General features: G+C 63.6%; 57 protein-coding genes and 1 tRNA gene (2 of these 58 cut by a window edge). 39 read left to right on the top strand and 19 right to left on the bottom strand.

Annotated elements, in window-relative coordinates; translation table 11 throughout:
- Both U5A52_RS27225 and U5A52_RS27230 read left to right on the top strand, forming a co-directional pair.
- Nucleotides 1-267 carry the end of an alanyl-tRNA editing protein gene (locus tag U5A52_RS27225; protein WP_321914687.1) on the top strand. Its footprint begins 468 nt before the window's first position, so the window shows 267 of its 735 coding nt (coding positions 469-735); the start codon falls outside the window, past its left edge; its stop codon occupies nucleotides 265-267.
- Nucleotides 267-854, top strand: coding sequence for a DUF924 family protein (locus U5A52_RS27230; RefSeq protein ID WP_321936841.1), 588 nt, complete (start codon nucleotides 267-269; stop codon nucleotides 852-854). Before U5A52_RS27225 ends, U5A52_RS27230 begins: the two co-directional genes overlap by 1 nt.
- A 19-nt stretch (nucleotides 855-873) precedes the next feature.
- On the opposite strand, the gene U5A52_RS27235 is transcribed toward U5A52_RS27230, so the two are convergent.
- From U5A52_RS27235 to U5A52_RS27280, 10 genes are all read right to left on the bottom strand, one after another.
- A complete protein-coding gene (locus tag U5A52_RS27235) occupies nucleotides 874-1,620 on the bottom strand; it encodes an SDR family oxidoreductase (RefSeq protein WP_321914685.1) in 747 nt (248 codons plus the stop codon).
- Nucleotides 1,621-1,679: 59 nt separating this feature from the next.
- Nucleotides 1,680-2,264, bottom strand: coding sequence for a TIGR00730 family Rossman fold protein (locus U5A52_RS27240; RefSeq protein ID WP_321914684.1), 585 nt, complete (start codon nucleotides 2,262-2,264; stop codon nucleotides 1,680-1,682).
- A 13-nt stretch (nucleotides 2,265-2,277) separates the two neighbouring features.
- Nucleotides 2,278-3,000, bottom strand: coding sequence for a TetR/AcrR family transcriptional regulator (locus U5A52_RS27245; protein WP_158757374.1), 723 nt, complete (start codon nucleotides 2,998-3,000; stop codon nucleotides 2,278-2,280).
- A 195-nt stretch (nucleotides 3,001-3,195) separates the two neighbouring features.
- The gene (locus tag U5A52_RS27250) at nucleotides 3,196-3,897 is read right to left on the bottom strand and encodes a diacylglycerol kinase (protein ID WP_321936843.1); all 702 of its coding nucleotides are present in this window, start codon (nucleotides 3,895-3,897) and stop codon (nucleotides 3,196-3,198) included.
- A gap of 116 nt (nucleotides 3,898-4,013) precedes the next feature.
- The gene (locus U5A52_RS27255; protein WP_321914682.1) at nucleotides 4,014-5,045 is read right to left on the bottom strand and encodes a glycosyltransferase family 1 protein; all 1,032 of its coding nucleotides are present in this window, start codon (nucleotides 5,043-5,045) and stop codon (nucleotides 4,014-4,016) included.
- 67 nt (nucleotides 5,046-5,112) lie between these two features.
- The gene (locus U5A52_RS27260; protein WP_321914681.1) at nucleotides 5,113-6,072 is read right to left on the bottom strand and encodes a UDP-2,3-diacylglucosamine diphosphatase; all 960 of its coding nucleotides are present in this window, start codon (nucleotides 6,070-6,072) and stop codon (nucleotides 5,113-5,115) included.
- A 143-nt stretch (nucleotides 6,073-6,215) separates the two neighbouring features.
- Entirely contained in the window at nucleotides 6,216-6,764 is a 549-nt protein-coding gene (locus U5A52_RS27265) for an RDD family protein (RefSeq protein WP_415774063.1), read from the bottom strand.
- A 114-nt stretch (nucleotides 6,765-6,878) separates the two neighbouring features.
- Complete coding sequence (locus U5A52_RS27270; protein WP_321936845.1) at nucleotides 6,879-7,709, bottom strand: DUF3106 domain-containing protein; 831 nt, start codon at nucleotides 7,707-7,709, stop codon at nucleotides 6,879-6,881.
- A 26-nt stretch (nucleotides 7,710-7,735) separates the two neighbouring features.
- Nucleotides 7,736-8,164 carry a DUF3619 family protein gene (locus U5A52_RS27275; RefSeq protein WP_321936847.1) on the bottom strand — a complete coding sequence of 143 codons (429 nt, stop codon included), beginning with the start codon at nucleotides 8,162-8,164 and terminating at the stop codon, nucleotides 7,736-7,738.
- Nucleotides 8,161-8,724 carry an RNA polymerase sigma factor gene (locus tag U5A52_RS27280; protein ID WP_069265288.1) on the bottom strand — a complete coding sequence of 188 codons (564 nt, stop codon included), beginning with the start codon at nucleotides 8,722-8,724 and terminating at the stop codon, nucleotides 8,161-8,163. Before U5A52_RS27280 ends, U5A52_RS27275 begins: the two co-directional genes overlap by 4 nt.
- Nucleotides 8,725-9,122: 398 nt before the next feature.
- On the opposite strand from U5A52_RS27280, the gene U5A52_RS27285 reads away from it, so the two are divergent.
- The 6 genes from U5A52_RS27285 (at nucleotide 9,123) to U5A52_RS27310 (ending at nucleotide 16,217) form a co-directional block, all read left to right on the top strand.
- Nucleotides 9,123-10,901 carry an acetolactate synthase 3 catalytic subunit gene (locus tag U5A52_RS27285; RefSeq protein WP_321914771.1) on the top strand — a complete coding sequence of 593 codons (1,779 nt, stop codon included), beginning with the start codon at nucleotides 9,123-9,125 and terminating at the stop codon, nucleotides 10,899-10,901.
- A gap of 116 nt (nucleotides 10,902-11,017) precedes the next feature.
- Entirely contained in the window at nucleotides 11,018-11,509 is a 492-nt protein-coding gene (ilvN, locus tag U5A52_RS27290; RefSeq protein ID WP_027795483.1) for an acetolactate synthase small subunit, read from the top strand.
- 120 nt (nucleotides 11,510-11,629) lie between these two features.
- Nucleotides 11,630-12,646 carry a ketol-acid reductoisomerase gene (gene ilvC, locus U5A52_RS27295; RefSeq protein ID WP_028205689.1) on the top strand — a complete coding sequence of 339 codons (1,017 nt, stop codon included), beginning with the start codon at nucleotides 11,630-11,632 and terminating at the stop codon, nucleotides 12,644-12,646.
- Between the two features lie 148 nt (nucleotides 12,647-12,794).
- Nucleotides 12,795-13,448, top strand: a complete 654-nt coding sequence (locus U5A52_RS27300; RefSeq protein WP_028205688.1) for a phosphatidylserine decarboxylase — start codon at nucleotides 12,795-12,797, stop codon at nucleotides 13,446-13,448.
- A 12-nt stretch (nucleotides 13,449-13,460) separates the two neighbouring features.
- Entirely contained in the window at nucleotides 13,461-14,336 is an 876-nt protein-coding gene (gene pssA, locus U5A52_RS27305; RefSeq protein WP_321914678.1) for a CDP-diacylglycerol--serine O-phosphatidyltransferase, read from the top strand.
- Between the two features lie 327 nt (nucleotides 14,337-14,663).
- On the top strand, nucleotides 14,664-16,217 hold the full coding sequence (locus tag U5A52_RS27310; protein ID WP_321914676.1) for a 2-isopropylmalate synthase: 1,554 nt from the start codon (nucleotides 14,664-14,666) through the stop codon (nucleotides 16,215-16,217).
- 122 nt (nucleotides 16,218-16,339) lie between these two features.
- On the opposite strand, the gene U5A52_RS27315 is transcribed toward U5A52_RS27310, so the two are convergent.
- Entirely contained in the window at nucleotides 16,340-16,891 is a 552-nt protein-coding gene (locus tag U5A52_RS27315; protein WP_321914675.1) for a hypothetical protein, read from the bottom strand.
- Nucleotides 16,892-17,137: 246 nt separating this feature from the next.
- Here U5A52_RS27315 and U5A52_RS27320 point away from each other — a divergent pair, with 246 nt between their 5' ends.
- The 28 genes from U5A52_RS27320 to U5A52_RS27455 all read left to right on the top strand — a co-directional run bounded on the left by U5A52_RS27320 (nucleotide 17,138) and on the right by U5A52_RS27455 (nucleotide 44,361).
- A complete protein-coding gene (locus U5A52_RS27320; RefSeq protein WP_415765576.1) occupies nucleotides 17,138-18,388 on the top strand; it encodes a branched-chain amino acid ABC transporter substrate-binding protein in 1,251 nt (416 codons plus the stop codon).
- A gap of 151 nt (nucleotides 18,389-18,539) precedes the next feature.
- Entirely contained in the window at nucleotides 18,540-18,809 is a 270-nt protein-coding gene (gene rpsO, locus U5A52_RS27325) for a 30S ribosomal protein S15 (RefSeq protein WP_042271770.1), read from the top strand.
- 343 nt (nucleotides 18,810-19,152) lie between these two features.
- On the top strand, nucleotides 19,153-21,297 hold the full coding sequence (gene pnp / locus U5A52_RS27330; protein WP_321914673.1) for a polyribonucleotide nucleotidyltransferase: 2,145 nt from the start codon (nucleotides 19,153-19,155) through the stop codon (nucleotides 21,295-21,297).
- A 160-nt stretch (nucleotides 21,298-21,457) separates the two neighbouring features.
- Entirely contained in the window at nucleotides 21,458-22,474 is a 1,017-nt protein-coding gene (locus U5A52_RS27335) for an NAD(P)H-quinone oxidoreductase (RefSeq protein WP_254343192.1), read from the top strand.
- 153 nt (nucleotides 22,475-22,627) lie between these two features.
- Complete coding sequence (tpiA, locus tag U5A52_RS27340) at nucleotides 22,628-23,410, top strand: triose-phosphate isomerase (RefSeq protein ID WP_321914672.1); 783 nt, start codon at nucleotides 22,628-22,630, stop codon at nucleotides 23,408-23,410.
- 101 nt (nucleotides 23,411-23,511) lie between these two features.
- On the top strand, nucleotides 23,512-23,925 hold the full coding sequence (gene secG / locus U5A52_RS27345) for a preprotein translocase subunit SecG (protein WP_321914671.1): 414 nt from the start codon (nucleotides 23,512-23,514) through the stop codon (nucleotides 23,923-23,925).
- Between the two features lie 109 nt (nucleotides 23,926-24,034).
- Nucleotides 24,035-24,119: transfer RNA gene (locus tag U5A52_RS27350), tRNA-Leu, on the top strand.
- 164 nt (nucleotides 24,120-24,283) lie between these two features.
- Nucleotides 24,284-24,643: an NADH-quinone oxidoreductase subunit A gene (gene ndhC, locus U5A52_RS27355; protein ID WP_321914670.1), complete on the top strand. Its 360-nt coding sequence runs from the start codon at nucleotides 24,284-24,286 to the stop codon at nucleotides 24,641-24,643.
- Between the two features lie 72 nt (nucleotides 24,644-24,715).
- Nucleotides 24,716-25,195: a NuoB/complex I 20 kDa subunit family protein gene (locus U5A52_RS27360; protein WP_027819582.1), complete on the top strand. Its 480-nt coding sequence runs from the start codon at nucleotides 24,716-24,718 to the stop codon at nucleotides 25,193-25,195.
- Between the two features lie 22 nt (nucleotides 25,196-25,217).
- The gene (locus U5A52_RS27365) at nucleotides 25,218-25,823 is read left to right on the top strand and encodes an NADH-quinone oxidoreductase subunit C (protein ID WP_321914668.1); all 606 of its coding nucleotides are present in this window, start codon (nucleotides 25,218-25,220) and stop codon (nucleotides 25,821-25,823) included.
- 9 nt (nucleotides 25,824-25,832) lie between these two features.
- Nucleotides 25,833-27,086, top strand: a complete 1,254-nt coding sequence (locus U5A52_RS27370; RefSeq protein WP_133182092.1) for an NADH-quinone oxidoreductase subunit D — start codon at nucleotides 25,833-25,835, stop codon at nucleotides 27,084-27,086.
- A 152-nt stretch (nucleotides 27,087-27,238) separates the two neighbouring features.
- Complete coding sequence (gene nuoE / locus U5A52_RS27375) at nucleotides 27,239-27,724, top strand: NADH-quinone oxidoreductase subunit NuoE (protein ID WP_321914667.1); 486 nt, start codon at nucleotides 27,239-27,241, stop codon at nucleotides 27,722-27,724.
- Nucleotides 27,721-29,049 carry an NADH-quinone oxidoreductase subunit NuoF gene (gene nuoF / locus U5A52_RS27380; protein ID WP_321914666.1) on the top strand — a complete coding sequence of 443 codons (1,329 nt, stop codon included), beginning with the start codon at nucleotides 27,721-27,723 and terminating at the stop codon, nucleotides 29,047-29,049. Before nuoE ends, nuoF begins: the two co-directional genes overlap by 4 nt.
- Before the next feature lie 101 nt (nucleotides 29,050-29,150).
- Nucleotides 29,151-31,484 (top strand): NADH-quinone oxidoreductase subunit NuoG, encoded by a 2,334-nt coding sequence (gene nuoG / locus U5A52_RS27385; RefSeq protein ID WP_321936849.1) that lies wholly within the window; start codon nucleotides 29,151-29,153, stop codon nucleotides 31,482-31,484.
- On the top strand, nucleotides 31,485-32,549 hold the full coding sequence (nuoH, locus tag U5A52_RS27390; RefSeq protein WP_321914663.1) for an NADH-quinone oxidoreductase subunit NuoH: 1,065 nt from the start codon (nucleotides 31,485-31,487) through the stop codon (nucleotides 32,547-32,549).
- A gap of 15 nt (nucleotides 32,550-32,564) precedes the next feature.
- Nucleotides 32,565-33,053 carry an NADH-quinone oxidoreductase subunit NuoI gene (gene nuoI / locus U5A52_RS27395; protein ID WP_069265275.1) on the top strand — a complete coding sequence of 163 codons (489 nt, stop codon included), beginning with the start codon at nucleotides 32,565-32,567 and terminating at the stop codon, nucleotides 33,051-33,053.
- 175 nt (nucleotides 33,054-33,228) lie between these two features.
- Complete coding sequence (locus tag U5A52_RS27400) at nucleotides 33,229-33,933, top strand: NADH-quinone oxidoreductase subunit J (RefSeq protein WP_321914661.1); 705 nt, start codon at nucleotides 33,229-33,231, stop codon at nucleotides 33,931-33,933.
- 17 nt (nucleotides 33,934-33,950) lie between these two features.
- Nucleotides 33,951-34,256 (top strand): NADH-quinone oxidoreductase subunit NuoK, encoded by a 306-nt coding sequence (nuoK, locus tag U5A52_RS27405; RefSeq protein ID WP_006052894.1) that lies wholly within the window; start codon nucleotides 33,951-33,953, stop codon nucleotides 34,254-34,256.
- An 11-nt stretch (nucleotides 34,257-34,267) separates the two neighbouring features.
- Nucleotides 34,268-36,310, top strand: coding sequence for an NADH-quinone oxidoreductase subunit L (nuoL, locus tag U5A52_RS27410; protein WP_321936851.1), 2,043 nt, complete (start codon nucleotides 34,268-34,270; stop codon nucleotides 36,308-36,310).
- A gap of 23 nt (nucleotides 36,311-36,333) precedes the next feature.
- Nucleotides 36,334-37,833 (top strand): NADH-quinone oxidoreductase subunit M, encoded by a 1,500-nt coding sequence (locus U5A52_RS27415; RefSeq protein WP_321914659.1) that lies wholly within the window; start codon nucleotides 36,334-36,336, stop codon nucleotides 37,831-37,833.
- A gap of 24 nt (nucleotides 37,834-37,857) precedes the next feature.
- On the top strand, nucleotides 37,858-39,330 hold the full coding sequence (gene nuoN, locus U5A52_RS27420) for an NADH-quinone oxidoreductase subunit NuoN (RefSeq protein ID WP_158757394.1): 1,473 nt from the start codon (nucleotides 37,858-37,860) through the stop codon (nucleotides 39,328-39,330).
- Nucleotides 39,330-39,632 (top strand): DUF2818 family protein, encoded by a 303-nt coding sequence (locus tag U5A52_RS27425; protein WP_321914658.1) that lies wholly within the window; start codon nucleotides 39,330-39,332, stop codon nucleotides 39,630-39,632. The genes nuoN and U5A52_RS27425 overlap by 1 nt, the downstream gene beginning before the upstream one ends.
- Before the next feature lie 128 nt (nucleotides 39,633-39,760).
- Nucleotides 39,761-40,351, top strand: a complete 591-nt coding sequence (locus U5A52_RS27430; protein ID WP_321936852.1) for an NUDIX hydrolase — start codon at nucleotides 39,761-39,763, stop codon at nucleotides 40,349-40,351.
- A 211-nt stretch (nucleotides 40,352-40,562) separates the two neighbouring features.
- Nucleotides 40,563-40,997: a DUF1178 family protein gene (locus tag U5A52_RS27435; protein WP_321914656.1), complete on the top strand. Its 435-nt coding sequence runs from the start codon at nucleotides 40,563-40,565 to the stop codon at nucleotides 40,995-40,997.
- A gap of 67 nt (nucleotides 40,998-41,064) precedes the next feature.
- Entirely contained in the window at nucleotides 41,065-42,261 is a 1,197-nt protein-coding gene (locus tag U5A52_RS27440) for an acyl-CoA dehydrogenase family protein (protein ID WP_321936853.1), read from the top strand.
- Between the two features lie 11 nt (nucleotides 42,262-42,272).
- Nucleotides 42,273-43,397 carry an acyl-CoA dehydrogenase gene (locus tag U5A52_RS27445; RefSeq protein ID WP_321936855.1) on the top strand — a complete coding sequence of 375 codons (1,125 nt, stop codon included), beginning with the start codon at nucleotides 42,273-42,275 and terminating at the stop codon, nucleotides 43,395-43,397.
- Nucleotides 43,398-43,435: 38 nt separating this feature from the next.
- Nucleotides 43,436-43,894 carry a MaoC family dehydratase gene (locus U5A52_RS27450; protein ID WP_321914653.1) on the top strand — a complete coding sequence of 153 codons (459 nt, stop codon included), beginning with the start codon at nucleotides 43,436-43,438 and terminating at the stop codon, nucleotides 43,892-43,894.
- Nucleotides 43,891-44,361 (top strand): MaoC family dehydratase, encoded by a 471-nt coding sequence (locus tag U5A52_RS27455; protein ID WP_321936856.1) that lies wholly within the window; start codon nucleotides 43,891-43,893, stop codon nucleotides 44,359-44,361. The genes U5A52_RS27450 and U5A52_RS27455 overlap by 4 nt, the downstream gene beginning before the upstream one ends.
- Before the next feature lie 79 nt (nucleotides 44,362-44,440).
- On the opposite strand, the gene U5A52_RS27460 is transcribed toward U5A52_RS27455, so the two are convergent.
- The 5 genes from U5A52_RS27460 to U5A52_RS27480 form a co-directional block, all read right to left on the bottom strand.
- A complete protein-coding gene (locus U5A52_RS27460) occupies nucleotides 44,441-45,142 on the bottom strand; it encodes a glutathione binding-like protein (RefSeq protein WP_321914651.1) in 702 nt (233 codons plus the stop codon).
- A gap of 127 nt (nucleotides 45,143-45,269) precedes the next feature.
- Nucleotides 45,270-46,529, bottom strand: a complete 1,260-nt coding sequence (locus U5A52_RS27465) for an acyl-CoA dehydrogenase (protein ID WP_321936858.1) — start codon at nucleotides 46,527-46,529, stop codon at nucleotides 45,270-45,272.
- 52 nt (nucleotides 46,530-46,581) lie between these two features.
- Nucleotides 46,582-47,700: a phosphotransferase gene (locus U5A52_RS27470; protein ID WP_321936860.1), complete on the bottom strand. Its 1,119-nt coding sequence runs from the start codon at nucleotides 47,698-47,700 to the stop codon at nucleotides 46,582-46,584.
- A gap of 51 nt (nucleotides 47,701-47,751) precedes the next feature.
- Nucleotides 47,752-48,540 (bottom strand): oxepin-CoA hydrolase, alternative type, encoded by a 789-nt coding sequence (locus U5A52_RS27475; RefSeq protein ID WP_321936862.1) that lies wholly within the window; start codon nucleotides 48,538-48,540, stop codon nucleotides 47,752-47,754.
- A complete protein-coding gene (locus tag U5A52_RS27480; RefSeq protein ID WP_321936863.1) occupies nucleotides 48,537-50,099 on the bottom strand; it encodes a 3-hydroxyacyl-CoA dehydrogenase in 1,563 nt (520 codons plus the stop codon). The genes U5A52_RS27475 and U5A52_RS27480 overlap by 4 nt, the downstream gene beginning before the upstream one ends.
- 108 nt (nucleotides 50,100-50,207) lie before the next feature.
- Here U5A52_RS27480 and U5A52_RS27485 point away from each other — a divergent pair, with 108 nt between their 5' ends.
- Entirely contained in the window at nucleotides 50,208-50,849 is a 642-nt protein-coding gene (locus U5A52_RS27485; RefSeq protein ID WP_321936865.1) for a glutathione S-transferase, read from the top strand.
- Nucleotides 50,850-50,942: 93 nt separating this feature from the next.
- Here the strand turns inward: U5A52_RS27485 and U5A52_RS27490 are convergent, their stop codons facing one another.
- Together U5A52_RS27490 and U5A52_RS27495 are read right to left on the bottom strand one after the other, a co-directional pair.
- Nucleotides 50,943-52,133, bottom strand: coding sequence for a pyridoxal phosphate-dependent aminotransferase (locus U5A52_RS27490; protein ID WP_321914645.1), 1,191 nt, complete (start codon nucleotides 52,131-52,133; stop codon nucleotides 50,943-50,945).
- 101 nt (nucleotides 52,134-52,234) lie between these two features.
- Entirely contained in the window at nucleotides 52,235-52,750 is a 516-nt protein-coding gene (locus U5A52_RS27495; RefSeq protein WP_321914644.1) for a putative toxin-antitoxin system toxin component, PIN family, read from the bottom strand.
- Nucleotides 52,751-52,814: 64 nt separating this feature from the next.
- Here U5A52_RS27495 and yaaA point away from each other — a divergent pair, with 64 nt between their 5' ends.
- On the top strand, nucleotides 52,815-53,609 hold the full coding sequence (gene yaaA, locus U5A52_RS27500; RefSeq protein WP_321914643.1) for a peroxide stress protein YaaA: 795 nt from the start codon (nucleotides 52,815-52,817) through the stop codon (nucleotides 53,607-53,609).
- A gap of 29 nt (nucleotides 53,610-53,638) precedes the next feature.
- On the top strand, nucleotides 53,639-54,802 hold the full coding sequence (locus tag U5A52_RS27505; protein WP_321936867.1) for a M14-type cytosolic carboxypeptidase: 1,164 nt from the start codon (nucleotides 53,639-53,641) through the stop codon (nucleotides 54,800-54,802).
- An 82-nt stretch (nucleotides 54,803-54,884) separates the two neighbouring features.
- Here U5A52_RS27505 and U5A52_RS27510 read toward each other — a convergent pair whose 3' ends face one another.
- Nucleotides 54,885-55,183 carry the 3' end of a BspC domain-containing protein gene (locus U5A52_RS27510; protein ID WP_321914641.1) on the bottom strand. 379 nt of this gene lie beyond the right edge of the window, so 299 of the gene's 678 nt are visible here — the last part of the coding sequence; its start codon lies off the right edge, out of view; it ends in the stop codon at nucleotides 54,885-54,887.

Below are 55,183 nucleotides of genomic sequence, written 5' to 3' on the forward strand. Positions count from 1 at the left end.
GCCGAACTCGTGTCGGGCGCGCATGCGGTGGCGACCGAATGGATCACCGACGAAGAGATGGCGCAACGCCCCGAACTCGTGCGCACGATGAGCGTGAAGCCGCCGATGGGCTTGGGCCGTGTGCGGCTCTTGCGCATCGAGAGCGTCGATTTGCAGCCTTGCGGCGGCACGCACGTGCGCAACACGCAGGAGATCGGCGCGCTGCGCGTGGCGAAGCTCGAGAAGAAGAGCGCGCGCACGCGGCGTCTCGTGCTGGAACTGGCGTAATGCATCTCGACGCGCGAGCGCGCGAGGTGCTCGACTTCTGGTTCGGCGCCCCGGGTTCGGAGGCGTTCGGCCGCGAGCGGAAGATGTGGTTCCGCAAGAACGCAGCGTTCGACGCCGGGCTGCGCGAACGCTTCGGCGCGCTGCTCGACGCCGCTTGCGCGGGCGAACTCGACGCATGGTGCGAAACACCCGAAGGCGCGCTCGCGCTCGTGATCGTGCTCGACCAGTTTTCGCGCAACTGCCATCGCGGCACGCCGCACGCGTTCTCCGCGGACGACAAGGCGCTCGGCATTGCGCGCGCGATGGTGGCGAGCGGCGCGGATCTGCGCCTGCCCACGCTGCAGCACCGCTCGTTCGCCTATCTGCCGTTCGAGCATGCCGAAAGCGCCGAAGCGCAGCGCGAATCGCTGCGGCTTTTCGGCGAGCTGGCGAAAGATCCTGAAGGGCAGGGCTACTACGATTACGCAGTGCGCCACGCGAACGTCATCGAGCGCTTTGGGCGCTTTCCCCATCGCAATGCGCAACTGGGCCGCGTGTCCACCGACGAAGAGACCGCGTTCCTGCGCGAACGCGGTTCGTCGTTCTAGCTGAGTCCGGCGCTCGGCTTCAGCGCCCGCCGCTCACGTCGAGCAGCGCGCCCGTGACGTAGGACGCAGCGTCGCTCAGCAACCACACGATCGTTTGCGCGACTTCGTCGGCGCTTCCGGGCCGGCCGAGCGGCGTTTGCGCGCCAAGCACGGCGGCGCGATCCGGGCGACCGCCGCTCGCGTGGATCTCGGTGTCGATGAGGCCCGGGCGCACGGCGTTCACGCGCACGCCTTGCGGGCCGAGTTCCTTGGCCAGTCCAATTGTCATCGTGTCGACCGCGCCCTTCGACGACGCATAGTCGACATATTCATTGGGCGAGCCCAGCCGCGCGGCAGCAGAAGAAACGTTGACGATCGCGCCGCCGTCGCCGCCGCGATCCTTCGACATGCGCCGCGCCGCTTCACGTGCGCACAGAAACGCGCCATACACGTTCACGTCGAACATGCGCTTCAGGCGCTCGGCGCTCATGTCGGCGACCTGGCTGCCCGGCGCCACGATGCCTGCGTTGTTCACGAGCGCATCGATACGGCCGTAGGCCGATTCGAGCGCGTCGAACATCGCGATGACGTCCGCCTCGTTCGCCACGTCGCCGCGCAGCACGCGCGCGTGGCCGCCTGCGCGGCCCACTTCGGCGGCGGTTTCGTCGGCGGCCGGTTCGTTGTGCAGATAGTTGACGCCCACGGTCCAGCCGTGCGCGCCAAGCAGACGCGCCGTCGCGCGGCCAATGCCGCGGCTTGCGCCAGTGATCAGGACAACCTTGCTCATTGCGACGGACTCATCGTAGTGACTGCGGTTTGTCGAGGGAACAGAAGCGTGCGGCTAGATCAAACGTTCTCGCGCAAGTCCGCCCACTTGTCCTTCTCGGGCGCGTGGTAGCGCTGAAGCTTGGCGATCAGCGCCGCGGGGTCGCTATCGGTTTGCAGCATGTCGCGGTAGGTCTGGCGCATGAAGCCTTCGCGCACCGTGTGGTCGAGCAGCGACATCAGCGGATCGTAAAAGCCGCCGATGTTCAGCACGCCCACCGGCTTGCGGTGATAGCCGAGCTGCGCCCACGTGTAGACCTCGAACAGCTCTTCGAGCGTGCCCGCGCCGCCCGGCATCGCGACGAACGCGTCCGAGAGGTCGGCCATCATTTTCTTGCGATGGTGCATGTCGGGCACGACGTGCAGCTCGGTGAGGCCCGCATGGCCCACTTCCTTGTCCACCAGCAGCTCGGGAATCACGCCAATGGCGCGGCCGCCGCCCGCCATCACGGTGTCGGCGATCACGCCCATCAATCCGACCTTGCCGCCGCCATAGACGAGCGCGAGGTTCGCGGCGACGAGCGCGCGGCCAAAGGCCTGGGCGGCTTCGGTATAAATCGGGTTGGCTCCGGGTGAGGAGCCGCAATACACGCAGACTGCTTTCATTCGGCTTTGGCCTTTATTCGCGGTTGTCCTTGGCGGCGCCCGCGCCTTCGCGCGGCGGCAGGTAGTCGTAGAACTCGCGCTTCGGGAGCTTGCCCGAGACGAGATCGTCGAACAGCTCGCGCGCGCGGCCGCGCAGATACGGCGCCATCAGCGAGACGATCTGCACGCTCACCTGGTGCAACTCGTCGCGAATCGCTTCCTGGTCGTTGTACTTGCGCGGGTTCATCACGAACTGGTACGACAGCCAGTAGGTGGCGATCACACCAATGTTGGTCGAGATCACGTCGATCTCGGCGGGCGTGGCGACCATGTCGCCGTCTTCCACGAGCTGCTCGCAGAACTGCTTCGCGAAGTGCACCTTGTGGCTGATGATCTGCTTGAAATGCATCTCCAGCGTGCGGTTGCGCGCGAGCAGGTCGTTCAGGTCGCGATAGAGAAAGCGGTAGCGCCACGTGAAGTCCACCATGTACTGCAAGTACGCCCACATCTCGTCGATGGTGGCGCGATGGTCTTCGGGAAAGCGCAGACGCTTTTCGATCTCCTGCTCGAACTGGCTGAAGATGCTGTTGATGATGTCGTCTTTGTTGCGGAAGTGGTAGTACAGGTTGCCTGGACTGATCTCCATTTCCTCGGCGATGGTCGTCGTGGTGACGTTCGGCTCGCCGATTTCATTGAACAGTTTCAACGACAACTCGAGAATCCGTTCACGTGTACGGCGGGGAGGTTTGGCATCCATGTCGTCCGGCCCTGAAAATGCTGTGCCGGGCGCGAGGCGCCCGCTTGTATATTGCGGTGCGCGCGGCCCGGACGTGGTTGGTCGTTATAAGACTGTCGTTCGATTATAAACCGACGGCCCGCGCGCACCGACAGCTTGCGCCTGTCAAGAGCGTGGGGCAGAGGCGGGGCCCCGCTACACGGGGGTGTTCGGGCACTAGAGTACGCCGATTCCGTGCAGCAGCAGGGGCCCGAAGCGGGGTACGAGGATCAGCCCCCAGGTCAGCACGCAGAGCAGCAAGGCGAGCGTGACGGCCGCGCTGCCCAGGTCCTTGGCGCGGCCCGAAAGCTCGTTGCGCTCGAGGCCGATGCGGTCGACGGCGTTTTCGATGCTCGAATTGAGCAGCTCGACGATCAGCACCAGGATCACCGAGCCGAGCAGCAGCACACGCTCGACCGGCTCGACCGGAATGAACACGCCGATGGGCACGAGGATGGCCGCGAGCGTGAGCTCCTGGCGAAACGCGCTTTCCTCGCGGATGGCGGCGCGAAAGCCCTTGATCGAGTACTTGAGCGCCTTCCATGCGCGGGTAATGCCACGGTTGCCCTTGTACGGGTTAAAGGGCAACGGAGCGAGCGGATCGTCGGGGCCGAGCGGTTCGTGCAGGTGCGGCGGCTCGGGCGGCTCCGGTCGGGCTACGCGTGCCGCGACAGGAGCGGCGTGCTCGCTTACCGATGCGGTTTGCGGCTCGACGCCGGGTGCGGCAGCTGGACTAGCGGCAGAAGCCGGCGCGCGCGGATCGAGCGCTTCGGCGGTACGCGCGGCACGCGTCGAGCCGCCCGCACTTTGGCGGGCTGGCGAATTGGGATTGTGTGCGCCCTGGGCGCTATGCGGCGGTGACGGAGGACGGGGCGTCATGGTGGTGCCAGGTAGTACCCCAGTATCGCACGCGTGAGAGGCGGTTGCGCCGGGGTCGTCCGTCTCCCCGGCGCGCTCGCGGACAATCGATGCGCGGACCATGGCCGGCCTCGTGCTCAGGCGGCAGCGCTGGAAGGCTCCATCGTCGCGCGCGAGCGCGGCTTGAGATGCGCCGCGAATTGCTCCGAAGCCGCACGCCACGAGAAGCGCTCGGCCCAGGCGCGCGCCTCGGCGCGATCGATCTTCAACGCTTCGAGACACGCTTCGCGCAGGTCGTCGTTCATCGAGCCCGCGCCGCCCGTGCCGAGCACGTCGATCGGGCCCGTCACCGGGTAGGCGGCCACCGGCGTGCCGCAGGCGAGCGCTTCGAGCAGCACGAGGCCGAAGGTGTCGGTGCGGCTCGGGAACACGAAGACGTCGGCGGCGGCGTAGACCTTCGCAAGCTCGGGCTGGCTCAGGACACCCAGGTAATTCGCCTGGGGATAGCGCGACTTCAGCTCGGCGAGCGCCGGACCTTCGCCGCACACCCATTTCGAGCCTGGCAGATCGAGCTTGAGAAACGCCTCGACGTTCTTTTCCACGGCTACGCGGCCCACATAGAGGAAGATGGGGCGCGCCGTGTTGAGCACCTTCGACTCCATCGGCCGGAAGATGTCGAGGTCCACGCCGCGCGTCCACAGCACGACGTTCGTGAAGCCGAACTTCTCGAGGTCGGTCTTGACGACGGGCGTGGGCGCCATGACCGCGAGCGAAGGCTTGTGGAACCAGCGCAGGAAACGGTACGTCAAGGACAGCGGTACGCCGAAGCGCGCCTGCACGTACTCGGGAAAGCGCGTGTGATAAGCGGTCGTGAAAGGCAGGTCGTGGTCGATCGCGTAGCGGCGCGCGGCGAGTCCGAGCGGACCTTCGGTTGCGATGTGGATGGCATCGGGGCCGAACGCGCGAATGCGGTCCCGCAGATGTCGCTTCGGAAACAGCGAGAGCTTGATTTCCGGGTACGTGGGGCACGGTATCGTGCGGAACTCCAGCGGCGTGAGCAGTTCGACCTGATGTCCGAGCGCGATGAGTTCGCGCGTCGTGTTTTTCAGCGTTCGAACCACGCCGTTTACCTGCGGCTCCCATGCATCGGTCACGATCATTACTTTCATTGGTCGTCGGCCCTCTCGGCGTTACGTAGTGCGGTTATGGCTGCAGTTGCGTAGCGGTAGTCGTTTCTCAAACGGCGCTCACGCGCGCCTTGCGTGTCGAGACCTGCGCTTCCGGTGCGCGCTTCACGGTCCAGTAGACGATGCGCAACTCGCCCTCGAACGTCTCGACGAGCGCGGAAAGGCTTTCCACCCAGTCGCCGTCGTTGCAGTACAGAATGCCGTCGATGTCGCGGATCTCGGCCTTGTGGATGTGGCCGCAAACCACGCCGTCGCAGCCGCGGCGGCGCGCCTCGTCGGTCATCACGCGCTCGAACGAGGAGATGAAGTTCACCGCGTTCTTCACCTGATGCTTGAGGTACTGCGAGAGCGACCAGTACTGGAAGCCGAGCTTCGCGCGCACGCGGTTGAACCAGCGGTTGAGCAGAAGGATCAGCGTATAGGCCGAGTCGCCGAGATAGGCGAGCCACTTGGCGTGCTGGATCACACCGTCGAAGAGATCGCCGTGCACGACCCACAGGCGTTTGCCGGCAAGCGTCGTGTGAAAGGCTTCCTCGCGCACGTGGATGTCACCGAACGCGAGATTGCAGAACTGGCGCGCGCTCTCGTCGTGGTTGCCCGGAATGTAGATGACCTGGGTGCCCTTGCGCGCCTTGCGCAACACCTTTTGCACGACGTCGTTGTGCGCCTGCGGCCAGTACCAGCCCTTCTTCAACTGCCATCCGTCGATGATGTCGCCCACGAGGTACAGATACTCCGACTCGTTGTGGCGCAGAAAGTCGAGCAGATACGAGGCCTGGCAGCCGCCTGTGCCGAGATGGATATCGGACAGCCAGATCGTGCGGTAGCGGGTGGGGTCGGGGTGATCGTCGTCGTGGGAGCCGCTGCTGGAGGCGTCGTCGAACGAAGCGGGCGGCAGGGGCGGGGCGGGAAAGGTGGCTCCGCCGGGGGACGGGTGGAACGTGGCGGAATCGGTGCCTCGTCCGGTGGTCTGCCGGAACAGGGTGGTCGCTGACGTCTTTTGGGCCATGGCGCGCGCGGCAGGTTGGAATACGCGCATTGCGCCATGCCGCCGTGACGGCAACATGACAGTCACGAGAAGGTCTCGTTACGCAGTCCCAGGTGGTGCCATGCCCGCGCTTTTCCGGCGCGAGGGAGAAGGTGATGCGGCTGCTACGCCGACGTGCGTTGTCGCGCAATTGCGACAATGCGCGTGCCCGCAATGCGGTCGTGAAGGAACTGCCGGTCGTGGGAGAAGCGGGCGCTGGCGGCCCAGAGCGCGAACCAGACGGCTTCGAGAGCGAGCGTGTGCGGAACGGAAAGACTGAGCAGGGGATGCAGCACGAGCGGCGGCAGGAACCACAGCCACGCGGCGAGGTAGCGCAATGCTGCTCGCGCGAGCGTGGGCGGCTGGCCGTCCGGGCCGATCACACGCAGGCGCCAGGTTTTCATCGGCAGTGTTTGCCCGCCTTTGTGCCAGAAGCCGACGAAGTACACGCCGGCCACGGAGATGATCCAGGCCGCCATCGCGTTGTGATGCGTGTAGCCGTTGCGCTGCTGCATGACGAGGCTGAACGCGAGTCCGGCGGCAAAGACGACGCCGAAAAGCAGCACGCTCTCGTAGACGAATGCGGCGAGGCGGCGGCGAATCGAAACAGGCGCGGGTTGAACGGGGAAGACGACGGCGGACGGCAGGGCGGCGGCTTGGGCGCTTTCGGACACGATGGCGTCGGTTCGGGGACGGGACGCCCAAGCATAACCTCGAAAACGCGCGCGACGAAATGGTCGGAACGCTGCGGCGGGGTTAACGAGGGGGCGTGAGCGCCGGTGGAGGCTTCAGGAGCCCTTGAACGCCGCGGGTGCTTCGGCGGGTGAGACGGGAATCGGCGTGGCCGGCACGAAGCTGCCGGCGGCGGGAATGCCCGACGCAAACGACGAAGCTGCCGGCGGCTCGCTCGGCGTGCCAGGCGCCGTGGGCGCGAGACCTGAACCCGTGCTGCTCGCGCCGCCCGCGCCCGATGCACCCGTGACGCCGGCGGGGGCATGCGGCAAGCCGCCATGATCGCGCTCGTTGACGAGGCGCTGAATATCGCGAATCTCGCTCTTGTTGCCGCTCGGCGGGGCGCTCACGACGGTGGGCCGGCGCTTGTGCTCGCTCGCGGCAAGGCGTTCTTTCTGCTCTTCGGGGAGCTGCTGGTAAGCCTTCCAGGCGCGCTGGCGCGCCTGCGCCGGCAATTCCTTGGACACCTGGTAGTTTTCGCGCGCGACGCGCCGTTGCTCCGGCGTCATGCCAACCCATTCCGCCATGCGTTCATGCAGGCGCTTTTGCGCTTCGGTCGACATCTTCGGATAACGTGCTGCGATCTTCAGCCATTTGCGTTTACGCTCGTCGCTGAAGCGATCCCATTCAACAGCGAACGGTGCGAGAGCGACGTGCTGCGCTTCACTGAGGCGCGCCCACGCGAGCGGGTCGGACTGGCCGCCAGGCGCCGGCGCGAACGCGGTCGCAATCGGATTGTCGGCCGAGGGCGCTTTCACTTGCGCGGCCGCGCCAGCGGTGATTTCGCCAGTCGGCTCGGGGTGAAAGCGCGGGTAGGTCGCCACATACGACACGACTGCCGCGACCACAGATCCAATGACAACGGCCAGGCCGCGCTTGTAACTCACCCCGTCGGTCTCCTGCTCAGATTTCCTTAGTGCGCGCGCGTCAGATACGCGTTGAACCCGTGATCGAGGTAGGCCGTGAGCGGCAGGTCGTCGCTCAGCATGGCCGCGTCGATATCGGCGAGTTCAGCGGTGCGTTGCTGATCTTCGAAGTACGCAATGGCAAAGAGGCCCGCCACGAGCGCCGCAAGCGGCCAGGCGAGCGCGAAGCGCGCGAACGCAGAACGGCGGCGCGCGGGCAGGTGCGCCGGCGCGCCGGACAGGCTGCCGACGCCGGCTGCGGCGAGCGACGGCGCGCGCACGAGCACGACCTCTGCCTTTTTATGGGCGAGCGCGGTCTTGCGTGCGGCGGCGAGCCGGGCGGTGGTACCAGCGGGCAGGTTGGCGGCGCTCTCATCGAGCGCACGACGCATCTCCCGCACGAACTCTAGTTCTTTATTTTCGAGGGCGGAGCTCATAGCGTGATTCCTTTGGCCTTGAGCGCTTGCGCCAGCGTGTGGGTGGCCCGGGAGCAGTGCGTTTTCACGCTGCCTTCGGAGCAGCCCATTGCGGCGGCAGTCTCGGCGACATCCATATCCTCCCAGTAACGCATCAGAAACGCCTCCCGTTGACGTGCCGGTAATTTCTGGATCTCGTCGTCGATCATCTGGAGCACCTGAGCGCGCTCGATCTGCTGCTCGCTGCTTTCGGCGCCAGCCGTGCCCTGCTCGGCCTCGAAGGTCTCGAGGGGGTCGAACTCCTCGTCATCGGCGTTGCCGAGCGACGAAAACAGACTCACCCAAGTATTGCGTACTTTCTGCCGACGAAAATAGTCGTGCATCGTATTTTGCAAAATACGCTGAAAGAGCAGGGGGAGTTCTGCGGCCGGGCGGTCTCCGTATTTTTCCGCGAGCTTGATCATCGCGTCCTGCACGATGTCGAGCGAGGCGTCGTCGTCCCTTACGGCGTAGACCGTCTGCTTGAACGCGCGTCTTTCGACGCCCGCCAGAAAGTCGGCGAGTTCCTTGTCTGATGCCATCCGTTGCAGGGCGCCGCCGCCAGCGTACGCGTAATCGTTCGAAAAAAGTCGTAAAACTCGCGGATCCTAGCAAATTTTCGCGCCGGCAGGGTAGCAGGAAGGCTGTGAGAATGCTTCGCATCATAGAGGTGCATGCCTTCGTGGTGCCCCTGTCGGCTCCTGGCGGGCGCCGCGAGGCGTGCGCGATGTCGCAACGTTCGTGCCTGCGTTCTCAATATTTGCTTGACCGAAAGGCATCGAGCCGCTATCTTCGACGGTTCGCAACATAAGTGACTTGTCTCAATTCGGATGTGGCCCAAGAAGCTCATCTGTCAACTGGACGCGCCGCTTGAACCCGAGCCACAAGCCCGGCAGAGAGCACCCGATCAATTTTTTGCCGAAAATTCGAAAGGTGAATGATGAATATGCCCAGCGCGGAATTCTCCACGTCGGTCCCCCCTTCGCAAGAATCTGACCCTCAAGGCAACACCCAATCCATCGGCGGAACCGTGCTGATGAAGGCGCTTGCCGATGAGCAGGTCGAATTCATCTGGGGCTACCCCGGCGGCTCGGTACTCTACATCTACGACGAGCTGTACAAGCAGGACAAGATCCAGCACGTTCTCGTGCGCCACGAACAGGCAGCCGTGCACGCGGCCGACGCCTATGCGCGTTCGACCGGCAACGTCGGCGTGTGTCTCGTGACCTCGGGACCTGGCGTCACCAATGCGGTGACGGGCATCGCGACGGCCTATATGGACTCGATCCCGATGGTGATCATCAGCGGCCAGGTGCCTACCGCCGCGATTGGTCAAGACGCCTTCCAGGAGTGCGACACGGTCGGCATCACGCGTCCCTGCGTGAAGCACAACTTCCTCGTGAAGGACGTGCGCGACCTCGCCGCTACCGTCAAGAAAGCTTTCTACATTGCGCGCACCGGCCGTCCCGGCCCCGTGCTGATCGACATTCCGAAGGACGTGTCGAAGACGCCGTGCGCGTATGAACCGGTGAAGAACGTTTCGCTGCGCTCGTACAACCCGGTCACCAAGGGCCACTCGGGGCAGATCCGCAAGGCGGTTTCGCTGCTCCTCTCGGCCAAGCGTCCGTATATCTACACCGGCGGCGGCATCATCCTCGCCGATGCGTCGCGGGAACTGAACCAGTTCGCCGATCTGCTCGGCTACCCGGTCACGAACACGCTGATGGGTCTGGGCGGCTACCGCGCAAGCGACCGCAAGTTCCTCGGCATGCTCGGCATGCACGGCACCTACGAAGCGAACATGGCGATGCAGCACTGCGACGTGCTGATCGCGATCGGTGCGCGCTTCGACGACCGTGTGATCGGCGACCCGGCGCACTTCGCCTCGCGTCCGCGCAAGATCATTCACATCGACATCGACCCGTCGTCGATCTCGAAGCGCGTGAAGGTCGATATCCCCATCGTCGGCGACGTCAAGGAAGTGCTCAAGGAGCTCATCGAGCAGCTTCAGCACGCCGAACACGGTCCGGATACGGCCGCGCTGGCCGACTGGTGGAAGGACATCGAAGGCTGGCGCGAGAAGAACTGCCTGAAGTTCGACCGTTCGAGCGACATCATCAAGCCGCAGTACGTGGTGGAGAAAGCGTGGGAGCTCACGGGCGGCAACGCGTTCGTGTGTTCGGACGTGGGCCAGCACCAGATGTGGGCCGCGCAGTTCTATCGCTTCAACCAGCCGCGCCGCTGGATCAACTCCGGTGGTCTCGGCACGATGGGCTTCGGCCTGCCGGCGGCGATGGGCGTGAAAATGGCACACCCGGACGACGACGTGCTGTGCATCACGGGCGAAGGCTCGATCCAGATGTGCATTCAGGAGCTGTCGACCTGCAAGCAGTACGACACGCCCGTGAAGATCATTTCGCTGAACAACCGCTACCTCGGCATGGTCCGCCAGTGGCAGCAGATCGAATACAGCAAGCGCTATTCGCATTCGTACATGGATGCGCTGCCTGACTTCGTGAAGCTCGCCGAAGCGTATGGCCACGTCGGCATGCGGATCGAAAAGACCGCGGACGTCGAGCCGGCGCTCAAGGAAGCGCTGCGTTTGAAGGACCGCACGGTGTTCCTCGATTTCCAGACCGACCCTTCCGAAAACGTCTGGCCGATGGTTCAGGCCGGCAAGGGCATCACTGAGATGCTGCTCGGCTCGGAAGACCTGTAACGGTATTTGCCATGGCGCCGTTTCAACCTCACGCGGCGCGCGTCCACACAAGGGGCGCGCGGGTTCGCGGGGAAGGGCGGCAGCCTCGTCAACCTGGATAAATCGCGGATCACACCATGAGACACATTATTTCCGTTCTGCTGGAAAACGAGCCGGGCGCGCTCTCGCGCGTGGTCGGCCTCTTCTCCGCACGCGGCTACAACATTGAAACCTTGACGGTGGCGCCGACCGAAGACCGTTCGCTGTCGCGCATGACCATCGTTTCCATTGGCTCGGACGACGTGATCGAACAGATCACGAAGCATCTGAACCGCCTGATCGAGGTGGTGAAAGTGGTCGACCTTACCGAGGGCGCCCACATCGAGCGCGAGCTGATGCTGATCAAGGTAAGGGCGGTCGGCAAGGAACGTGAGGAGATGAAGCGGATGGCGGATATTTTCCGCGGCCGCATCATCGACGTCACCGAAAAGACCTACACGATCGAACTGACGGGCGCGAGCGACAAGCTCGACGCGTTCATCGAAGCGATCGATGCGACCGCGATTCTCGAAACCGTTCGAACGGGCGGCTCGGGCATTGGGCGCGGAGAGCGCATTCTGAAGGTGTGACCCGACCACAGTCGATCTTGCACCGGAACTTGACCGGATGCGTAACTTAGAGAACGCATCCGGTGCAGCAAAAGCTAACAGCAGTACCGAAATTCACCAGACTCTCGCCAAGGAACCAACATGAAAGTTTTCTACGACAAGGACGCCGATCTCTCCCTCATCAAGGGCAAGCAGGTCACGATCATCGGTTACGGCTCGCAAGGCCACGCACACGCGCTGAACCTGAAGGACAGCGGCGTGAACGTCACGGTCGGTCTGCGCAAGAACGGCGCATCGTGGAGCAAGGCTGAGAACGCCGGCCTGCAGGTCAAGGAAGTGGCCGAAGCGGTGAAGAACGCCGACGTCGTCATGATGCTCCTGCCCGACGAGCAGATCGCCGATGTCTACGCGAAGGAAGTCCACGCGAACATCAAGAACGGCGCAGCGCTCGCATTCGCGCACGGCTTCAACGTGCACTACGGCCAGGTGATCCCGCGCGCCGACCTCGACGTCATCATGATCGCCCCGAAGGCGCCGGGCCACACGGTTCGCGGCACGTACTCGCAAGGCGGCGGCGTGCCCCACCTGATCGCTGTCCACCAGGACAAGTCGGGCGCAGCACGTGACATCGCGCTGTCGTACGCAGCGGCGAACGGCGGCGGCCGTGCCGGCATCATCGAAACGAACTTCCGCGAAGAAACCGAAACCGACCTGTTCGGCGAACAAGCCGTGCTGTGCGGCGGTACGGTCGACCTGATCAAGGCTGGCTTCGAAACGCTGGTGGAAGCCGGCTACGCGCCGGAAATGGCGTACTTCGAGTGCCTGCACGAACTCAAGCTGATCGTCGACCTGATCTACGAAGGCGGCATCGCCAACATGAACTACTCGATCTCGAACAACGCCGAGTACGGCGAGTACGTGACGGGCCCGCGCGTCATCACGGCCGAGACGAAGAAGGTCATGAAGGAAGTCCTGAAGGACATCCAGACCGGCGAATACGCAAAGAGCTTCATCCTCGAAAACAAGGCCGGCGCGCCGACGCTGCAATCGCGTCGCCGTCTTGGCGCCGAGCACCAGATCGAAGTGGTCGGTGCGAAGCTGCGCGCGATGATGCCGTGGATCGCAGCGAACAAGCTCGTCGACCAGTCGAAGAACTAATCTGACGGTTCGAATCTGATTGCGCGTGCGGTTTTGTACCCTCGCAGAACAGATTGATCCGAATCGGACCCGAAAAAGCCGCCCAGGTGGGATGAACCCTGGGCGGCTTTTGCTATCCTACGGTTTTTAAAATAACAGCGAAGCCACCATGAATTACCCCCATCCGATCATCGCGCGCGAAGGCTGGCCGTTCATCGCCATTGCGGCCGTCGTGGCGCTCTTGATCCATGCGGTCGCAGGCTTCGGACTCGCATGGCCTTTCTGGCTGATCCTGATCTTCGTCGTTCAGTTCTTCCGCGATCCGCCGCGCCCGATCCCGAGCCAGGCCAATGCCGTGCTGTGCCCGGCCGACGGCCGCATCGTCGCCGTGGAAACCGCGCACGACCCGTATGCAAACCGTGAAGCGCTCAAGATCAGCGTGTTCATGAACGTCTTCAATGTGCACTCGCAGCGTTCGCCCGTGGATGGCGCCGTCGCCAAGGTCGAGTACTTCCCGGGCGCGTACCTGAACGCCGCCATCGACAAGGCTTCGACCGAGAACGAGCGCAACGCCGTGGTCCTGACGATGGCCGACGGCACGACCGTCACCTCGGTGCAGATCGCGGGCCTCATCGCGCGCCGCATTCTCTGCTACGTGCGCGCCGGCGAGCCGCTTTCGCGCGGCCAGCGTTATGGCTTCATCCGCTTCGGTTCGCGCGTCGACGTCTACCTGCCCGTGGGCAGCCGCCCGCGTGTGTCGATCGGCGAGAAGGTGTCCGCCTCGTCGACGATCCTCGCCGAACTGCCGACCCAATCGGCATAAAGGAGGGCTGCGATGGCCGGATTCAAACAGCGTCGACCCCGTAACCCTGCAGGCGCACCGCTGCCGCGGCCGTTCCGGCGCAACAAGGCCGTGCAGGAGCCCTTGGGCGTCGCCGCAAACCGGCGCGCGGCGCGCCAGGAGTTCCTGAAGAAGCGCGGCATCTACCTGCTGCCCAACGCGTTCACCACGGCGGCGCTCTTCTGCGGCTTTTTCGCGGTCGTGCAGGCCATGAACGTGCGCTTTGAGGTGGCGGCCATCGCGATTTTCGTGGCGATGGTGCTCGACGGCATGGACGGGCGCGTGGCGCGCATGACGCACTCGCAGAGCGCGTTCGGCGAGCAGTTCGACAGCCTTTCGGACATGGTGTCGTTCGGCGTCGCGCCCGCGCTCGTGATGTACGAGTGGGTGCTCAAGGATCTCGGGCGCTGGGGCTGGCTCGCGGCTTTCATCTACTGTTCGGGGGCGGCGCTGCGCCTTGCGCGCTTCAACACGAATATCGGCGTGGTGGACAAGCGCTTCTTCCAGGGCATGCCGAGCCCGGCAGCGGCCGCGCTGATCGCCGGCTTCGTCTGGCTCGCCACCGACAACCGCGTGCCCGTGAAGCTTTCGTGGCTGCCTTGGGTGGCCTTCGTGCTGACGATCTACGCGGGCGTGACGATGGTGTCGAACGCGCCGTTCTACAGCGGCAAGGCGCTGGATGTGCGCCATCGCGTGCCGTTTGCGGCCACGCTGCTCGTGGTGGTGGCGTTCGTGCTGGTGTCGTCCGATCCGCCGTTGATGCTGTTCGGTCTTTTCGTGCTCTACGGGCTTTCCGGCTATGTGTTCTGGGCCTGGCAGGCCGTGCGCGGACGCTCGAATCCGGCGCGTTCTTCACCGCGCGAGCGGTAGGGCGCGGGGGCGGGAATGCCATAAAGAGGGCTGCGCGCGAGCGCGGCCCTTTTTCTTTTTGCACTCGCCCGCGCTGGTCTGCCTATAGCGGCCCTCTCCAATTGCGCTATCGGCGGATTCCGGCTATAGTCGGCGGCATGGACACCATCCAGTTCCCCCTCTTTTCTCTTCAAGCCGGCGCGCGACTAAGCACGCTAGCGCTAGCGCGCCTGCCGCGCTGATCTCGCTCGCCCTCCGTAAGCCTCGTTCATTGTCAGCGTCGCCATCGGTGGCGCGAACACCCAAAATCCGTTTTAGACACTGAACAAGTCCCCCTGGAGACCCGAAATGGCAGCAGACAAGCTCATCATCTTCGATACGACGTTGCGTGACGGCGAGCAGTCGCCCGGTGCGTCGATGACGAAGGAAGAGAAAATCCGCATCGCGAAGCAACTCGAGCGCATGAAGGTCGACATCATCGAAGCTGGCTTCGCGGCCAGCTCGAACGGCGACTTCGACGCGATCCACACGATCGCCGGCATGGTGAAGGACAGCACGATCTGTTCGCTCGCCCGTGCGAATGACAAGGACATCCAGCGCGCCGCCGACGCACTCAAGCCCGCCGACCACTTCCGCATCCACACGTTCATCGCCACCTCGGCGCTGCACATGGAGAAGAAGCTGCGCATGTCGCCCGAGCAGGTGCTCGAGCAGGCGAAGCTGGCGGTGCGCTTCGCTCGCAAGTTCACGAACGACGTGGAGTTCTCGCCCGAAGACGGCAGCCGCTCGGACATGGATTTCCTGTGCCGCGTGCTCGAGGCCGTGATCAACGAAGGCGCGACGACGATCAATATCGCCGATACGGTCGGCTACGGCATTCCCGAGCTGTACGGCAACCTCGTGAAGACGCTGCGCGAGCGCATTCCGAATTCGGACAAGGCGGTGTTCTCGGTGCACTGCCACAACGACCTCGGCATGGCCGTGGCGAACTCGCTGGCCGGCGTGCAGATCGGCGGCGCGCGCCAGGTGGAGTGCACGATCAACGGTCTCGGCGAGCGCGCGGGCAACACGTCGCTCGAAGAAATCGTGATGGCCGTGAAGACCCGCAAGGACTACTTCGGCCTCGATCTCGGCATCGACACCACGCAGATCGTGCCGGCTTCGAAGCTCGTTTCGCAAATCACCGGTTTCGTCGTGCAGCCGAACAAGGCCGTGGTCGGCGCAAACGCGTTTGCGCACGCCTCGGGCATTCACCAGGACGGCGTGCTCAAGGCGCGCGACACCTACGAAATCATGCGCGCGGAAGACGTGGGCTGGAGCGCGAACAAGATCGTGCTCGGCAAGCTCTCGGGCCGCAACGCGTTCAAGCAGCGCCTGCAGGAACTGGGCATCGCGCTCGACAGCGAAGCCGAGTTGAACAACGCGTTCGCGCGCTTCAAGGAACTGGCCGACCGCAAGGCCGAAATCTTCGACGAAGACATCATCGCGATCGTCACGGAAGAATCGGCGCAGGCGCAGGATCAGGAGCACTTCAAGTTCATCTCGCTCGCGCAGCACTCGGAAACGGGTGAGCGTCCGCACGCACGCGTGGTGTTCTCGGCCGACGGCAAGGAAGTGACCGGCGAAGCCGCGGGCAACGGTCCGGTGGACGCCACGCTCAACGCCATCGAAACCGAAGTGGGCAGCGGCTCGGAGCTTCTGCTGTACTCGGTGAACGCGATCACGACGGGCACCCAGGCGCAGGGCGAAGTGACGGTGCGCCTCTCGAAGGCCGGCCGCATCGTCAATGGCGTGGGCACCGATCCGGATATCGTTGCTGCTTCGGCGAAGGCGTATATCTCGGCGCTCAACAAGCTTTACTCGGGCGACAAGGTCAATCCGCAGCGCTCGGAAGCGGTGTAAGCGCGGGCGGGGCGCTTAGCCTCGCTTCACGTCTTTACGTCGTTACGCCAACGAGGCAATGAAAAACCCCCGGGCTCGCAAGAGCGCGGGGGTTTTGTTTTGCTGCGGCGTGAGCAACGCGATCAGAACATGCTGCGTCGATCCGGGTCGTGCAGCGGATCGGGCGTCTTCTGTGTGAGCCTCAGAATGCCCTGGTCGTCGAAGTAGAAGCTATAGAGCATGTACCAGACGTTGTCTTCGAGGTAGCGGTAGGTCCACGCTTCCTTTTTCATCAGCGGGAAGTAGGAGGTCTCGACCGGGCGGCCGAAGTTCACCAGCACATCGGAGCGCGTCCATTTGCCGATCTCCGCGCGATAGAACTCGTTGGGCTGCAACACCTGGCGCACGTTCACGACGCGGCCGTTGGCGTCAATGTCGGCGGCAGTGGTGGTTTCGCCCATTGGCTGGGTCGGCCACATCAGGCGCTTGCCGCCGTCAGGCAGGTCGTAGGTTTCAGCCGGTGGGCCGAAACGGGCGATTACGGACTGTGCGTCGTCGCCCGCATGGAATTGCTGCCACGGCTGCGCGCAGCCGGCGAGCGCAAGTGCGCCCACGCCCGCGAGGAGGGCGAGACGCAGGCGGCGCGAGGCGAGGCGCACGGGCGTGGCGAGCGAAGTGGATAGGCGCGTGAACATGATGTCCCCCGATGGCAAGGTTCCAATGACCGCGGTGTATGTGGAACCGTTATTTTGACACGGCGCGACGCGCTCGCGGGCCGGGCCTGTCCGGTCAAGCGGTGGATCGCGGCCTTGCCGCCGCACCGCCTCGCGGCCTATGATCCGCGCTTCGAATGACAATCGGGCTGGCATCAAAAAATGAGAGAAAAGCGCATAACGGCACGCATGGCGCGTGCGGCAGCGGCCATGCTCACCATCGCGGCGATGGCGGCAGGGCTCGCGAGCGCAAACGGCGCACAGGTGGACGAGACGCCGACCGGCAAACCGATCCAGCTCGCGCTCATCGAAGGCATGTCCGGCCCGTTCGCGGACGCGGGCGCAGCTGTCGAGCGCAACCTGCGCTTCGGCGTCGAGCGGGTCAACGCGAGCGGCGGTGTCGCGCTGCGTGACGGGCGGCATCCGCTCGAACTGGTCACGCTCGACAGCAAGGGCAGCCCCGAGGCGGCGCTCGTGCAGTTGCGCATGGCGCAGGACCGCCGCATCGGCTATGTCATGCAGGGCAACAGCTCGGCGGTGGCGGCGGCGCTCGTGACGGCCATCGATCGCCAAAACGAGCGCGATCCGCAGAACCGTCAGATCTTCCTGAACTATTCCGCCGACGATCCCGCGCTCACGAACGCGAATTGCAGCTTCTGGCACTTCCGCTTCGACGCGCACGCGGGCATGCGCATGGACGCGCTGGCAGACGTCATCGCCGCGGACAAGTCGGTGAAGAAGGTGTATCTGCTCAACCAGGACTACAGCTTCGGCCACGACGTGAGCACGCTTGCTCGCGCCGCGCTCGCGAAGGACCGCCCGGACATCGCTATCGTCGGCGACGAGTTTCATCCCATCGGCCGCGTGAAGGACTTCGCGCCGTACATCGCGAAGATTCGCGCCGCGGGCGCCGATGCTGTCATCACCGGAAACTGGGGCAACGACCTCACGCTGCTCGTGAAGGCCGCGCGCGAGCAGGGGCTCGACGCGAAGTTCTACACGTTCTACGGCAACAGCCTCGGCGCGCCGGCGGCCCTGGGCGATGCGGGCGTGAAGCGCGTGATCGCGGTGGCCGACTGGCATCCGAACGTGGGCGGCGCGGCCTCCGATGCGTGGTACAAGGCGTTCCGCGCGCGCTACCCCGCGGCCAGGGACGACTACCCGGTGCTGCGCATGTCGATGATGGTGGAGATGCTCGCGCAGGCCATGACGAAGGCCGGCACGGCCGACCCCGAGGCGGTCGCGAAAGCGCTGGAAGGCATGCGCTTCAAAGGCGAGGAGGCCGGCTTTCACCCCATGTGGATGCGCGCAGACGATCACCAGGCGATTCAGCCCCTTTATGTCATGGAAATGGACAAGCAGGGCACGCCCGGCGTGCGTTTCGACAACGAAGGCGCAGGCTACGGCTTTCGCACGGTGCTGGCGCTGCCCGCGGAGCGCACCGTGCCCGCCACGGTCTGCCAGATGAAGCGGCCTTGACGGCGCGCCTTACAAGCGGGTTCGCGGCAAATCGGGGCTGTGCTACAATACGCCCCTTGCTGCGAACCCGCGGCAAGCAATCGTAGTGAGAACCAAGCCACGGCACGGCCTTTCTTCCGTGACCGCTCGTTTGTTTTAAAGGAAAAGCAAAATGTCCGTAGCAGATATCAAGAAGTCCGACGTCGTCGCGCAATTCGCGCGCGGCACCAACGACACGGGATCGCCCGAAGTTCAGGTTGCGCTCCTGACGTCGCGTATCAACGAACTGACCTCGCACTTCAAGTCGCACGCGAAGGATCACCACAGCCGCCGCGGTCTGCTGCGCATGGTGAGCCGCCGCCGTAAGCTGCTCGACTACCTGAAGGGCAAGGACGCCGACCGTTACCGCGCGCTCATCGAAAAGCTGGGTCTGCGTAAGTAATCGGAAGGTCTTCCGCAAAGATGCCTGTGTCAGTTCCGCTGATGCAGGCATTTTGTTTTTGAACGGTGCGCTTCATGCTGCTTTTCAAGTCGTCTTGATGCGATAAACGCCGGTTCGAAAACATCAGGCAACACCACGTAGCACCAGCAGTACAAGCAGCAGGGCCGGGCCACGGGGCAGAGCTTTGTGTCATTCCAGCAGATCGTGAGCGGCGATGCGCCGCAACCTCGCGCTTCGCTGGAATGGCATAACACTCCTCTTCCTGCGCGGTGCCGGAGCCTGTCTTGCCGCATCGTCCGCGTGTGCGGGCGGTGCATAACAAATGAGTAAGGAGTGAGTGACCATGACCATGTTCAATAAAGTCGTGAAGGAATTCAAATGGGGCCAGCACAACGTGCGCCTCGAAACGGGTGAAATCGCCCGTCAGGCCAGCGGTGCTGTCATCGTCGACGTCGAAGACACCGTCGTGCTCGCGACCGTCGTCGGCGCGAAGACCGCCAAGCCGGGTCAGGACTTCTTCCCGCTCACCGTCGACTACATCGAAAAGACCTATTCGGCCGGCAAGATCCCGGGCGGCTTCTTCCGCCGTGAAGGCCGTCCGTCGGAAGGCGAAACGCTGATCTCGCGCCTGATCGACCGTCCGCTGCGCCCGCTCTTCCCGGAAGGCTATTACAACGAAGTCCAGGTCGTGATCCACGTCCTGTCGATCAACCCGGAAATCCCGGCTGACATCCCCGCGCTGATCGGCGCGTCGGCTGCGCTGGCCATTTCGGGTCTGCCGTTCAACGGCCCGGTGGGCGCCGCACGCGTGGCCTACATCAACAACGAGTACGTGCTGAACCCGACGCGCGCGCAGATCAAGGACTCGCGCCTCGACCTCGTCGTGGCCGGTACCGAGCGTGCGGTGCTGATGGTGGAGTCGGAAGCCGACCAGCTGCCGGAAGACGTGATGCTCGGCGCGGTCGTGTTCGGCCACGAGCAAATGCAAACCGCCATCGACGCGATCCACGAACTGGTGCGTGACGGCGGCAAGCCCGAGTGGGACTGGACGCCGGCGCCGAAGGACGAAGCGCTCATCGCGCGCGTCACGGCTATCGCCAACGACAGCCTGCTCGCCGCTTACCAACTGCGCGACAAGCAACAGCGTTCGACCAAGCTGAAGGAAGTCTACGCAGCCACGTCGGCCAAGCTCGAAGAAGAAGCCGCTGCGGCCGGCACGACGGCGGCCGACAAGGCCACGGTCGGCAACATCGTGTTCGACCTCGAAGCGAAGATCGTCCGTTCGCAGATCCTGAACGGCGAGCCGCGTATCGACGGCCGCGACACGCGCACCGTGCGCCCGATCGAGATCCGCACGGGCGTTCTGCCGCGTACCCACGGTTCGGCGCTGTTCACGCGTGGCGAAACGCAGGCGCTGGTCGTGGCGACGCTCGGCACCAAGGGCGACGAGCAGATCATCGACGCGCTCGAAGGCGAGTACCGCGACCGCTTCATGCTCCACTACAACATGCCTCCGTTCGCGACCGGCGAAACGGGCCGCGTGGGTTCGCCCAAGCGCCGTGAAATCGGCCACGGCCGTCTGGCAAAGCGCGCGCTCGTCGCGTGCCTGCCGAGCGCCGAAGAGTTCGGTTACTCGATCCGCGTGGTCTCGGAAATCACCGAGTCGAACGGTTCGTCGTCGATGGCTTCGGTGTGCGGCGGCTGCCTCGCGCTGATGGACGCCGGCGTGCCGATGAAGGCGCACGTCGCGGGTATCGCGATGGGCCTGATCCTCGAAGGCAATAAGTTCGCCGTGCTGACCGACATCCTCGGCGACGAAGATCACCTCGGCGACATGGACTTCAAGGTGGCGGGTACGGAAGCTGGCGTGACCGCGCTGCAGATGGACATCAAGATCCAGGGCATCACGAAGGAAATCATGCAGGTCGCCCTCGCGCAAGCGAAGGAAGGCCGTATGCACATCCTCGGCAAGATGACCTCGGCGGTGTCGGGCGTGAACACGGAGCTGTCGGCGTACGCTCCGCGCATGATCACCATCAAGATCAACCCGGAAAAGATCCGCGACGTGATCGGCAAGGGCGGTTCGGTGATCCGTGCGCTGACGGAAGAAACCGGCACGACCATCGACATTTCGGACGACGGCGTCGTGACCATCGCTTCGACGTCGAGCGAAGGCATGGCCGAAGCGAAGAAGCGCATCGAGAACATCACGGCCGAAATCGAAGTGGGCCAGGTGTACGAAGGCGCGGTCCTCAAGCTGCTGGACTTCGGCGCGATCGTGAACCTGCTGCCGGGCAAGGATGGTCTGCTGCACATCTCCGAGATCGCCAACGAGCGTATCAAGGACATCAACGACTATCTGAAGGAAGGCCAGGTCGTGAAGGTCAAGGTCATCCAGACGGACGAGAAGGGCCGCGTGCGCCTGTCCGCCAAGGCACTGCTCAACGAGCAGGCGAATGGCGCACCGCAGGGCGAGCCGCAGCAGTAAGGCAGTAAGCTCCAACGGCCGGCAGCGTGCATAACGCGCCGGCCGTTTTTCATGACAATGAGGGTGAATGGCAGTGCGCACACGTCAATCGTGCCGCATGCGTACTGCCATTCAGATGGAGGCGCCCAGATTGGGGCGCGAGGCGCTGAGGAGACGCGAGATGAAGGCTGTCGAGATTACGGAATTCGGTGCGCCGGACGTGCTCAAGCTGGCCGAACGGCCAACCCCTGAGCCGAAGGCCGGCGAGGTGCTGATCAAGGTGAGCGCCTCGGGCGTGAACCGTCCCGACGTGTTCCAGCGCAAGGGCTCGTATGCGCCTCCGCCGGGCATTTCCGACCTGCCGGGGCTCGAGGTCGCGGGCGAGATCGTTGGCGGCTCGATCGATGAGAAGAACAATCCGTTCGGGCTGAAGATTGGCGACCGGGTGTGCGCGCTGATCGCTGGCGGCGGTTACGCCGAATACGCGGTTGCGCCGCTCGGGCAATGCCTGCCGGTGCCGAAGGGGCTCACGGATGTCGAGGCGGCCTCGCTGCCCGAAACCTTCTTCACGGTCTGGAGCAACGTATTCCAGCGCGCCTACCTCGGCCAGGGCGAGGGCGGCGAAAACGAGACGCTGCTCGTGCAAGGCGGCTCGAGCGGCATCGGCGTGACGGCGATCCAGATCGCGCATGCCCTTGGCTTTCGCGTGTTCGCCACCGCAGGTTCCGACGACAAGTGTCATGCCTGTGAGGCGCTTGGCGCCGACCGCGCCATCAACTACCGCACCAGCGATTTCGTCGAGGTCGTGAAGGCGCTCACGAACGACCGCGGCGTAGATGTGATTCTCGACATGGTCGCCGGCGGCTATGTGGCGCGCGAGCTTTCCGCGCTCGCGACCGGTGGCCGCATCGTGCTGATCGCGACGCTCGGCGGCTCCAAGGCCGAACTCAACATGGGCGAGATCCTGCGCCGCCGGCTCACGGTGACCGGTTCGACACTGCGCGCACGCTCGGTGGAGTTCAAGGCGCAGATTGCTCAGGAACTCAAGGCGAAGGTCTGGCCCCTCATCGAAGAGGGTCGTATCAAACCCGTCGTGTTCCGCGTATTTCCGGCCGCGCAGGCCGCCGAAGCCCATGCGTTGATGGAAAGCAGCGAGCATATCGGCAAGATCATGCTCGACTGGAGCAGCGCGGCCTGACGGCATATCGGCGCGGGCGAATCGCTCGCGCTTGATTTTTCGGGATTTTTTTCGCGTATTTTTTGTGTGTCGCAGGCGGGGCGGTTTGACCCGCCTGGATTTCACGCAGTAAAATTATGTGTTTTGCGTCCGCTTTTAACAGCAACCGGAACAATGACGAAACAACGATCGAAGCTCGTAGTCGGTAACTGGAAGATGCATGGCCGCCTCGCGGCCAATGCGGCACTGCTGGAAGGCGTTGCGCGCGGTGCGCAGGCGCTGGCCCCGGACGTGCATGTCGGTGTGTGTGTGCCGTTTCCGTATCTCGCGCAGGCGCAGGCGCTGCTCGGCGGCAGCCGGGTTCAGTGGGGTGCGCAGGACGTTTCGGCGCACGAGCAGGGTGCCTATACGGGCGAGGTCGCGGCAGGCATGATCGCCGACTTCGAATCGGCTTTTGCGATCGTTGGTCACTCGGAACGTCGCGCTTATCACGGCGAAAGCTCCGAACTCGTCGCCGTGAAGACGCAGCGCGCGCTGGCGGCGGGCCTCACGCCTATCGTCTGCGTGGGCGAGACGCTCGAAGAACGCGAATCGGGTGCAACCGAGCGCGTGGTCGGCGCACAGATCGATGCGGTGCTGGCCGTGCTGTCGGTTGAAGAAGCGGCGCGTATCGTCGTCGCTTACGAGCCGGTCTGGGCGATCGGCACGGGCAAGAGCGCAAGCTCGGAGCAGGCCCAGCAGGTGCATGCGTTCCTGCGCGCGCGCCTCGCCGCCAAGGGCGCGCAAGTGGCGGACGTGCCGCTGCTCTACGGCGGCAGCGTGAAGCCGGAAAATGCGGCGGAGCTCTTCCGTCAGGCCGACATCGACGGTGGCCTGATCGGCGGTGCGTCGCTCAAAGCGGGTGATTTCCTTGCGATCTGCGCGGCCGCTACGGCGGGCGCCAGCGTCGCGAGCTAAAGGCTTGCGCACGAAGCATTCGAAATAAAACGCGTCGTGCGGGCTGCTAATGCGTTTGCTCCGGGAGGGGCGGGCGTTCAACCAGGACTCAGGTGAGTGTGATGCTGTATTTGAAAACGTTGATTATCGTCGTCCAGCTTCTGTCGGCGCTCGGGGTGATCGGCCTCGTCTTGCTGCAGCACGGCAAAGGCGCGGACATGGGTGCCGCTTTTGGCAGCGGCGCGTCGGGCAGCCTGTTCGGCGCGAGCGGTTCCGCGAACTTCCTTTCGCGTACTACCGCAGTTCTCGCAACGGTGTTTTTCGTATCGACCCTTGCGTTAACTTACCTGGGGTCGTATCATGCGAAGCCTTCGGCGGGCGTGCTTGGCGCTTCGGTTCCAGCCCCGGCGCAGGTGAATTCGGCCTCGGCGCCAGCTGCTTCGGCGGCGGTTGCATCGGCTCCTGGCGCGACCGCCGCGGCGGCGGCTTCGCCGGCTGCAGCAGCCTCGCAACCGGGTAACGACGTTCCGAAATAAATTTGAAAAACTTGTTTTGTGCGTTGAACAAAGAACGGAAACAAGTTAGAATCTAAGTCTTGAAGCGATTCGCGGGTTGCAATAATTGTTGTCCCGGATTGCATGCAGTGCCGACGTGGTGAAATTGGTAGACACGCTATCTTGAGGGGGTAGTGGCGAAAGCTGTGCGAGTTCGAGTCTCGCCGTCGGCACCAATGTTATCTAAAAAATGCCAGCCGCTTGCTTCAGCTTCGGCTGGCATTTTTGCTTCTTACGTCGTGTTCGTTTTCTGTTCGCAGCGCGAAGTACGTGAAGTGATTCCCGCGGAGCGATGCAAGTTCCAGCGGAACCTCAGAACCAACCGATATAGAGGATAGCCTTGAACCTCGCTGCCTATTTCCCCGTCCTTCTGTTCCTCCTCGTAGGTCTTGGTCTGGGCGTAGCGCTAGTGACGATCGGCAAGGTCCTCGGTCCCAACCGACCAGACAGCGAAAAAAATTCGCCGTACGAGTGCGGCTTCGAAGCCTTCGAAGACGCCCGAATGAAGTTCGACGTACGCTACTACCTGGTCGCCATTCTTTTCATCATCTTCGACCTCGAAACCGCGTTCCTGTTTCCGTGGGGTGTGGCCCTGCGCGATATCGGCTGGCCGGGCTTTCTGTCGATGATGCTGTTTCTGCTCGAATTCCTGCTGGGCTTTGCCTACATCTGGAAGAAGGGCGGTCTCGACTGGGAATAATGGGTTAATCGCCGGATTGTATGGGCGGCACTGCGGGGAAACTGTGGGCTGTCCGTCTGGAGTGGAAAGCACATGAGTATCGAAGGGGTCTTGAAGGAAGGGTTTGTCACCACCACGGCTGACAAGCTGATCAACTGGACGCGCACCGGCTCGCTGTGGCCGATGACGTTCGGTTTGGCGTGTTGCGCGGTCGAGATGATGCACGCGGGCGCGGCCCGTTATGACCTTGACCGTTTCGGCGTGGTGTTCCGTCCGAGCCCGCGTCAGTCGGACGTCATGATCGTCGCCGGCACGCTGTGCAACAAGATGGCGCCCGCGCTGCGCAAGGTCTACGACCAGATGGCCGAGCCGCGCTGGGTCATTTCGATGGGGTCGTGCGCCAACGGCGGCGGCTACTACCACTATTCGTATTCGGTCGTGCGCGGCTGTGATCGCATCGTGCCGGTCGACGTTTATGTGCCGGGATGCCCGCCGACAGCGGAAGCCCTGGTCTACGGGGTGATCCAGTTGCAGGCGAAGATTCGCCGCACCAGCACCATCGCCCGTCAATAAAGGCCGCGTGCCTCCCCACAATATGGCAAGCAAACTCGAGACCCTGAAAGCGAACCTCGAAGCGGCCCTTGGCGCGCGCATCGTCAGCCTCACCGAGGCGCTCGGCGAACTGACGCTCGTCGTCAAGGCAGGCGAATCCCTCGCGGTGGCCAAGGAGCTGCGCGACAATCCCTCGCTGCGCTTCGAGCAACTGATCGACCTGTGCGGCGTCGACTATCAGACCTTCGGTGACGGCGCATGGGAAGGCCCGCGCTTCGCCGCGGTGTCGCATCTGCTCTCGCTCGCGAACAACTGGCGCGTGCGTCTGCGCGTGTTCGCGCCGGACGACGAAGTGCCTATCGTGCCCTCGCTCGTCGAGATCTGGAATTCGGCCAACTGGTACGAGCGCGAGGCGTTCGACCTGTTCGGCATCGTCTTCGAAGGCCACCCCGACCTGCGCCGCATCCTGACCGACTACGGTTTCATCGGCCACCCGTTCCGCAAGGACTTCCCGGTTTCGGGCTATGTCGAAATGCGTTACGACCCGGAGCAGAAGCGCGTGGTCTACCAGCCCGTCACGATCGAGCCGCGCGAGATCACGCCGCGTGTGATCCGCGAAGATCGCTACGGCGGTCTGAAGAAACACTAAGAGGGTCGCATGTCAGAGATCAAGAACTACACGCTCAACTTCGGCCCGCAGCACCCGGCAGCGCACGGTGTGCTGCGCCTCGTGCTCGAGCTCGACGGTGAAGTGATCCAGCGCGCCGATCCGCACATCGGTCTGCTGCATCGCGCGACGGAAAAGCTCGCCGAAAGCAAGACGTTCATCCAGTCGGTGCCGTACATGGACCGTCTCGACTACGTGTCGATGATGGTCAACGAGCACGGCTATGTACTTGCCATCGAAAAGCTGCTCGGCATCGAAGTGCCGATTCGCGCGAAGTACATCCGTGTGCTGTTCGACGAAGTCACGCGCGTGCTGAACCACCTCATGTGGATCGGCTCGCATGCACTCGACGTCGGCGCGATGGCGGTGTTCCTCTACGCGTTCCGCGAGCGCGAAGACCTGATGGACGTCTATGAGGCGGTCTCGGGCGCGCGCATGCACGCGGCTTACTATCGTCCGGGCGGCGTGTATCGCGATCTGCCGGACGCGATGCCGCAATACAAGGCGTCGAAGATCCACAACGAGAAGGCGCTCGCCCGCATGAACGAGGCGCGCCAGGGCTCGGTGCTGGACTTCATCGACGACTTCTTCACGCGCTTCCCGGGTTGTGTCGACGAGTACGAAACGCTCCTCACCGACAACCGTATCTGGAAGCAGCGCCTGGTAGGCATCGGCGTGGTGAGCCCCGAGCGCGCCATGCAGCTGGGCCTCACGGGCGCGATGCTGCGCGGTTCGGGCATCGAGTGGGATCTGCGCAAGAAGCAACCGTATGAAGTCTACGACCAGATGGACTTCGACATTCCGGTGGGCGTGAACGGCGACTGCTACGACCGCTATCTCGTGCGCGTCGAAGAAATGCGCCAGTCCACACGCATTGCGAAACAGTGCATTGAGTGGCTGCGCAAGAATCCGGGCCCCGTGATGATCGACAATCACAAGGTTGCGCCGCCTTCGCGCGTGAACATGAAGTCGAACATGGAAGAGCTGATTCACCACTTCAAGCTCTTTACGGAAGGCTTCCACGTGCCCGAAGGCGAGGCGTACGCTGCCGTCGAACATCCGAAGGGTGAATTCGGCATCTACCTGGTGTCAGATGGTGCGAACAAGCCTTATCGTCTGAAGATCCGTGCGCCGGGTTATGCCCACCTGTCCGCGCTCGATGAAATGGCGCGCGGCCACATGATTGCCGACGCGGTCACGATCATCGGCACACAGGACATCGTGTTCGGTGAGATTGATCGCTAAGCAGCAAACTGGCAGTGCGCCCGGTGAAGAAGGGCGCTCTGCGAAATACCGGGAACGCCACGTCCGTCGCAGCGAGCAGGTTGGCTAACGCGCGGCGGGTGTTTGTGTGGCGGGAATAGAAACGGTAGGAATTGAAAGAGTCGTGTCTGAAAATGATCTCAGCTGAAGGCCTGAAAGAAATCGATCGCGCGTTGACGAAGTACCCCGCCGATCAGCGACAGTCCGCCGTGATGGCGGCTTTGGCCGTGGCTCAAGAAGAGCATGGCTGGCTGTCCCCCGAAATCATGCAGTTCGTGGCCGAGTACATCGGCATGCCGCCTGTCGCGGTCCAGGAAGTTGCCACGTTCTACACGATGTTCGAGACGAGGCCTGTCGGCAAGCACAAGATCACGCTCTGTACGAATCTGCCGTGCCAGCTCGGCCCGGAAGGCGGCTCGGAAAGCGCCGCCGAATACCTGAAGCAGAAGCTCGGTATCGACTTCGGCGAAACCACGCCCGACGGCAAGTTCACCTTGAAAGAAGGTGAGTGCATGGGCGCCTGCGGCGATGCACCGGTGATGCTCGTGAACAATCACCGCATGTGCAGCTTCATGAGCCGCGCGAAGATCGACCAGCTGCTCGAGGAGCTTTCGAAATGACTTCGTTGCACGACCGTCACATCAAACCGCTGATTCTCGCGGGCCTCAACGGCGAGAACTGGCATCTCGAAGACTACGTCGCGCGCGGCGGCTACAAGCAGCTGCGCCGTATTCTCGAAGAAAAGATTCCGCCTGAGCAGGTGATCGCCGACGTGAAGGCGAGCGGTCTGCGCGGCCGCGGCGGTGCGGGCTTCCCGACGGGCCTGAAGTGGAGCTTCATGCCGCGCCAGTTCCCGGGGCAGAAGTATCTCGTCTGCAACTCGGACGAGGGTGAGCCGGGCACGTTCAAGGACCGCGACATCCTGCGCTGGAATCCGCATAGCGTGATCGAAGGCATGGCCATCGGCGCGTACGCGATGGGCATCACCGTGGGCTACAACTACATCCACGGCGAAATTTTCGAGGTGTATCGCCGCTTCGAGGCTGCGCTGGAAGAAGCGCGCCAGGCGGGCTATCTCGGCGACAACATTCTCGGCACGGACTTCTCGTTCCAGCTGCACGCTCACCATGGCTATGGCGCGTACATCTGCGGCGAGGAAACCGCGCTGCTGGAGTCGCTCGAAGGCAAGAAGGGCCAGCCGCGCTTCAAGCCGCCGTTCCCGGCGAGCTTCGGCGTGTACGGCAAGCCCACGACGATCAACAACACCGAGACTTTCGCCGCGGTGCCGTTCCTGCTGACCGTGGGTCCGCAGACGTACATGGAGCTCGGCAAGCCGAACAACGGCGGCACGAAGATCTTCTCGATCTCGGGCGACGTGGAGCGTCCGGGCAACTACGAGATCCCGCTCGGCACCCCGTTCGCGACGCTCATGGAGCTCGCCGGCGGTGTGCGCGGCGGCAAGAAGCTGAAGGCTGTGATTCCGGGCGGCTCGTCGGCGCCGGTCATTCCGGGCGACCTGATGATGCAGACCGACATGGACTATGACGCCATCGCCAAGCAGGGCTCGATGCTCGGCTCGGGCGCGGTCATCGTCATGGACGAAACGCGTTGCATGGTGCGCTCGCTGCTGCGCCTCTCGTACTTCTATTACGAAGAGTCGTGCGGCCAGTGCACGCCGTGCCGCGAAGGCACGGGCTGGCTGTATCGCGTGGTGAACCGCATCGAGCACGGCGAGGGCCGCCAGGAAGACCTGGACCTGCTGAACTCGGTGGCCGGCAACATCATGGGCCGCACGATCTGCGCGCTCGGCGACGCGGCAGCCATGCCGGTGCGCGGCATGCTCAAGCACTACTGGGACGAATTCGAATATCACGTGCACAACAAGCGTTGTCTCGTCGGCGGTCATGCCGGCTCGCACGCGGCCTCGGAAACGGTGGCCGCCTAAGGGGCGAAGGACAGTGTGTTGTGTTCGAACCGCGTAGCACGACGCAACGGGGTAGACCGCTGTGAAATTGAGCGGCAACAGGTTAGGGACGATTAACCATCATGGTTGAACTTGAAATAGACGGCAAGAAGGTGCAGGTGCCCGAGGGCAGCATGGTGATCCAGGCTGCTCAGCGCGTGGACACGTACATCCCGCACTTCTGCTATCACAAGAAGCTCTCCATCGCGGCCAACTGCCGGATGTGTCTCGTCGATGTCGAGAAGATGCCGAAGGCCGTGCCCGCGTGCGCGACGCCGGTGTCGCAAGGCATGGTCGTGCGCACCATGTCGGACAAGGCTGTGCAGGGTCAGCAAGCCGTGATGGAATTCCTGCTGATCAACCACCCGCTCGACTGCCCGATCTGCGATCAGGGCGGCGAATGCCAGCTTCAGGATCTGGCCGTCGGTTACGGCAAGTCCGCCTCGCGCTACAGCGAAGAAAAGCGCGTGGTGTTCCACAAGAACGTCGGTCCGCTCATCTCGATGGAAGAGATGTCGCGCTGCATCCACTGCACGCGCTGCGTGCGCTTCGGCGACGAAATCGCCGGCGTGATGGAGCTGGGCATGCTCGGCCGCGGCGAGCACTCGGAAATCACCTCGTTCGTCGGCAAGACGGTCGACTCGGAACTCTCGGGCAACATGATCGACCTGTGCCCGGTCGGCGCGCTCACGAGCAAGCCGTTCCGCTTCTCGGCGCGTACGTGGGAACTGTCGCGTCGCAAGTCGGTAAGCCCGCATGACGCGACGGGTGCGAACCTCGTCGTGCAGGTGAAGAACAACCGCGTGATGCGCGTGCTGCCGTTCGAGAACGAATCCATCAACGAATGCTGGATCTCGGACAAGGACCGCTTCTCGTATGAAGGCCTGAACAGCGAAGAGCGTCTCACGCGCCCGATGATCAAGCAGGGCGGTGAGTGGATCGAGACCGACTGGCAGACCGCGCTGGAATACGTCGTCAAGGGCATCAAGGGCATTTGCGACGAGCACGGCGAGAACCAGCTTGCGCTGCTCGCAAGCCCGCACAGCACGCTCGAAGAACTGTATCTCGCGAAGCAGTTCGCGGACGCGATCGGCACGCCGAACGTCGACTTCCGCCTGCGCCAGAGCGACTTCTCGGCGCCGCTGGAAGGCGCGCCGTGGCTCGGCACGAAGATCGCCGAACTCTCGTACGCCGACTCGGCGTTCGTGATCGGCTCGTTCCTGCGCCGCGATCACGCGTTGTTCGCCGCGCGTCTGCGCCAGGCCGCGAAGGGCGGTGCACAGGTCAGCTTCCTGCAAGCCACGGCTGACGGCTCGTTGATCCCGAACGCGCAGCGCATCGTCGCCGCGCCCTCGGCATGGCTCGACGAACTTGCTGCAATCGCAGCGGCTGTTGCGCAAGCGAAGGGCGTGGCGTTGCCGGAAGGCTTCGCAGGCGCACAGGCCACTGAAGCCGCTAAGCAAGTTGCCGCCTCGCTCGCGAGCGGCGAACGCCGCTACGTCCTGCTCGGCAACGCTGCGGTTCAGCATCCGGAATTCTCGCGCCTGCATGCCGCTGCGCAGTTCATCGCCGAAACGACGGGCGCGACGCTTGGCTTCCTCACGGAAACGGCCAACACGGTTGGCGCGCACATTGCCGGCGCTCTGCCGGGCCGCGACGGCCTCAACGCGCGCGAAGCGTTCGAGCAGCCGCGCAAGGGCTATCTGCTTTTCAACGTCGAACCGGAGTTCGACACGGCAAACCCGGCAGCCGCGCGCGCCGCGCTCGCGCAGGCCGAAATGGTCGCCGTGTTCTCGCCGTACAAGACGGGCCTCGACTACGCGGACGTGCTGCTGCCGATCGCGCCGTACACGGAAACCTCGGGTACGTTCATCAACGCCGAAGGCACGGCTCAGACGTTCAACGGCGTCGTGCGCCCGCTCGGCGACACGCGTCCGGCGTGGAAGGTCCTGCGCGTGCTCGGCACGCTGCTGGGCGCGAAGGGCTTCGAGTACGACACGGCTGAAGAAGTGCGCCGCAAGGCAATCGGCGACGGCAGCTTCGAAGGCCGTCTGTCGAACAAGGCCAGCGCTACGATTGCGCGCGGCAGCCTCGCGAAAGCCGCGGAAGGCCGCTTCGAACGCATCGCCGACGTGCCGATTTACCACGCCGATCCCATCGTGCGCCGCGGCGAAGCGCTGCAGCTCACCACGGCTGCCCGCGTGGCGAACGCGATCGGCCTGCCGGCGGCATACTTCGACCAGCTCGGCCTGAAGGAAGGCGACGCCGTGCGCGTGCGCCAGGGCGATCTGTCGGTGACGGCGCCTGCAACGCGCGATGCGAATCTTGCGCCGACGGTGGTGCGCGTGTCGGCGGCGACGCCTGCCGGTGCGCAACTCGGCAGCCTGTTCGGTGAACTGCTGGTGGAGAAGGCGTAAATGAGCTTGTTCGATACGATCAATGCAGGCGGCAGCCAACTGCTCGGCGTGGCCTGGCCCACCGTGTGGGCACTGGTGCGCATTCTCGTCGTCGCGGTGGTGATCCTGCTGTGCGTCGCGTACCTGATCCTCTGGGAGCGCAAGCTGATTGGCTGGATGCACGTGCGTCTCGGTCCGAACCGCGTGGGCCCGGCAGGTCTGCTGCAGCCGATCGCCGACGTGCTGAAGCTGCTCCTGAAGGAAGTGATTCAGCCTGCGCAGGCAAGCCGCTGGATCTACATGGTCGCGCCGATCATGGTGGTGGTGCCGGCCTTCGCGGTCTGGGCGGTGATTCCGTTCCAGGCGGGCGCGGTGCTCGGCGACATCAACGCGGGCCTGCTCTACGCGATGGCGATCTCGTCGATCGGCGTCTACGGCGTGATTCTCGCGGGCTGGGCCTCGAACTCGAAGTACGCGTTCCTCGGCGCCATGCGCGCCGCGGCGCAGATGGTGTCGTACGAAATTTCGATGGGCTTCGCGCTCGTCGTCGTGCTGATGGTGTCGGGCAGCCTGAATCTTTCGGTGATCGTCGAAGGCCAGATGCGCGGCATGTTCGCGAGCTGGGGCATCACGTTCCTCTCGTGGAACTGGCTGCCGCTGTTGCCGATGTTCGTCGTCTACTTCATCTCGGGCCTTGCCGAAACGAACCGCCACCCGTTCGACGTGGTGGAAGGGGAGTCGGAAATCGTCGCGGGTCACATGATCGATTACTCGGGTATGGCGTTCGCGCTGTTCTTCCTCGCCGAGTACATCAACATGATCGTGATCTCGGCGCTCGCCTCGGTGCTGTTCCTCGGCGGCTGGAGCGCCCCGTTCGCGTTCCTCGACTTCATCCCGGGCGTGTTCTGGCTGGTGCTGAAGGTCTTCTGCCTGCTGTCGGTTTTCATCTGGGCCCGCGCGACGTTCCCGCGCTATCGCTATGACCAGATCATGCGTCTCGGCTGGAAGGTGTTCATTCCGGTGTGCATCGTGTGGCTGATCGTGGTCGGCTTCTGGTACATGTCGCCGTTGAGCATCTGGAAATAAGGGGCGAACACAACCATGAACGCTATCCAAAACTTCTTCAAGACGTTTTTCCTGACCGAACTGCTCAAGGGCCTCGCGCTGACGGGTCGTTACACGTTCAAGCGCAAGTTCACGGTGCAGTTTCCGGAAGAAAAGACGCCTATTTCCCCGCGTTTTCGCGGTCTGCATGCGCTGCGCCGCTATGAAAATGGCGAAGAGCGCTGCATCGCGTGCAAGCTGTGCGAGGCCGTGTGCCCCGCGCTCGCGATCACGATCGAATCGGAAGTGCGCGAGGACAACACGCGCCGCACGACGCGTTACGACATCGACCTGACCAAGTGCATCTTCTGCGGTTTCTGCGAAGAGAGCTGCCCGGTCGACTCGATCGTCGAAACGCACATTCTCGAGTATCACGGCGAGAAGCGCGGCGATCTGTATTTCACGAAGGATATGCTGCTGGCCGTTGGCGATCGCTATGAAGCCCAGATCGCGGCGAACAAGGCAGCGGATGCACCGTACCGTTGATCTTTCAGTTTGACGCTGCATCGGCCCGCGGTCCGGGCCGGCTGTGGGGAACGCGTGTGCTGAACGCCCGCGCTTTACCGCAGCCTGACCGCCGCGGCGCGACGCTCCCTGGTCTGGCCGCCAGTTTGCGCCGCGCAATCCGCTTCACGAAGGCCTCAACGATGAACCAGTAATCATGGAATTCACGACCGTCCTGTTCTACATCTTCGCGCTGCTGCTCACGCTGTCAGGGCTGAAGGTGATCACTTCGCGCAATCCTGTTGCGTCTGCGCTCTTCCTCGTGCTCGCGTTCTTCAACGCGGCCGCGATCTGGATGCTGCTCGAGGCTGAATTCCTCGCGATCCTGCTGGTGCTCGTCTATGTGGGCGCGGTGATGGTGCTGTTCCTGTTCGTGGTGATGATGCTGGACATCAACATCGACGTGCTGAGCCGCGACTTCAAGCGCTTCATCCCGGTGGCGACCATCGTGGGCGCGATCATCGTGATCGAAACCGCGCTGATCCTGTGGCACGGCTACGGCGCGACGAGCACGCCGGTGCCTGACACCACGCCGGCTGCCGCCGCCGCGATCTCGAACGCGCACCTGATCGGCAAGATCATCTACACCGACTACATCTTCGCCTTCGAAGTCGCCGGCCTCGTGCTGCTGGTGGCGATCGTCGCGGCCATCGCGCTGACCGTGCGCGAGCCGAAAGATTCGAAGCGCCAGGACGTGTCGAAGCAGGTCAGCGTGCGTCGCCAGGACCGCGTGCGCCTCGTGAAGATGCAGCCGGTCGTCGAAGTGCCGGAGCCGGCGGAACCGGCGCAAGCCGAAGCCGGGGCTGCGCCCGCGGCAGGCGCGAGCGCCGCACCCGCGGCTGCACCGGCAACGAAGAGCTAAGCGCGAAGGAGCGAACCATGCTGACACTGGCCCATTACCTCGTCCTCGGCGCGATCCTTTTTGCGATCTCGATCGTTGGCATTTTTCTCAATCGGCGCAACGTCATCATCATCCTGATGGCGATTGAGCTGATGCTGTTGGCGGTGAACACGAACTTCGTCGCGTTCTCGCATTACCTCGGTGACGTTCACGGACAGATTTTCGTGTTCTTCGTGCTAACTGTTGCGGCAGCGGAAGCCGCGATTGGTCTGGCTATTCTTGTGACTCTGTTCCGCAGCCTCGACACGATCAACGTCGAGGACCTCGATCAGCTCAAAGGCTAAGGCAGGCTGCTATGGCAACAACACTCAACGAAACCTTATTGCTGGCGATCCCGCTGGCGCCACTCGCCGGTTCTCTCATTGCCGGTTTGTTCGGCAAGACGGTCGGGCGCGCGGGCGCGCATACGGTGACCATTCTTGGCGTCGCGATTGCGTTCGTGCTGTCGTGCATCACGTTGTTCGACGTGATGGGCGGTGCGAGCTTCAACGCTACGGTCTACGAATGGATGTCGGTAGGCGGCCTGAAGTTCGAAGTCGGCTTCCTCATCGACTCGTTGACGGCGCTCATGATGGTCGTCGTGACCTTCGTGTCGCTGATGGTCCACATCTACACGATCGGCTACATGGCGGAAGAAGAGGGCTACCAGCGCTTCTTCTCGTACATCGCGCTCTTCACGTTCTCGATGCTGATGCTCGTGATGAGCAACAACTTCCTGCAGCTGTTCTTCGGCTGGGAAGCGGTGGGTCTCGTCTCGTACCTGCTGATCGGCTTCTACTTCAAGCGTGAAAGCGCCATCTACGCGAACATGAAGGCGTTCCTCGTGAACCGCGTGGGCGACTTCGGCTTCCTGCTCGGCATCGGCCTGCTGCTCGCGTACGGCGGCTCGCTGAACTACAACGACATCTTCGCGCGGGGTCATGAGCTCTCCGCGCTGACGTTCCCGGGCACCTCGTGGAACCTGCTCACCGTTGCGTGTATTTGCCTGTTCATCGGCGCGATGGGTAAGTCGGCGCAGTTCCCGCTGCACGTCTGGCTCCCGGACTCGATGGAAGGCCCGACGCCGATCTCCGCGCTGATTCACGCGGCAACCATGGTGACGGCCGGTATCTTCATGGTCGCGCGCATGTCGCCGCTGTTCGAGCTTTCGGAAACGGCACTTTCGTTCATCGTTGTGATCGGCGCTATCACCGCGCTCTTCATGGGTTTCCTTGGCGTCGTGCAAAACGACATCAAGCGCGTGGTCGCGTACTCCACGCTCTCGCAGCTCGGCTACATGACGGTCGCGCTCGGCGTGTCGGCTTACCCGGTCGCGATCTTCCACCTGATGACGCACGCGTTCTTCAAGGCGCTGCTGTTCCTCGGCGCGGGTTCGGTCATCATCGGCATGCACCACGACCAGGACATGCGCAACATGGGCGGCCTGCGCAAGTACATGCCCATTACGTGGATCACGTCGCTCGTCGGTTCGCTCGCGCTGATCGGCACGCCGTTCTTCTCGGGCTTCTACTCGAAGGATTCGATCATCGACGCCGTGAAGCTCTCGCACCTGCCGGGTTCGGGCTTCGCGTACTTCGCAGTGGTGGCAAGCGTGTTCGTCACGGCGCTGTACTCGTTCCGCATGTACTTCCTCGTGTTCCACGGTGAAGAGCGCTTCCGCGGTCCGAAGCATCCCGAATCGCCGATGGCGATCGAAGCCGCCCACGGGCATGGCCATGGCCACGACGAACACCACGTGCACGTGCCGCACGAGTCGCCGTGGGTCATCTGGGTGCCGCTCGTTCTGCTCGCGATCCCCTCGGTGATCGCCGGTGCGTTCGCGATCCAGCCGCTGCTCTTCGGTGACTTCTTCTCGCATGGCGTGGCGTTCCAGAACGTCATCTTCGTTGGCGAGAACCACGAAGCGCTCGCGGAAATGGGCAAGGAATTCCAGGGCTGGGCCGCGATGGGCGCGCATGCGTTCTCGGGTCTGCCGGTGTGGCTCGCACTCGCGGGTGTGGTGGTGGCGTGGTTCTTCTACATGAAGCGCCCGGATCTGCCGACCGTCGTGTCGCGTACGTTCGCGCCGGTCTACAAGCTGCTGGCAAACGCGTATTACCTCGACAAGATCAACGAAATCGTCTTCGCTCGCGGAGCAGTCGCTATCGGTCGCGGTCTGTGGAAGGAGGGCGATGTCGTCGTGATCGACGGCGTCGTAAACGGGAGCGCCAAGTTTATCGGCTGGTTTGCAACTGTCATTCGTTTCCTGCAATCCGGCTATATCTACCACTACGCATTTGCCATGATTATTGGCATGCTTGGCCTCCTCACCCTGTTTGTAACGCTCAGCGGCAAATAAGGCAAAATAAGACGAGGAAACGCATGCACGCAACTCCGATTCTCAGTATTGCGATCTGGATGCCGATCGTATTCGGCATCATCGTTCTTGTAGTGGGTTCCCGTCGGAATCCGAGTGCGGACCGCTGGCTCGCACTCATCGGTTCGGTGCTTAGTTTCCTCGTCACCATCCCGCTCGTTACGGGCTTCGATACGACTACGGCTTCGCTGCAATTCGAGGAGAAGACGGTCTGGATCGAGCGGTTCAACATTGCGTATCACCTGGGCGTCGACGGCATTGCGATGTGGTTCGTCGTGCTCACGGCGCTCATCACCGTGATCGTCGTGATCGCGGGCTGGCAGGTCATTACGAAGAACGTCGCGCAGTATTACGCGTCGTTCCTCATCCTGTCGGGCATCATGATCGGCGTTTTCTGCGCCGCCGACGGCCTGTTGTTCTACGTGTTCTTTGAAGCCACGCTCATTCCGATGTACATCATCATCGGCGTGTGGGGCGGACCGAACCGTGTGTACGCAGCGTTCAAGTTCTTTCTCTACACGCTGGCCGGTTCGCTGCTCATGCTGGTCGCGTTGCTGTACCTGTACCGCATTACCGGGACCTTCGACCTCGCCTCGTGGCAGGCCGCGAAGATCGCCATGACGCCGCAGATCCTGTTGTTCGTCGCGTTCTTCTTCGCGTTTGCCGTCAAGGTGCCGATGTGGCCGGTCCACACGTGGTTGCCGGACGCGCACGTCGAAGCGCCCACGGGCGGCTCGGTCGTGCTGGCCGCGATCATGCTCAAGCTCGGCGCGTACGGTTTCCTGCGTTTCTCGCTGCCGGTCACACCGGACGCGAGTCACTACCTGGCGCCGGTCATCATCACGCTGTCCTTGATCGCTGTGATCTACATCGGCCTCGTGGCGATGGTGCAGTCGGACATGAAAAAGCTGGTCGCGTATTCGTCGATCGCCCACATGGGCTTCGTCACGCTCGGCTTCTTTATGTTCGGCCCGTCGAGCCAGCTCGCGATGGAAGGCGGGATCATCCAGATGATCTCGCACGGCTTCGTCTCGGGCGCCATGTTCCTGTGCATCGGTGTGCTGTATGACCGTATGCACACACGCGATATCGCGGACTACGGCGGTGTGGTCAACACCATGCCGAAGTTCGCGGCGCTGGTCATGCTGTTCGCCATGGCCAACTGCGGTCTGCCGGGCACCTCTGGATTCGTCGGCGAATTCATGGTGATTCTGGCTGCCGTGAAGTACAACTTCTGGATCGCTTTCGGGGCGGCGTTCACGCTGATCCTGGGCGCGGCCTATACGTTGTGGATGTACAAGCGGGTGTACTTCGGCGCCGTCGCGAACGACCATGTTCGCGAGCTGAAGGACATCAACAGTCGCGAATACTTCATGCTTGCGGTGCTCGCGCTGTTTACGCTTTTCATGGGCATCTACCCGAAGCCCTTTACCGATGTGATGCACGTTTCCGTGGAAAACCTCCTCTCCCACGTCGCAGTGTCGAAACTGCCGCTGTCACAGTAATACCGAGCGGAGGAACAAAAGATCATGCCAAACGCCCCTTTGAACGCTCTGCTACCCGACGCGCTGGTGATGACCGGCCTCGTCGTCGCGTGGCTCAACGACACGTTCACCGGCCCTTCGGGCCGTCGCACGACCTATTTCATCGCGCTGCTGACTACGGTCATAGCCGGTATCTGGTTTGCGGTGAACGCGTTCGATCCGCACGTGTACTACTACTTCACGCGCATGTACGTGATCGATCCGTTCGCAAGCGCGATGAAGTCGGTGGTCACGCTCGGCTACGCCGTGTCGATCGTGTACTCGCGCAAGTACCTCGAAGACCGCGACATGTTCAGGGGCGAGTTCTTCCTGCTTGGCATGTTCTCGCTGCTCGGCCAGATCACAATGATCTCGGGCAACAACTTCCTCACGCTGTACCTCGGCCTCGAGCTGATGTCGCTCTCGCTCTACGCGGTCATTGCACTGCGCCGTGACGCGACTCAGTCGAACGAAGCCGCGATGAAGTACTACGTGCTGGGCGCGCTCGCTTCGGGCTTCCTGCTCTATGGCATCTCGATGTTGTACGGCGCGACCGGCTCGCTCGAACTGAACGAAGTGTTCAAGGCCGTGGCGTCGGGCCATATCAACGATATCGTCCTGCTGTTCGGCGTGGTGTTCATCGTCGCCGGCGTGGCGTTCAAGATGGGCGCGGTGCCGTTCCATATGTGGGTGCCGGACGTCTATCAAGGCGCGCCTACGGCCATGACGCTGCTCACCGGCGGCGGCCCGAAGGTCGCGGCTTTCGCCTGGGCCGTGCGCTTCCTCGTGATGGGCTTGCTGCCGCTGGCAGTGGACTGGCAAGAGATGCTGATCATCCTCGCCGCGCTTTCGATGATCGTGGGCAACATCACGGGTATCGTGCAGCGCAACGTCAAGCGTATGCTCGCGTACTCGGCCATTTCGAACATGGGCTTCGTGCTGCTTGGCCTGCTCGCCGGTATCGTCGACAACAAGGCGACGGGCGCGGCCAGCGCGTACAGTTCGGCCATGTTCTACAGCATCGTCTACCTCATCACGACGCTCGGCGCGTTTGGCGTGGTCATGCTGCTCTCGCGTCGCGATTTCGAAGCGGAAACGATCGACGACTTCAAGGGCTTGAACCAGCGCAACCCGGTGTTCGCGTTCGTCATGATGCTCATGATGTTCTCGCTCGCCGGTATTCCGCCGACGGTCGGCTTCTACGCGAAGCTCGCCGTGCTCGAAGCGACCATGAACGCCGGCCTCACGTGGCTTGCCGTGCTCGCCGTGATCACGTCGCTGTTCGGCGCGTTCTATTACCTGCGTATCGTCAAGCTGATGTACTTCGACGCACCGCAGGACGAAGCACCGATCGAAAGTCACGCATGCAACCGCGCGCTGCTGACGCTCAATGGCGTGGCGGTGCTCGTGCTGGGCATCATCCCGGGCCCGCTGATGTCGGTCTGCCTGCAAGCCGTTACGCACACGCTGCCGCTCTAATGTCGGCAGCGGGTTGGTTCATCGTGCTGTTGGCGCTCGCGGGCGCCAACCTGCCGTTCCTCAACCAGCGATTGTTCGGCGTCGTGCCGCTTCGCGCACCGAAGAAGAGTGCGTGGATTCGCATTGCTGAAATGATCGTGCTGTATTTTGTGGTCGGTGCGTTCGGCTTCCTGCTGGAGGCGCGCGCCGGCAACCGTTTTGACCAGGGCTGGCAGTTCTACGCGATCACCTTCAGTCTTTTTGTCGTGTTCGCGTTTCCCGGCTTCACCTGGCAATATCTCATCAAACGCCGCCCGGCGTGATGCGCGTGGCCGGCCCGCGGCCGGCACGTGCTGTGCGTCCCGGAAGTCCGGCCGGCAGTCTGTCCGACTTCACTTCTTGCGGCGCGCCCGCGGCTTCCCGACTATTCTGAGCACCCACGAGGCTGACTATGGCTGAACATCATCAACACGACCCGGCGCTCGCCGAGACGTGCGTGGAAAGCACGACGCTCTACGCGGGCAATTTTCTTACCCTGAAGCGCGACACGGTCGCGTTGCCGGACGGCAAGCACGCCACGCGCGAGTACGTTCAGCATCCCGGCGCGGTAATGGTGATCCCGCTCTTCGATGACGGCCGCGTGCTGATGGAGCGCCAGTACCGCTACCCGCTCTCGCGCGTGATGACGGAATTCCCGGCTGGCAAGCTCGATCCGCAGGAAGGCGCGCTCGCCTGCGCGATCCGCGAACTCAAGGAAGAGACGGGCTATACGGCACGCGAGTACGTCTATCTCACGCAGATCCATCCGGTGATTTCGTACTCGACCGAGTTCATCGACATCTATCTCGCACGCGGGCTGACGGCAGGCGCGGCGCAGCTCGACGACGGCGAGTTTCTCGAAACCTTCACGGCGACGGTTCCCGAACTGCTCGAATGGGTGCGCACGGGCAAGATCACCGACGTGAAGACGATCATCGGTACGTTCTGGCTCGAAAAGGCGCTGTCGGGCGCGTGGCCGCTCGCGAAGGCGGAGCAGGGCTGACAGCTAGCCGCTGCGTCGAACACCCGATCAACGGCGGCCTCGCGGCCGCCGTTGTCGCTTCTGCGCGCACCAAGCACCTTCAGCGCGCTCGCCCGAGCAGCGCTACAATCGAACCCCCGGGAAAATCCCGGTGCCTGGCCGCAGGAATTTTTTCGAACGGTCGTTCACAAATTTACGATTTGCGCTAAACTCATCGCAAGCCTCGATTCCCATGAAGGTCCTCGATTTACAGTGTCCAGACGGACATCGGTTTGAAGGCTGGTTCGCATCGGTTGACGATTTCGAATCGCAACTGTCCCGCAAGCTGGTCGAATGTCCGATGTGCGGCGCCACCCACGTGACCCGCTTGCCGTCCGCGCCCCGGTTGAACCTGTCCGGCGCGAGCGAAACGCCGAAAGCGTCGCCGCAGGAGCAGGCGGCGCAATGGCAGGCGCATGCGATGCGTGTGATCCGCGAGGTCCTCGATAAGACGGAGAACGTAGGCGACCGTTTCGCCGAGGAGGCGCGGCGCATTCACTACAACGAAGCGCCGTCGCGCAACATCCGTGGAGTCGCTTCCGCGGAAGATGCGCAAGCTCTCGTCGAAGAAGGCATCGATGTGATGCCGCTGCCGGTTCCGGCCGCGTTGAAGGGTCCGCTGCAATAATGTCATGCGGGTCTTCGCCGCGGCGCGTGGAATGCTTCGCACCGGCCGCGGCCAGGAGACATAGCGCATGGATCTGGACTACACCCCCGCCGACGACGCATTCCGCGCCGAAATCCGCGCCTGGCTCGAGGCCAACCTGCCTCAAGCGATGCGCAACAAGGTTCTCAACCACAAGCGCCTCTCGCGCGACGACATCGCCAGTTGGCACAAGCTGCTAGGGAAGAAGGGCTGGTCCGCGCCTGCGTGGCCAACAGAATGGGGCGGCCCCGGCTGGACCGAAGCGCAACGCCACATCTGGGACGCCGAGTGTGGTCGCATCGGCGCGCCGCCGGTGCTGCCGTTCGGTGTTTCGATGGTCGCGCCCGTGCTCATGAAGTACGGCAACGAGGCCCAAAAGCGCCGCTATCTCCCGCGCATCCTATCCGGTGACGACTGGTGGTGCCAGGGCTACTCAGAGCCGGGCTCGGGTTCCGATCTTGCTTCGCTGCGCACACGTGCCGTTCGCGAAGGCGATCACTACGTCGTGAACGGCCAGAAGACCTGGACCACGCTCGGCCAGCACGCCGACATGATGTTCTGCCTCGTGCGCACCGATCCCGCGGCCAAGAAGCAGGAAGGCATTTCGTTCCTCCTCATCGACATGAAAACGCCCGGTATTACCGTGCGTCCGATCATCACGCTCGATGAAGACCATGAGGTTAACGAAGTATTTTTCGAAGACGTGAAGGTGCCCGTCGAGAATCTCGTTGGCGAGGAGAACCGCGGCTGGACTTACGCGAAGTATCTGCTTGGTCATGAGCGCACGGGCATTGCGCGCGTGGGCGCGTCGAACCGCGAACTGGCATTCCTCAAGGGCGTCGCGCTCAAGCAGAAGAAACACGGCAAGCCGCTGCTGGCAGATCCCGTGTTCGCGGCGCGCGTGGCCGCCGTCGAGATCGAGCTGATGGCGCTCGAAGTGACCGCCGAGCGTGTGATCGCGAGCGCCTCCAACGGGCGCGGCCCCGGTCCCGAAGCGTCGATGCTCAAGATCAAGGGCACGGAGATCCAGCAGGCGCTGACCGAGCTGATGGTCGATGCGATAGGCCCACTCGCTGCGGCGTTCGATCCGGCCTTCCTGGAGGGCGAGCACGAACACGCGGCAGGCGGCGACAACGACGCGGCGCCGCTCGCGGCGTACTACTTCAACTATCGCAAGACGTCGATCTACGGCGGATCGAACGAAATTCAGAAGAACATCATCTCGCAGATGATTCTGGGTATTTGAGGAGCGGCGCAATGAACTTCAATTTCACCGAAGAGCAGCAGCAACTCGCCGACGCGCTGCGTCGCTATCTCGACAAGAACTATGGCTTCGAAGCGCGCCAGGCGATCGTGAAGACGCCTGCGGGCGTGTCGGACGCGCACTGGAACGCGTTCGTCGAACTTGGCCTGACCGCGCTGCCGGTGCCGGCGGATCAGGGCGGCTTCGACGGCGCACCGTTCGATATGCTTGTCGTCATGCAGGAACTGGGACGCGCGCTCGTGATCGAGCCGTACTGGGCAACCGCGGTAGGCGTCGAGGCGCTCAAGCTCACGGGTGTGGCCGACGCCGAAAATGCGGCGCTGCTCGAACGCGTTGCCTTGGGCGAGATCAAGCTTGCCGCTGCCTTCCATGAGCCGCAGTCGCGCTATGACCTGTTCTCGCTGGAAACGCAGGCGAAGGAGACCGGCGACGGCTTCGCGCTCACCGGCACGAAATCGGTCGTGCAGCACGGTGCCCAGGCCGACTACTGGATCGTGCCGGCACGGTTCGCGGGCGAGGTGGCGCTCTTCGTTATCGCGCGCGACGCGAAGGGCGTCGAGGTGAGCGACTACCGCACGATCGACGGCCAGCACGCGGCAACGTTGACCTTCAAGGAAGCGCCTGCGCGTCGTCTTGGCGACGCAAGCGCGGGCGCGACGACGTGGGAAAAGATTGCCGACTACGCCACGTTCCTGCTGTGCGCGGAAGCCGTGGGCGCCATGGACGCGCTCAACCACGCCACGGTCGAGTACACGAAAACGCGCCAGCAGTTCGGCGTGCCGATCGCGCGCTTCCAGGCGCTGCAGCACCGCATGGCCGAGATGCTGATCCACGCGGAACAGGCCCGCTCGCTGACTTATCTCGCTGCCGCGCGTTACAGTAGCGTATCCGCCGACGAGCGGCGCCGTGCGATTTCGGCGGCGAAGGTGCGCGTTGGCCAGGCGGCGCGTTTCATCGGCCAGCAGGCCGTGCAACTGCACGGCGGCATGGGCGTCACCAACGAAGTGGCGGCCGCGCACTTGTTCAAGCGTCTCGCGATTATCGAAACGACGCTCGGTGATGTCGATCATCATCTTGAACGCTTCGCCTCGCTGCCCGGTTTCGCGCAGGCAGCGTAACGCGCGGCGGCAACGAGCAACATCAGCGGAGAAAATGGATGGGTTTGAGTTTCGAAGATCTCGAAGTGGGCAAACGCTATGCGGTCGGTTCGCACACGTTTGGCCGCGACGAGGTGGTGCATTTCGCGGAGCAGTTCGATCCGCAGCCATTCCACGTGAGCGAGGCCGGTGGCGAAGCGTCGATGTTCGGCGGCCTTGTCGCGAGCGGTTGGCATACCTGCTCGGTCATGATGGGCATGCTCGTGCGTCACTTCCTGAAGGACTCGACCTCAATGGGCTCGCCCGGCGTCGACGAGATTCGCTGGCTCAAGCCCACGCGCGTCGGCGACACGCTGACGATGACGAACACGATATTGAGCAAGCGCGTTTCGGCGAGCAAGCCCGATCGCGGCATCGTCGAAACGCAGTGGGAAGGCCATAACCAGCACGGCGAACTGATCGTGGTCGTGCGTTCGAAGGCGCTCTTCGGCCTTCGCCATCCGGGGAGTGCATCGTGAGTGAAGGAGACGTCACGCAGATTGCCGACGCGGCGGCATTGCGCGCGCTGATCGGTGCGGGGCCGCTCGTGAGCGGCTGGCGCGAAGTGAGTGAGGCGGACGTGCACGGTTTCGCCGATGCCACGGGCGACCACCAGTGGATCCACATCGACGCCGAACGGGCGCGCCGCGAGTCGCCGTTCGGCGGCCCGATTGCGCACGGCTTTCTCACGCTTTCGCTGATTCCTGTGCTGCTCGGGGGAACGCTGCATATGCGCCAGCGCATGGGCGTGAACTATGGGCTCAACCGCGTGCGCTTCACGCAGCCGGTGCCTGTGGGCGCGAAAGTGCGTGCGCGTATCGCGGTGAAGGAAGTGAGCGACGTGGAACGCGGCGGCGTGCAGGTCGTGTGGGATGTGAGCATCGAGCGTGAGGAGAGCGAACGTCCCGCATGCGTGGCGGAGTTCATCACGCGGCATTACTTCTGAAGCGGTTGCGTGCTCAACAAAAAAGGGGCGCTCCGCTGCAAAGCGGGCGCCCCTTTCGTTTTGCCGGGTTTCAGCGTAATCAGTGCTTGGCGTATTGCGTCGCGCCGAAGAGCATTTCCTTCGCTTTTTCGTCCATGAGCGGCTTGCGCGCATTCGCAAGCACTTCGACGCCGCGCTTGACCGCAGGCCGCGCGGCGATCGCCTCGTGCCAGCGCTTCACGTTGGGCAGCGAATCGAGATCGATGCCCTGGTTTTGCCAGGAGCGCGTCCACGGGAAAGCGGCGATATCCGCGATGGTGTACTCGTCGCCGGCCAGATATTCGGTCTTTTCCAGCTGCGTTTCCATCACGTTGTAGAGGCGCTTGGCTTCGTTCGTGTAGCGATTGACCGCATAGTCGATCTTCTCGGGCGCGTAGATGCGGAAGTGGTGCGCCTGGCCAAGCATGGGGCCGAGGCCGCCCATCTGGAACATCACCCATTGCAGCACGTCGTAGCGCGCGGCGAGGTCTTCGGGCATGAAGCGCCCCGTTTTTGCTGCGAGATAAATCAGGATCGCGCCCGACTCGAACAGCGAAAACGGCTGGCCGTCGGCACGGCGCGGGCCTTCGGAGTCGGTAATGGCGGGAATCTTGTTGTTCGGGCTGATGGCGAGGAATTCGGCCTTGAACTGGTCGCCCGCACCGATATCGACCGGATGCACCCGGTATTCGAGGCCGGTTTCCTCGAGCATGATATGGACTTTGTGACCATTCGGCGTGGCCCAGCTGTAGACGTCGATCATCGTGGCTCCTTGGCACCAGGAAGGAAGGCGCCGCGAGAGACTGTCGCGACGCCGGGTCTGGCGCAAATTAGCATAGATCGGCGTCGCTCGCAGAGGGCGGCCAAGCGCCCCTGCTGTACTTGTGGGCTTACGAGCGCGTAACCGGCATTTCCACGCGCGACGCCGCGCCCGCGTCCATGTAGCGCGCGAATTCGAGCTTGGCGATGGCGTTGCGGTGGACTTCGTCGGGGCCGTCCGCGAAGCGCAGCGTGCGCGCCGAAGCGTACGAGTAGGCCAGCGGGAAGTCGCCGCTCACGCCCGCCGCGCCGTGCACCTGCATTGCCCAGTCGATCACCTGGCAGGCCATGTTCGGCGCGACCACCTTGATCATCGCGATCTCGCCGCGTGCGCCCTTGTTGCCGACGGTGTCCATCATGTATGCCGTCTTGAGTGTGAGCAGGCGTGCTTGCTCGATCATGCAGCGCGCTTCTGCAATGCGCTCCTGCGTCACGGTCTGCTGGGCGACCGGCTTGCCGAAGGCCACGCGCGAGAGCGCGCGTTTCGCCATGAACTCGAGCGCGCGTTCCGCCAGGCCGATGAGGCGCATGCAGTGATGGATGCGGCCCGGCCCGAGGCGACCTTGCGCGATCTCGAAGCCACGTCCTTCGCCCAGCAGGATATTCGATGCGGGCACGCGGACGTTTTCGAGCGTGATTTCCATATGGCCGTGCGGTGCGTCGTCGTAGCCGAATACCGTGAGCGGGCGGCGCACGGTAATGCCGGCCGTATCCGATGGCACGAGGATCATCGACTGTTGTGCATGGCGCGGTGCGTCGGGATCGGTCTTGCCCATCAGGATATAGATCGCGCAGCGCGGGTCGCCCGCGCCCGACGACCACCACTTCGTGCCGTTGATCACATAGTCGTCGCCGTCGCGCTCGATGCGCGTCTGGATGTTCGTCGCATCCGACGAGGCCACGTCGGGCTCGGTCATCAGAAAGGCCGAGCGGATCTGGCCTGCCAGCAGCGGCGCGAGCCATTGCTGCTTGTGCGCCTCGCTGCCATAGCGCTCGATCGTCTCCATGTTGCCGGTGTCGGGCGCGCTGCAGTTGAACACTTCGGGCGCCCAGTGCACGCGGCCCATGATTTCGCACAGCGGCGCATATTCAAGGTTCGTGAGGCCCGCGCCGCGTTCGGAGGCGGGCAGGAACAGGTTCCATAGCCCGGCCGCGCGCGCCTTCTCCTTCAATTGCTCGACGATTTGCGTGGGCACCCACGGGTTGCCGTTCGCACGATTGCGCTCGACTTCCTCGTGGAAGACCGCCTCGTTTGGATAAATATGTTCATCGAAGAACGCGAGCAGTTTCTCGCGCAGCGCCTGCACTTTCGGGGAGTAATCGAAATTCATCGGTGACCTCGCAATGCGATGCAGTGACAGTGAAAAGTAAGTCGTTCTCGTTTTAGCGAACTTTCTGCGCGTAGCGCCAGGCGAGTTCGGCCATGGGCTTGGCGCGCCGGCCTGCGTCGATTGCCTGCGCGCTCGCGGCGGTGCCGTCCACCACGCGTTTCATGATGCCCTGCAGGATCGCCGCGATCCGGAACATGTTGTAGGCGAGATAGAAGTTCCAGTCGCCGCGAATCTCGAGGCCGGTGCGCTCGCAATAGCGCGCGACGTACTGGGCCTCGTCGGGAATGCCGAGCGCCTGCCAGTCGAGCCCGGCAATGCCGCGGAACTGTGCGGGATCAACGTGCCAGGCCATGCAGTGATACGAGAAGTCGGCGAGCGGGTCGCCGAGTGTGGAGAGCTCCCAGTCGAGCACGGCCAGCACGCGCGGTTCGCTCGGGTGGAAGATCAGGTTGTCGAGGCGGTAGTCGCCATGCACGACGGACACACGCGAACCTGAATCGTCCGGCATGTGCTTCGGCAGCCATTCGATCAGGTGATGCATGGCGTCGATACGTTCCGTTTCCGAGGCTTGATACTGGCGGCTCCAGCGATCGATCTGGCGTGCGAAGTAATTGCCGGGCTTGCCGTAGTCTGCAAGGCCCACGGCATCGGGCTTCACGTTATGGAGCGCGGTGATCACGCGGTTCATCTCGTCGTAGATCGCGCCGCGTTCCTCGCGCGTCATGCCGGGAAGCGACTGGTCCCAGAGCACGCGGCCCTCGACGAACTCCATCACAAAGAACGCGCGGCCGATCACCGCTTCGTCCTCGCAGAGCGCGAGCATTTTCGCGACCGGCACATCGGTTGTGGCGAGCGCGTCCATCACGCGGTATTCGCGTTCGATCGCGTGCGCGGAGGGCAGCAGTTTCGACTTGGGGCCAGGCTTGGCGCGCATCACGTAAGTGCGGCCCGGCGTGACGAGCTTGAACGTCGGGTTCGACTGGCCGCCGGCGAACTGCTCGATCGCAAGCGGGCCGTGGAAGCCTTCCACGTGAGCGGTGAGCCAGGCGCTCAGCGCCTCGGTGTCGAAGCGCTGGCGCTCGGCAACCGGGCGCGTGCCTTCGAACGCCGAGTAGTCGGTGCGCGTTTGCGCGTTTTTTTGCGTGTCTCCATCCGGGGTGGCTTGCGCCATATTCGTCTCCCTCCTCCTGATTCTCCTGTGGGTCGCCGCGCGCAAGCGTAGTTACTTGTAGACAGGCGCGCGTTTTTCGAGGAACGCGGTAATGCCTTCAAGGCCGTCGCGGTGATGGAGCGACGCGACGAAACTGTCGCGTTCCGCGGCGAGCTGCGCTTCGAGCGGTTGCGTGTCCGCGACGTTCGTCAAACCCTTGATGCGCGCCACCGAATTCGGCGAGATCTTTGTCAGTTCGTCGGCCCAGGCGAGCGCCGTGTCGAGCGCGGTTTGCGGTTTCGCGAGCCGGTTCACCACACCGAGTTCCGCGAGGCGCGCCGCGCCGATCGGCTTGCCTTCCACCATCAGCTCGAACGCGAGCGAGCGCGGCAGCGAGCGCGCGAGGAACCACGAGCCGCCGCCGTCGGGCGTCAGGCCCACGCGCGAATAGGCCATGACGAACTTCGCGTCGTCGGCGGCGACGAGCAGGTCGGCAGCGAGCGCAAGCGAAAAGCCCGCGCCTGCGGCCGCGCCCTCCACGGCTGCGATGATCGGCTTGGTCGACTGGCGCATGGCGGTGACCCAGGCGCCGAGCAGGTCGATACTGGCGGCCTGCACCGAAGGGTCTTTCGCGCGGTTTTCGAGCAGGCGGTTCAGGTTGCCGCCCGCGCAGAAAAAGTTGTCGGCGCCCGTGAGGATAATCGCGCGCAGCGACGGGTCGCGCTCGGCGGCGTCGAAGGCTTCAATGGCTGCAGCGTACATGTCGGGATGCAGCGCGTTGCGCGCACCGGGGTTCGACAGCGTGAGGACGAGTGTCGATTCGTGGCCTTGCGGGCGGGTGCTACGGAGTTCGGCGCTCATTGCGGTGCCTCGTTCGATGCGTTGATGTCTGCTGCGTCGCTTTGCGTCAGCGAAAGGCCGAGCTGCGCGCGTCGCGCGAGCCACGGCGACGGGCGATAGCGCGGATCGCCGAGCACGGTGTGGATGTTGCGCAGGATCGTGAGGATCGTGCGTGCGCCCAGCGTGTCGCCGAGCGCGAGCGGGCCGCGCGGATAACCGAGCCCGAGCGTAACCGCGAGGTCGATGTCGCGCGGTGTTGCAATCTGCTTCTGCGCGATATCGCAGCCGATGTTGACGATCGTCGCGACGATGCGCTGCGCGACGAAGCCCGTCGAGTCGCGGATCACCGTGACTGGCACACCGTCGGCGGCGAAGAGCGCGTGGCCCGAGTCGCGTGCTTCGCGCGTGGTGGCGGGCGTTGTCATCAGCGTACGGCGCTTCGCGGTGTCGAGCGGAAACAGCGTGTCGATGGCGACCACGCGGCGCGCGTCGAGCTGCTCGTCGAGCGCGGCGGTCGTGGCGTCGAGGCCGAGTGGCGCGACCACGATCAGCGCGTCGGCGGCGGGCGTATCGCCTTCGTCAATGGCCACACCGGCTTTCGACGCAAGCGCGATTACGGCGTCGCGCGCGGCGGCGTTGCGGCGGCTCACCCAGACACGCGCGGGCAGCGCAGTGGGCGCTGCGGGTTCGTCGGGCACCTGCTGCTTGCCATCGACATAGCGATAGAAGCCTTCGCCCGCCTTGCGGCCAACCAGCCCGCCCGCGAGCCGCACGCCCGTAATGGGCGACGGCGTGAAGCGCGGCTCCTCATAGAACTGGTGATAGATCGACTCCATCACCGGATGCGACACGTCGAGCGCGGTGAGGTCGAGCAGCTCGAACGGTCCGAGCCGGAAGCCCGCCTGCTCGCGCATGATGCGATCGATTTCGACGAAGCTCGCCACGCCTTCGCCCGCCACGCGCAAGCCCTCGGTGTTCATGCCGCGGCCCGCGTGATTGACGATGAAACCGGGCATATCCTTCGCGCGCACCGGCGTGTGGCCCATGCGGCGTGCGAGCGCCATGAGCGCGTCGCCGGCGGCGGGATCGCTGCGCAGCCCGTCGATCACTTCGACCACCTTCATGAGCGGCACGGGGTTGAAGAAGTGATAGCCCGCAACGCGCGACGGGTCGCTGCACGCGGCGGCGATGGCGGTAATCGAGAGGGAAGAGGTGTTGGATACGAGCAGGCAGCGCTCGCTCACCACGGTTTCGAGCTCGCGAAACAGCGTACGTTTGGCTTCGAGATTCTCGACGATCGCTTCGATCACGAGATCGCAGCCAGCGAGTTCATCGAGCGTGTGCGCGCCGGTCACGCGTTCGAGCGCGGCCTTGGCGGCGGGCTCGTCGAGCTTGCCTTTTGCCGCGAGTTTCGCGAAGGTGTCGGCGAGATGATCGCGCGCGGCGGTGACCGCCTGCGGGTTCGTGTCGTAGAGGCGCACCGCGAGGCCCGCCTGCGCGGCGATCTGCGCAATGCCGCGGCCCATCGCACCGGTGCCGACGATGCCGATTGTCTCAATGTTGAAATGATGTGAAGTCATTGGAAGCCTGGCTCCATGATTGGCCTAGAATAGCACGGTCGTACAATTTTATGAAAACGGTTCGGCGGTTTCGGTAAGGGAACTGCCCCGCTCAAGGAGGCAATGAGGATGATCAAGCTGCACGGTTTCGCGCTTTCGAATTACTACAACAAGGTCAAGCTGCTGCTGCTCGAACACGGTATCGCGTTCGAGGAAGTGCCGAACAAGCTGCCGCTCGACGAGGCGCTGCTCGCGCAGTCGCCGGCCGGCAAGGTGCCGTTTATCGAAACGGAACAGGGCTTTTTGTGCGAATCGGAAGTGATCGTCGAGTATCTGGCGGCGCGCTTTCCAGAAAAGCCCATCTTCGCGGCGGATCCGTGGCAGGCGGCGAAGGAGCGCGAACTGATCGTCTTCATCGAGACACACCTCGAGCTCAACGCGCGCGAGCTTTACGGTGAGGCGTTCTTTGGAAGCAAGGCGACCGAGGAGGTCAAGGTGGCCATGGAGAAGCGGTTGCGCCGCTATGTGGCGGGCTTCAAGCGGATCGCGAAGTTCACGCCTTACGTGGCGGGCGATCGCTTCGGCGTGGCCGATGCTGCTGCGTTCGTGAGCTTGCCGCTCGTGGGGCGCGCCACGCAAGCGGTGTACGGCAGCGATTTCCTCGCCGACGCAGGCATCGACTGGAAGTCGTATCTCAAGCTGATCGGCGAACGCCCGACGGCGCAGCGCGTCAATGCCGACCGCAAGGCCTATATTGAGGCGAACGCGTAAGCGTTGCGGCGCCTGGCAACGCGCCGCGCACGCTATCGCGCGCGATGATCGGGAACGCACTGCCGTTCGCGGAATCATCGCGCGCGAAGCACGTCAGAGTCGCGCAAGCCGCTCGAGCGCGGTCGCAAGCGTGCTTTCCTGCTTGGCGAAGCAAAAGCGCACGACGCCCGACTCATGCGGCTCGTGATAGAACGCCGAAACCGGAATGGCGGCCACGCCGATCTCCGCCGTGAGCCACTTCGAGAATTCCGCTTCGGGCAGGTCGCTGATCGCCGAATAGTCCACGCACTGAAAGTAGGTGCCTTCGCACGGCAGCAGCTTGAAGCGCGTGTTGGCGAGTCCCGCGCGGAAGAAGTCGCGCTTCTTCTGATAGAACGCGGGTAGTTCCAGATACGGTTTGGGGTCGCGCAGGTATTGCGCGAGGCCGAACTGCATGGGCGTGTTCACGGTGAACACGTTGAACTGATGCACCTTGCGGAACTCTGCCGTGAGCGGCGCGGGCGCGGCCACGTAGCCCACTTTCCAGCCCGTCACGTGATAGGTCTTGCCGAAGCTCGACACGATGAAGCTGCGCGCGGCCAGTTCCGGATAGCGCGCGACGCTCTCGTGCGGCTGACCGTCGTAGACCATGTGCTCGTACACCTCGTCGGAGAGGATCAGCACGTTGGTGCCGCGCACGATCTCCTCGAGCTTTTGCATGTCCTCTGCGCGCCACACCGTGCCCGTGGGGTTGTGCGGCGTGTTGATGAGGATGAGGCGCGTTTTCGGCGTGATGGCCGCTGCGAGGCGGTCGAACGGAATCGCGTAGTCGGGCGCTTCGAGCGTCACGAACACGGGCTTGCCGCCCGCCAGTTCGATCGACGGCAGATAGCTGTCGTAGGTCGGCTCGACCACGATCACTTCGTCGCCCGTGTGCACGGTCGCGAGAATCGCCGTGAGCAGCGCTTGCGTGGCGCCCGCCGTCACCGTGATTTCGCTGTTGGCGTCGTAGCGGCGGCCGTACACGTGCTCGATCTTGTCCGCGATCGCCTCGCGCAGCGCGGCCACGCCGGCCATCGGCGGGTACTGGTTGTGGCCCTCGCGCATGGCTTGCGCGACGGCGTCGACGATGCGTGGGTCGCAATCGAAGTCGGGAAAGCCCTGACCCAGGTTGACCGCACCCTTTTCAGCGGCGAGCGCGCTCATCACGGTGAAGATCGTCGTGCCGACGTTCGGCAGACGCGACGGAAAAGAGGGCGTGAGCAGGGTGTCCTGCGAATGCTTCGTGGGATGCGGTGCGTTCATGTCGCGGGCGGAAGTCGGGCGTTGGGACGGGAAAGGTTGATTGTAGGCAAATCGGCGCGGCTGCGGTGGCCCGGTCGGGCGCGGGCGTCGCAACGCGGAGATCAGGCCTGCGCGGCTTGAGCGGCATCTTGCACGCATTCGGCGACGAACGCGTCGGGCGTCGCGATGCGAAAGCCGAAATCGCGCGCCACGCGCTTCGCAAGCTTGAGCACCGCGCGGTCCTTCGAGACGAGCCACTGCGCGCCGCTTGCACGCGCCAGTTCCAGAAATTTCTGGTCGTCGCGGTCGCGGCATTGGGGCAGGGGCCGCGCATCGGCGGCAAGCTTGGGCAACTCGATCAGCGCAACGAGCCCGGCCAGCGCGGCGAGTGCGTCCGCTTTCGCGACGCCGCGGCCGGCGAACTGCGGATAGTCGAGCACGTGGGCCAGTTCTGCCCGGCAGCGTTCGTCGATCAGCGCCCGGATCGCTCCGCGCTCGAGCGCCACGCGAATGGGGCGCGTGTGCGGGTCGTCGAACACGAGAATATCGAGCCAGACGTTGGAGTCGAGAACCACGGGAAGCGCGGCAGCGGAGGCCGGCGAGAGGGAGGTTGCGGTTGGGGGCGTGAGGCCGGTCATTCGTGAATTCGCTACAATCGGGCTTTCGCCTTTGAACATCGGCACATCGTGCCTGCAAGCCTCTATGATAATCGTTCTGTCGCCGGCCAAATCGCTCGACTATGACACGCCGGCGCACATCGAAACCCACACCATCCCCGATTTCGTCGACGACGCGGCCGAGCTGATCGCGGGCCTGCGCCGCCTCTCGCCGCAGCAGATCGGGTCGCTCATGAGCATTTCCGACCCGCTCGCGCGCCTGAATTTCCAGCGCTACGCCGACTGGTCGAAGCAGTTCAGCCAGACCAACGCGAAACAAGCGGTGCTCGCGTTCAACGGCGATGTTTATGAAGGCCTCGACGCGAAGTCGCTCTCGACCGCGGATCTCGACTATGCGCAGCAGCATGTGCGCGTGCTCTCGGGACTCTATGGCTTGCTGCGTCCGCTCGACCTGCTTCAGCCTTATCGTCTCGAAATGGGCACGCGTTTCGAAAACGCGCGTGGCAAGGATCTCTATGCGTTCTGGGGCGAGCGCATCACGCACGCGCTCAACGCACAGATCGAGCGCAATCGGGAAGTCGCGTCGAAAAGCGCGAGCGTGCTCGTGAACTGCGCGTCGAACGAATACTTCAAGGCCGTGAAGCCGAAGAAGCTCGCCGTGCCCGTCGTCACACCGGTATTCGAAGACTGGAAGGGCGGGCGCTACAAGATCATCAGCTTCCACGCGAAGCGCGCGCGCGGGTTGATGGCGCGTTACGCCGTCGAGAACCGCGTGGCCGACCCCGAAGCGCTCAAGGCGTTCGACGTGGAAGGCTATGCATTCGATGCGGATGCATCGAACGATTCGACCTATGTATTTCGTCGGCGCATTGCCGAGTAAGTGAACAAGCAAGCCGGAAGGAAAAGACTATGACGATTGCCATCACCAGCCAGTTCGATGCGGGCGCGATCGAGGTTCTGTCGAGCGAGCGCGCCGACGACATCCGTCTGCGCGTGCGATCGGACAACCAGTCCGAGTTCGCACAATGGTTCTACTTCCGCGTGTCGGGCGTGCGCGGCGAACGTTGCGTGATGACGTTCGAAAATGCGTCGGCCTGTGCGTTTCCCGAGGGCTGGCGCGACTACCAGGCCGCGGCGAGCTACGACCGCGTGAACTGGTTCCGCGTGCCGACCCGCTATGACGGCAAGCAGCTCGTCATCGATCACACGCCCGACTTCGACAGCATCTACTATGCGTACTTCGAGCCATATAGCGAAGAGCGCCACTCGGAGTTCCTCGGCGCGCTTCAGCAACTGCCGCACGCCACGCTCACGGAGCTGGGTCAGAGCGTGGAAGGCCGTCCCATGTCGCTGCTCTCGCTCGGCATGCCGGGCGACACCGCGCCCGACGGCAAGCCCAAGAAGACCGTGTGGATCATCGCTCGTCAGCACCCAGGTGAGAGCATGGCCGAGTGGTTCGTGGAAGGCCTCGTCAAGCGGCTCGCCGGCTGGGGCGACTGGGCAGGCGATCCGGTCGCGCGCAAGCTGTATGACCGCGCCGTGTTCCATATCGTGCCGAACATGAATCCGGACGGCAGCGTGCACGGCAATTTGCGCACCAACGCCGTGGGCGCGAACCTGAACCGCGAGTGGATGGAGCCGGACGCGCAGCGCAGCCCCGAGGTGCTGGTCGTGCGCGATGCGATCGAAGCCACCGGCGTCGATCTCTTCTTCGACATCCACGGCGACGAGACGCTGCCTTATGTATTCGTGGCGGGCTCTGAAATGCTGCCGGGCTTTACCGATCAGCAACGCACGGAGCAGAAGGCGTTCATCGAGGCGTTCAAGGTGGCGAGCCCGGACTTCCAGGACCAGCACGGCTACGAGGCGAGCCGCTATCGCGAAGATGCGCTCAAACTCGCGTCGAAGTACATCGGCCATCGCTATGGCTGCCTGTCCCTCACCCTTGAAATGCCGTTCAAGGACAACGCCAATCTGCCCGACGAACGCGTAGGCTGGAACGGTGAGCGTAGCGCCGCGCTCGGCGCTGCGATGTTGCAGGCCATATTGCATCACGTGGAGACGTTTGCGTAACGGCATCATTGCCACGGCGCATAAAAAAGGGGGAAACGGCCAGGCCGCTTCCCCCTTTTTGCATCGAGAACGCCAACGACTTTCAGTGAGCCGTCGTCTTCTTTGAAGTTGTTTTCTTTGCAGTGGATTTCGTTGTCGATTTCGTCGATTTGCTGGCGGACTTCGTGCCGCTCGTCGACGAACTATGGCTCGACTTGCTCGGCGCCGTCTTCTTCGAACCCTTGCCGGTGGCCTTCTTGGTCGAATGCTTGCCCTTTGCGTGTGCGCCGCTTTGCGGTGCGGTGCCGTGCGCGCCGCGTGCGTGCGCTAGCGGGACGGGATCGTTCCAGCTGAACGCGAGCATCTGCTGCCCGACATAGCCGCAGCGGAATTTCAGATCGT

The organism is Paraburkholderia sp. J8-2 (assembly GCF_905220195.1).
In the GTDB taxonomy this organism is placed as follows: Bacteria; Pseudomonadota; Gammaproteobacteria; order Burkholderiales; family Burkholderiaceae; genus Paraburkholderia.

Excerpts from the sequence above, each read along its gene's own strand:
- U5A52_RS27285 (WP_321914771.1), top strand. The coding sequence starts at position 9,123 with ATGAATATGCCCAGCGCGGAATTCTCCACGTCGGTCCCCCCTTCGCAA.
- U5A52_RS27255 (WP_321914682.1), bottom strand. The coding sequence starts at position 5,045 with ATGAAAGTAATGATCGTGACCGATGCATGGGAGCCGCAGGTAAACGGC.
- U5A52_RS27235 (WP_321914685.1), bottom strand. The coding sequence starts at position 1,620 with ATGAGCAAGGTTGTCCTGATCACTGGCGCAAGCCGCGGCATTGGCCGC.
- U5A52_RS27445 (WP_321936855.1), top strand. The coding sequence starts at position 42,273 with ATGAACTTCAATTTCACCGAAGAGCAGCAGCAACTCGCCGACGCGCTG.
- U5A52_RS27490 (WP_321914645.1), bottom strand. The coding sequence starts at position 52,133 with ATGAACGCACCGCATCCCACGAAGCATTCGCAGGACACCCTGCTCACG.
- U5A52_RS27425 (WP_321914658.1), top strand. The coding sequence starts at position 39,330 with ATGTCGGCAGCGGGTTGGTTCATCGTGCTGTTGGCGCTCGCGGGCGCC.
- U5A52_RS27465 (WP_321936858.1), bottom strand. The coding sequence starts at position 46,529 with ATGAATTTCGATTACTCCCCGAAAGTGCAGGCGCTGCGCGAGAAACTG.
- rpsO (WP_042271770.1), top strand. The coding sequence starts at position 18,540 with ATGTCCGTAGCAGATATCAAGAAGTCCGACGTCGTCGCGCAATTCGCG.
- nuoH (WP_321914663.1), top strand. The coding sequence starts at position 31,485 with ATGAGCTTGTTCGATACGATCAATGCAGGCGGCAGCCAACTGCTCGGC.
- U5A52_RS27435 (WP_321914656.1), top strand. The coding sequence starts at position 40,563 with ATGAAGGTCCTCGATTTACAGTGTCCAGACGGACATCGGTTTGAAGGC.
- U5A52_RS27480 (WP_321936863.1), bottom strand. The coding sequence starts at position 50,099 with ATGACTTCACATCATTTCAACATTGAGACAATCGGCATCGTCGGCACC.
- U5A52_RS27315 (WP_321914675.1), bottom strand. The coding sequence starts at position 16,891 with ATGTTCACGCGCCTATCCACTTCGCTCGCCACGCCCGTGCGCCTCGCC.
- U5A52_RS27460 (WP_321914651.1), bottom strand. The coding sequence starts at position 45,142 with ATGATCGACGTCTACAGCTGGGCCACGCCGAATGGTCACAAAGTCCAT.
- U5A52_RS27400 (WP_321914661.1), top strand. The coding sequence starts at position 33,229 with ATGGAATTCACGACCGTCCTGTTCTACATCTTCGCGCTGCTGCTCACG.
- yaaA (WP_321914643.1), top strand. The coding sequence starts at position 52,815 with ATGATAATCGTTCTGTCGCCGGCCAAATCGCTCGACTATGACACGCCG.
- U5A52_RS27310 (WP_321914676.1), top strand. The coding sequence starts at position 14,664 with ATGGCAGCAGACAAGCTCATCATCTTCGATACGACGTTGCGTGACGGC.
- U5A52_RS27250 (WP_321936843.1), bottom strand. The coding sequence starts at position 3,897 with ATGACGCCCCGTCCTCCGTCACCGCCGCATAGCGCCCAGGGCGCACAC.
- U5A52_RS27475 (WP_321936862.1), bottom strand. The coding sequence starts at position 48,540 with ATGAGCGCCGAACTCCGTAGCACCCGCCCGCAAGGCCACGAATCGACA.
- nuoK (WP_006052894.1), top strand. The coding sequence starts at position 33,951 with ATGCTGACACTGGCCCATTACCTCGTCCTCGGCGCGATCCTTTTTGCG.
- U5A52_RS27370 (WP_133182092.1), top strand. The coding sequence starts at position 25,833 with ATGTCAGAGATCAAGAACTACACGCTCAACTTCGGCCCGCAGCACCCG.
- U5A52_RS27485 (WP_321936865.1), top strand. The coding sequence starts at position 50,208 with ATGATCAAGCTGCACGGTTTCGCGCTTTCGAATTACTACAACAAGGTC.
- pnp (WP_321914673.1), top strand. The coding sequence starts at position 19,153 with ATGACCATGTTCAATAAAGTCGTGAAGGAATTCAAATGGGGCCAGCAC.
- nuoN (WP_158757394.1), top strand. The coding sequence starts at position 37,858 with ATGCCAAACGCCCCTTTGAACGCTCTGCTACCCGACGCGCTGGTGATG.
- ilvC (WP_028205689.1), top strand. The coding sequence starts at position 11,630 with ATGAAAGTTTTCTACGACAAGGACGCCGATCTCTCCCTCATCAAGGGC.
- U5A52_RS27275 (WP_321936847.1), bottom strand. The coding sequence starts at position 8,164 with ATGAGCTCCGCCCTCGAAAATAAAGAACTAGAGTTCGTGCGGGAGATG.
- nuoL (WP_321936851.1), top strand. The coding sequence starts at position 34,268 with ATGGCAACAACACTCAACGAAACCTTATTGCTGGCGATCCCGCTGGCG.
- U5A52_RS27430 (WP_321936852.1), top strand. The coding sequence starts at position 39,761 with ATGGCTGAACATCATCAACACGACCCGGCGCTCGCCGAGACGTGCGTG.
- pssA (WP_321914678.1), top strand. The coding sequence starts at position 13,461 with ATGGCCGGATTCAAACAGCGTCGACCCCGTAACCCTGCAGGCGCACCG.
- U5A52_RS27360 (WP_027819582.1), top strand. The coding sequence starts at position 24,716 with ATGAGTATCGAAGGGGTCTTGAAGGAAGGGTTTGTCACCACCACGGCT.
- U5A52_RS27300 (WP_028205688.1), top strand. The coding sequence starts at position 12,795 with ATGAATTACCCCCATCCGATCATCGCGCGCGAAGGCTGGCCGTTCATC.
- U5A52_RS27495 (WP_321914644.1), bottom strand. The coding sequence starts at position 52,750 with ATGACCGGCCTCACGCCCCCAACCGCAACCTCCCTCTCGCCGGCCTCC.
- secG (WP_321914671.1), top strand. The coding sequence starts at position 23,512 with ATGCTGTATTTGAAAACGTTGATTATCGTCGTCCAGCTTCTGTCGGCG.
- U5A52_RS27240 (WP_321914684.1), bottom strand. The coding sequence starts at position 2,264 with ATGAAAGCAGTCTGCGTGTATTGCGGCTCCTCACCCGGAGCCAACCCG.
- nuoI (WP_069265275.1), top strand. The coding sequence starts at position 32,565 with ATGAACGCTATCCAAAACTTCTTCAAGACGTTTTTCCTGACCGAACTG.
- nuoF (WP_321914666.1), top strand. The coding sequence starts at position 27,721 with ATGACTTCGTTGCACGACCGTCACATCAAACCGCTGATTCTCGCGGGC.
- ilvN (WP_027795483.1), top strand. The coding sequence starts at position 11,018 with ATGAGACACATTATTTCCGTTCTGCTGGAAAACGAGCCGGGCGCGCTC.
- tpiA (WP_321914672.1), top strand. The coding sequence starts at position 22,628 with ATGACGAAACAACGATCGAAGCTCGTAGTCGGTAACTGGAAGATGCAT.
- U5A52_RS27245 (WP_158757374.1), bottom strand. The coding sequence starts at position 3,000 with ATGGATGCCAAACCTCCCCGCCGTACACGTGAACGGATTCTCGAGTTG.
- U5A52_RS27440 (WP_321936853.1), top strand. The coding sequence starts at position 41,065 with ATGGATCTGGACTACACCCCCGCCGACGACGCATTCCGCGCCGAAATC.
- U5A52_RS27450 (WP_321914653.1), top strand. The coding sequence starts at position 43,436 with ATGGGTTTGAGTTTCGAAGATCTCGAAGTGGGCAAACGCTATGCGGTC.
- U5A52_RS27280 (WP_069265288.1), bottom strand. The coding sequence starts at position 8,724 with ATGGCATCAGACAAGGAACTCGCCGACTTTCTGGCGGGCGTCGAAAGA.
- U5A52_RS27320 (WP_415765576.1), top strand. The coding sequence starts at position 17,138 with ATGGCGGCAGGGCTCGCGAGCGCAAACGGCGCACAGGTGGACGAGACG.
- U5A52_RS27505 (WP_321936867.1), top strand. The coding sequence starts at position 53,639 with ATGACGATTGCCATCACCAGCCAGTTCGATGCGGGCGCGATCGAGGTT.
- U5A52_RS27470 (WP_321936860.1), bottom strand. The coding sequence starts at position 47,700 with ATGGCGCAAGCCACCCCGGATGGAGACACGCAAAAAAACGCGCAAACG.
- U5A52_RS27415 (WP_321914659.1), top strand. The coding sequence starts at position 36,334 with ATGCACGCAACTCCGATTCTCAGTATTGCGATCTGGATGCCGATCGTA.
- U5A52_RS27365 (WP_321914668.1), top strand. The coding sequence starts at position 25,218 with ATGGCAAGCAAACTCGAGACCCTGAAAGCGAACCTCGAAGCGGCCCTT.
- U5A52_RS27260 (WP_321914681.1), bottom strand. The coding sequence starts at position 6,072 with ATGGCCCAAAAGACGTCAGCGACCACCCTGTTCCGGCAGACCACCGGA.
- nuoE (WP_321914667.1), top strand. The coding sequence starts at position 27,239 with ATGATCTCAGCTGAAGGCCTGAAAGAAATCGATCGCGCGTTGACGAAG.
- nuoG (WP_321936849.1), top strand. The coding sequence starts at position 29,151 with ATGGTTGAACTTGAAATAGACGGCAAGAAGGTGCAGGTGCCCGAGGGC.
- U5A52_RS27230 (WP_321936841.1), top strand. The coding sequence starts at position 267 with ATGCATCTCGACGCGCGAGCGCGCGAGGTGCTCGACTTCTGGTTCGGC.
- U5A52_RS27335 (WP_254343192.1), top strand. The coding sequence starts at position 21,458 with ATGAAGGCTGTCGAGATTACGGAATTCGGTGCGCCGGACGTGCTCAAG.